The sequence below is a fragment of the Chryseobacterium caseinilyticum genome (genome assembly GCF_014837145.1).
GTDB lineage: Bacteria > Bacteroidota > Bacteroidia > Flavobacteriales > Weeksellaceae > Chryseobacterium > Chryseobacterium caseinilyticum.
The window spans coordinates 57,672-115,342 of the sequence record NZ_JACYFS010000008.1 but is presented as its reverse complement, the minus strand read 5'-3'; the positions used below and the strand labels follow the sequence as shown (position 1 = coordinate 115,342).

Below are 57,671 nucleotides of genomic sequence, written 5' to 3'. Positions count from 1 at the left end.
ACAGTTTTCAGTTGGTTTCCAACATGAATTTTTCCGTTTCAGGAACTAAAGTGTCTCTGTTGGAAATTTTACCTTCGGAGACTTTAATTATTTCTAAAAATCTCGAGTCTTCAAAACTGAAGTTCAAAAGTTTTTACGAAAAAGCATTAGAGAAATATGAAACTTTAAGCAAAGACATTGCTCATCGTTCTCCCCAGGATTTATTTATTTCAAATGAAGACTTTTTCTTTGAATACAAAAAGTTTCGCACAGTAGATTTTTCTTCCACAATAGTAAGTGGACTCGAAACTTCGCTTGTAGAATTTAACCAAACATCGCAGCCTTCATTTCACAAAAATTTTGAACTTCTGGTTGAAGATTTAGAAGCAAAGGAAACAGCGGGTTACGATATGTGGATCTCGTTTTCAGGAGACAAACAGAAAGAGAGACTCGAATCTATCTTTGAAGACTTGGGAAGAGGCGATTCCGGCAAGCGTGAAATTAAATTTAAAAGCTTTAAATCTGAACTTCACGAAGGTTTTGTAGATCCGGACAATAAAATTTTAGTTTATACAGACCATCAGATTTTTGACCGTTACCAACGATACAAAACGAAAAATTCTTTTGCTAAATCTGAGCAATTGACTTTAAAAGATTTGATGTCTTTGAAAGTGGGAGATTACATTGCCCACATCGACCACGGAATCGGTAAATTCATGGGTCTTGTAAAAGTAAACAATGACGGAAAAGTACAGGAATGCTTCAAATTAATATATAAAAACGGAGATCTTTTGTACGTCAGCATCCATTCTCTTCATAAAATTTCGAAATACAACGGGCCGGACGGAAAAGAGATTGTTTTGAGTAAACTCGGTTCTCCAGCCTGGAAATCTTTAAAACAAAAAACAAAAGCTAAGGTAAAACAGATTGCTTTTGATTTAATTAAATTATACGCACAGAGAAAAACAGCCAAAGGATTCTCTTATTCGCCCGATTCTTATCTTCAGAATGAGTTGGAGGCAAGTTTCGTTTACGAAGATACACCAGATCAGGAAAAAGCGACCATCGATGTGAAAAAAGACATGGAAGCAGAAACCGTGATGGACCGTTTGGTTTGCGGAGACGTAGGTTTTGGTAAAACTGAGGTTGCGATTCGGGCTGCCTTCAAAGCCGCTACAGACGGAAAGCAGGTTGCGATTTTGGTTCCGACAACGATTTTGGCATTTCAGCACTACAGAAGTTTTAAAGACAGATTGAAAGATTTTCCTGTGAATATTTCATACTTGAACCGTTTCAGAACAGCAAAACAAAAATCTGAAACTTTAGCAGGACTGAAAGAAGGGAAAGTGGATATCGTTATCGGAACGCATCAATTGGTTTCCGACAAGGTAAAATTTAAAGATTTAGGACTTCTAATTATTGATGAAGAACATAAATTTGGTGTTGCTGTAAAAGATAAACTCAAACTGTTTAAATCAAATGTCGATACATTAACGCTTACTGCAACGCCGATTCCAAGAACATTACAGTTTTCTCTGATGGCCGCGCGTGACCTTTCCGTAATAAAAACACCACCACCCAACAGACAGCCTGTAGAAACGCACATGGTTGGTTTTGATGAAGAACTCTTGAGAGACGCAATTTCTTATGAACTGCAGCGTGACGGACAGGTTTATTTCATCAACAACAGAGTTGAAAATCTGAAAGATATTGCGGGATTAATTCAAAGGCTTGTTCCGGACGCAAAAGTAATTACGGGTCACGGGCAAATGGATGGTAAACAGCTTGAGCAGAATGTTCTCGATTTCATGGAAGGAAAATATGATGTTTTGGTCTCAACCACGATCATTGAAAGTGGGGTGGATGTACCGAACGCCAACACGATTTTCATCAATGATGCGCAGCGATTCGGGATGGCAGATGTACACCAGATGAGAGGTAGAGTGGGACGAAGCAACAGAAAAGCATTTTGCTATTTGATCACGCCTCCTTTAGATATGATTACATCTGATGCCAAAAAAAGACTGGAAGCGATTGAGCAGTTTTCCGATTTGGGAAGCGGTTTCCAGATTGCGATGAAGGATTTGGAAATTCGTGGTGCCGGCGATCTTCTGGGTGGAGAGCAGAGTGGATTCATCAACGAAATGGGTTTTGAAACATACCAGAAAATGATGCAGGAAGCTTTGGAAGAGCTGAAAGATGATGATGAATTCGGAAGTTTGTTTGAAAACGAAGAAGACCGCCAAAAATTATTTAAATCCGTAAAAGAAGTCAACATCGACACAGATCTTGAACTGATGTTGCCTGATTCATATGTTTCAAGCACCGAAGAAAGATTGTTGCTGTATCAGAAATTAGCTGAAATAGATAATGAAAATGATTTGCAGAAATTTGAAGCAGAATTAAAAGACCGGTTTGGTGAACTGCCTGAAGAGGTAGTCAATCTTCTGAAAAGTGTTGCATTAAAATGGCTGGCCGCTGAAATTGGTTTCGAAAAAATTGTAATGAAAAACAGTGTTTTCCTCGGTTATTTCCCATCCAATCCGCAGGATAAATTTTATCAGACCGAAAAATTCAGAAATATCATTTCTTATTTAACTCAGAATCCGGCGCAGGCACAGCTGAAAGAAAAAGCAGGAAAAGAAGGCAATAATCTCATGATGCGGAAGGAGAAGGTAAAAAATGTGGATGAGGTCAATAAATTACTTAAAACAATTCTTGGCAATTAAAATTTCAACAGATATAGTTAAAAATCTAAAACTTGTTTTAGATTTTTTTGTTAATAATTCATTATAATTCCTTAATTATTGAAAATATTTTATATTTGTTTGAAATTTATTAAAAACTTATGACTAAAAACAATTTTATTACCGGAGTTTATGCTTTTTCCCTGGCTTTTGTGCTTTCATGTGATAATACAACTGCAGATCCCATCAACAATAATCTCAACAATCCCAATAATGCGGGAAGTACGGGCGGAACAGCACCTACAATTTTAGGTCCGCGGATTCTGCACAAAGTTACTGTGAATAACGAACCCAATCAGGAATATGTAACTACAGGAACTACTCTGGAGAAAGCGATTTTCAAGGAATCAAGCGGTCCCAATTCATTTCTTATCGGTAGAGTGACTTACACCTCAGGTAAAATTTCCAGAGTGAAATTTGAGCAGGAAGTTAATGGTGCCGTACCTGCAAACAATATGTCGCATGATTATCATTTCACTTATGATTCTGGCGGAAAAATAAATTACACAACGTGTACAAGGATGATAGGAACAATGTCTAACTTTGATAGTGAGTACACTTACACGTACGATGGCTCAGGAAAAATGACGAAGATTGTAGAGAAGAAGAAGGCAGGAACTACCTATACGCATTTCACAAATTATACCCTAACAAACACTGGGGATAATATCACAAAAATGATTATGGAAAACGGAACAACAAGCTCTACAGGTGTTCCGGATCTGTCTAACACTTTTACTTACACCTACAATTTTGATGGCTATGATAACAAAATTAATCCATACACTACACTGCCGAAAACGTTTTTTGTAGCATGGAGTCTACTACATCCAGCCAATTTTTCAGCACTGTCAGCAAATAATGTGACAAGTTTTACTATTGTCAATCCATCGCCGGCACCATCAATTCCGGGAGCATACACTTATCTTTACGATTCTCAGAATTATCCGGTTTCTGATCAGACTCAAATTCAAAAATATATTTATAAAGCATTATAAATAATTTTTATAAAAAATTAAATTAGTTGAGTTAAATCACGTCCATCGTTTTTCAAAAACCGAATGTGATTTAACTGAATTTTAGAAAAAATAATACACATATTTATTCGTAAAACTGTCTGGTAAAGGCAGTTTTTTTTATTGCTTTTTAAGGAAGCATTTTTGAGTTTTTTACAAAGATAATAACAAGTATTTTTCGTTAAAATTTTGAAAATTTTGTTAATTGTATTTTTCACAATCGATAAAAAAATGATGAGGTTGCACTACTTTTCGGGAATTTTTTTGATATTAATTTAACGAATAAATGATAAAAATCATGTTTTATTCAAAATTTTATATCAGAATAAATTATTGATAATCAGTTTTCTAAAAAATATTTTTGCCTTAATGTTAAAAAAAATTAAGATTATATTAAAAAAAGGTTAATATAGAAAACGGAAAAATTGAGCGAAACGTGCAATCGATTACGCATCAATTTTTTAGTGATTTTTAAGATAAGAAATTTGTGAAGTAGCTAAGCTCAAATTACTTATCGAAACAGCAAATTTTAACTCACAAAAAACTCTAATCAATTATGTCATTTGAAAAACTAACAGGATCCGGCGTTCTGGTTCGCAAGAAGCTTGCTGTTTTGTTTCTTTTTTCTTCTGCAGTAGTATTTGCGCAGCAAGGCAAAGAGGTAAGCGGCAAAATCACAAACGACAAACAGGCAGCAATGCCAAATGTGACGGTGAAAGAAGAAGGAACCGAAAACACTGCAACCACAGATGCAGAAGGTAATTTCATCATTACGCTTTTAAAAGACCAGTCATCACTTTCTGTAACTACTGATGGGTTTCAAACTCAAACAATTCCGGTTGATAACCGCAGTTTTATAGCAATTCCACTTCAGGAAGATAAGACAAAAAACATTGAACAGGTAGTAATCGTAGGCTACGGATCTGTAAAAAAGACTGATCTTACAGGCTCAGTGAACACGCTGAGTGCTGATAAAATTGTAGAAAGAAATACAACCAGCCCGCTGGAAGCGATCCAGGGAAGTATGGCGGGTGTGAATATATCTGCAAACTCAGGAAGAGTGGGTGATGGTTTTAAAATGACCATCAGAGGAAACAACTCTCTGATTTCTTCAGGAAACCCTTTGTACGTTGTAGACGGCGTTCCCACAGATAACATAGACTTTCTGAATCCTCAGGATATTGCCAGACTGGATGTTTTGAAAGATGCATCTTCAGCGGCAATCTATGGTTCCAGGGGTGCGAGTGGTGTTGTTTTGGTAACCACAAAAAACGGAGCGACAGCAAAAGGAGGAATCAATGTTTCACTGGAAACATCTTACGGTATAAGAACTGCGGCACGTCTTCCAAAAATGATGAGTGGTTCTGAATGGTGGAATTTTCATCAGGCAGCTTATTTGAGCGCAACTCCAAACACCCAGACTCCGGCAGCATTGGCGACTTTGGCAGGAAATCAAAGTCCGCTTTTGGTGCAGAGAGCCAACAACGGTTATAACTTCGATTGGTACGATGCGGTTTTGCAACCCGGAGCGATGCAAAATCATTACGTTAATATTTCCGGAAGATCAGAAGGTGGTTTAGGCTATAATCTATCTTTTGGAGCTCAGGGAAATGATGGAATCATTGATAACGATTCAAACGATAAATACACTTTCAAATTAGGTTTAAACCATAAAATTAACAGTAAGTTTTCTACAGGTGCCAACTTAACGGTTGCAAGAACGATTACAGAGTACGGAAGTGATTTGGCGATGAGGTCTGCATTCAGTTTCAGTCCATTGATTTCTCCTTATGCAGTTGATGCACAGGGGAATGATATTGAAGGTCAATTGTTTTTGCTTCCGGGAAAACTTACTTATCCAGATGGTAGCTGGGCAATCAATAAAACGAGTACAATAAACCCTTTGCTTGAAATTGCAAATTCAAGACAGACAGAAAGAATCTGGCAGGCTTTGGGTAATGTATTTTTCCAGTATCAGCCAAAAAAATGGCTGTCATTTAAGACCACATTCTCCGGAGGTTTTGCCAATAATACTTTTGGGATTTCTAATGGCGTGCAGACCAATGCCGGAATTGCACTTAATAACAAAAATTCAGCATCAGTAGCAAAAAATGAAAATTTTAATTATACCTGGGATAATCAGATTGATCTAAAGCATACCTTTAATGATACTCACGACGTAAGTGTTTTATTGTTACAGAGTTTATACTCCAATACCGACGAGTTTTTCTACTCTTATGCCAACGGAATGCCTTTCGACATGGGTATCTACAGCAATGGATTTGGTTCCCCAACGAGTTTCCAGTTAAGAGATCCTGCACTTACTCCGCCTTACATGAAAAGAACATTGAATTCTTATGCAGTGAGAGTGAACTACGGATTTCGGGATAAATATTTGCTGACAGCGTCTTCAAGATGGGACGGATCATCAGTTTTGTCTTCAGAAAATAAATGGACGGTTTTCCCTTCATTAGCTCTAGGCTGGAAAATTAAAAAAGAATCTTTCCTTGAAAATGTCAAAGCTGTTTCTGATTTAAAATTAAGGGCAAGTATTGGTTACACTGGGAATGACAATGTTGCTCCATACCAGTCATTAGCGCTTCTTGATCAGCAGACATTTTATGCCAATAGCAGTACATTGGTTCCGGGATTGCAGACATCAAGTCTTTCTAACCCTAATTTGACATGGGAAAAAACAAGAGAATTAAATTTTGGAATAGATTTCGGCTTCCTGAAAAACAGAATTACAGGTACCGTTGATGTCTATGACAGACTTTCTGAAAATTTGATCTACAGACAGCAGCCACCTGCAGAAGTTGGACATAAAATAACTTATGCCAATGTAGGATCTGTCAGTAACAAAGGTGTTGAGGTTTTATTAACTACTAAAAACATTAAAAGCAGCCTTGTAAACTGGGAAACGACATTTACTTTTACTAAAAACGTCAATAGATTAGAATCAATTTATGGTCAGGATAAAGTGAGTGATATTGGGAACAATTTGATTTTAGGATCAAGTTTAAATCCTAATTACAACTATGTTTTTGATGGGGTTTGGCAGGAAAGTGAAGCGGCTCAGGCAGCAGCTTACGGGATGGCTCCGGGACAGGCAAGGCCAAAAGATCTCAACGGTGACGGGAAATTTAATGCCAACGACAGAACGGTAATCGGCAGTGCTGTACCAAAATGGCAGGGGAGTTTTTACTCGAGGCTTACTGTAGGGAAATTTGATTTCAATTTCTCAGTTATTACAAGTCAGGGACAAACCGTTTTGAGTACTTTCCACCAAAACTTTGCTGACGTTTCAGACAGAGGCCGCCAAAAAATGGCAATGGAATATTTTGTACCAACCAACAGTGCTGGTTTAGCATCAAATGCCAATAACAGCAACCCAAGACCGGGACCTGTAGGAACTGGAGCAGGAGCTTTTTGGGGAACTGGTTTTGGATATTACAGAGATGCATCTTTTACAAAAGTGAAAAATATCTCTTTAGGTTATACGTTTGATACAGATTTCCTTAAAAGAATAAAAATGAGCAGTCTGAGAGTTTACGTAAACGTTTTAGACCCGTTCGTATTTACAAAATTCGACGGATACGATCCGGAATGGGCAGCTGCCAATATGGGCATCAACAGACCTGCTGCTATAACAACTCAATTGGGATTAAGTGCTAAATTTTAATTAAAAAAATCATGAAAAAAATAATATTAACTTTAGTTTTTGCCACTTCACTTTTCAATTCGTGCAGTGACTATATTGAAGAAGAAAGTTTGGCGTTTGCCCCTGCTGACGAAGCTTTCAGAACAGCTGCAGGATATCAGCTTCTTGTAAATTCCAACTATGCCTGGCTGAAAGGGATTTATGGAGGTGATCCATGGCTTTTTGTAGCCGGCACCGATATGTATGCAGAAGGAAGAACTCCGGAGCCAGCGGGTTTAAGTCAATATACGCAACTTATCCCTGCTTCTGAAGGAGTAGATCAGTTGTATATGTCCTGTTATCAGTTGATTCAGTCCGTAAATAAGACCGTTTATTATTCTACACTTACAGAGCAGACACCTTCTGTACCTGCAATGGTTGGAGAGGCAAGATTTTTGAGAGCCAATGCTTATTTTCTGATGGTACAGACTTATGGAGGGGTTCCAATTGTAGAAGAAAATTTTGTAACACCTGTTTTACAGTTTAACCGAAATACGGCACAGGAAGTTTATGCCTATATTATTAAAGAATTAGAGGCGTCTCTGGCTGCTGTCACCACAAACACTTATGCTACCAGCGGAAGAGTGAATAAAAAAGCAGTCAATGATCTTTTAGCCAAAGTGTATCTTACCAGAGGATATGAAACTTTTGGTTTACCTTCAGATTTTGCAACAGCAGCTACTTATGCTGATGCAGCGATTGCCGGACAGGCATTAACAATGACTCCGGCACAAATGTTCTCTCCCGGAAATGCAACTGAACTGGGTCCGGAAACGATTTTTTCGGTACAGTACGATTTGGCATCAACCTCCACATCGCCCACTACTTTAGGAAACAAACAGTTTTACTATTATAGTTCTTATCTTGGTGGAGCTGAAACTAATGGAAATGCACCTTTAAGAAGTTACAATCTCTGTCCGACAAAATATGCAATTGATCTGTTTAAACAAGGCGATTTAAGATGGGAAGCTACTTTTATGAATGTGGTTTACGAGAAATATTACGACTTCTTCCGTGTCGCAGATAAATCAACACTTAAAATCAAACATTTTTATGAGCCAACATGGTACACTGCAGCGGATAAAACTGCGTGGATGACTGCTAATGCTTCAAAATTGGCAACAGGTTTTACTTATCATGACAAAGGAACGTATGATGCGGCTTATACTTTAGTTAAAAACTTAGATTATCAGACGATTCCTGTGAAGAAGTTTGATGATCCTGCTTTGACGACACCAGCAAGCACGGGGCCGGTAAGTACAAGAGATATTATCATTTCCAGATTGTCTGATACTTATCTGATTGCAGCTGAAGCTTATTTAAAAGCTGGAAATCCAGGAATGGGTCTCACAAGATTGAATGCTGTAAGAGCAAGAGCGGGCGTTACCGCTGCGACACCTGCAGAATTCAACATCAGCTATATTCTTGATGAAAGAGGAAGAGAAATGCTGGGAGAATACAACAGATGGTTTGACCTGAAACGTACCGGAACTTTGGTTGCCAGAGCTGTTCAGTATAATTATAAAATTACCAGTGCATCTCAGTTTAACGGAAATGGCGGTAATCTGAAGATACTGAGACCAATTCCTCAAACGGTTTTAGATTTAAATCAAAATAAAAACTTTCCGCAGAATCCTGCTTATTAAAAACTTTTACATAAATTGATTATTGAAGAGACTGTCTGGAAAGCAGTCTCTTTTTTTGATTAGATAATTTTTTTTAAACATTTTGAATTAATTATTGCACTTATATCCAAAATTCTTTAAATTTTCGATATTATTTTGTGACAATCTGAATAAGAAAGTGTTTCTTATGTAAAAAAAAATTATATTTGTGGAAAAATAAGTAATCTCATTTAATATGAAACAACTTTTCTATTTTATATTGCTGGTTGCAGGTTTGTCTTCTGTACATTCTTGTAAGGATTTGGTAGACGAAGAGGGAAATCCGCTTATCGACCTTAACGAAAATTCTGGTCTTATCGGGCCACGGTCTTTATTCAGAGAAATTACAAATGCTGATACCATCGCAGAATACCGTTACAACGGTCTTTTACTTTCTAAAGTTCTTACCAAAGGAAAATCTACAAGATCTGTTAAAGATTTAATGTGGAGTGGTGATAAAGTGAGCAAAATTACGTTCTACGGATTTTTAGATGAAGATAAAGACGGTGCTTTGGATGCCGACAGTGTTGCTTACACACAATTGCTGACTTATGGCGCTGGTGGCAGATTAACCATTATCTCAGAAAACAGAATCAGTTATGTGAAGAAAATTCCTACAGGAGGTACCGTACCTGCTTTACCATGGGTAATTGACAAGAAGTATAAAAAAATATACAACTTAGAATATGCTACGGGAACCGACAAACTGAGTAAAATTACCATGAGAAATGGTGAGGAAGTTACGGGAGTGCCTTTCGATTACACTTTATATTCCATTTCAAACTATGCTTATTCTGGTGATAATATTGCTACAGTGACAAGAGATTATGGTACAATCACAGCAGGAACGTTTGGTACACCTACAGAAAAGTATAAGTATGAGTACTTTACTTTAGATACCCAAATCAACCCGCACACTTTGTTGCCGTTTGCCTACAAAATTTCTCATTTGCTTTCTACAAGAGTGAATGATGAGAAAAGCCACAGTCTTTCTATCAACAATCCAAGAAGATTAACGATTACAGATATGATGATGCCTATACCTACGCCAGTGGTGTTTACAACCAATTATGCGTATGATCCTCAAACGTATATGACGCAAGGTTTCGGTATAAATTATATTTACAAACCACAGTAAGCGAAAAATTTCAAAACATACAGCCCGATCTTTCCGAAGATTGGGCTTTTTTATTTTTAAAAATTTAATTTTGCAAAAAAAATAGAATGAAATACCTTATCGTAGGATTAGGAAATAAAGGAGCTGAATACGAAAACACCCGCCATAACATTGGCTTTAAAGTAGCAGAAAAAATCGCTGAAACTTTGGAATCACCATTCAATACGACCAATTTTGGATGGATGGCAGAAGGGAAATACAAAGGCAGAAAAGTCTTTGTACTTAAACCTGATACGTACATGAATCTCTCTGGAAATGCCGTGAAATACTGGATGCAGAAAGAAAATATTCCTCTGGAAAATGTATTGGTTGTCACCGATGATCTCGCTTTGCCTTTCGGAACTCTGAGGATGAAAATGAAAGGTTCTGATGCAGGTCACAACGGTCTTAAAAGCATTCAGGAACAGCTGCAGACGCAAAATTACGCACGCCTCAGATTCGGGATTTCTGCGGAGTTTTCAGAAGGCAGGCAGGTCGATTACGTTTTAGGAACCTGGAATGCAGAAGAATCTGAAAAACTCTCTGAAAGAATAGAAAAATTCTCAAAAGCATGTCTGTCATTTGTTTTTGCAGGAATAGGAAATACCATGTCCGCATTCAACGGAAAATAAAAAAGACCATTTTCACAAAACGGAAATAGTCTTTTTTACTTTAAATTTTTACTGGTCGAAAATTTTCATCATCAGCCATCATCGAACATCAATCACCAAACATCCGGCATCACACATCCAAAACCACTACATCGCCCTTGTATGCGTAATCACAATATGAGAATTTTCATCGGTTTCATAATCTTTATAAGATGTTTTAAAACCTAATAATTCTACCTCAATATCTTCTTCCACGGCTCTCACATTGGCAAATTCCTGTATCATTTCAAGAACGTCTGTAGCAATATATGCGGTTTGTCTTGCGTCAAAAATAACTTTAGAATTGGGTTTGATATTTTTTAAGGTCTTTTTAATAGCAGCTTTATTCAGAAAAGAAACTTCCTCTGCCAGCTTCATGGTGATTTCGTCAGCATTGGTCAGTTTTTCTTTGCTTAAATAATAGGCACGCTTCATATTTCCCTGCAGAATATAAAAAATGGAAATGGCCAGACCAATTCCTACTCCTTTCAGCAAATCGGTGAATACAATGGCTACAACCGTTGCTACAAAAGGAATGAACTGGAATTTACCCAGCGACCAGAAATGTTTGAAAGTTGCTGGTTTTGCCAGACGGTATCCTACAATAATCAATACTGCGGCAAGCGTTGCCAGCGGAATTTTATTTAAAACCATAGGAATCGAAAGTACACAGATCAAAAGAAGCACACCATGAATAATTGTAGATGCCTTGGTGGTAGCTCCTGCATTGGCATTTGCCGAACTTCGCACTACAACTGAAGTCATCGGAAGTCCACCAATGAATGAACTTACAAGATTTCCAATTCCCTGTGCTTTGAGCTCAAGATTGGTATCTGTGATTCTTTTCTGCATATCAAGACGGTCAGATGCTTCTATGCACAACAATGTTTCAATTGAAGCTACAATAGCAATCGTGGCACCTGCAAGCCAGACATTATAATTGGTAAATCCGGAAAAATCCGGAAAAGTAATCAGGTTTTTAAAATCAGCAAGATTCTGAGGAACGGGTAGAGAAACCAAATGCTGCTTTTCAATGGTAAGGCTGCTGCCGCTCATTTTAAAGAATTCATTTATAAGGATTCCGGCAGCTACAGCCACCAAGGCGGCCGGAAGTATTTTCAGTCTTTTGAGTGTAGGGATTTTGTCCCATAATATTAAAATTCCCACCGAAATCAAAGTGATTAAAACTGCGCCAGGCTGTATTGCCGAAAGAGCTTCCGTAAAATAATTAAAATTGATGCCTTTATCAAAGAGGGTTTCGTTTCCTTCAAAATCTTTGTCGAAACCAACAGCGTGTGGAAGCTGCTTAAGGATAATGATAATTCCGATGGCTGCAAGCATTCCTTCAATAACGTTGTTAGGAAAATAATTGGAAATGCTTCCTGCTCTCATGAAACCAAGAACGAGCTGTATGACTCCTGCAATAATACCTGCACAGAGAAAAAGATCAAAAGCACCAAGATCTGTAATGGCATTGAGGACAATCGTGGTAAGTCCTGCTGCAGGACCTGAAACTGATATATTGGAGTTACTGATAAAGCCAACTATAATACCGCCGACAATACCTGCGATAATTCCGGAAAGAGCAGGAGCTCCGGATGCTGATGCAATACCAAGACAAAGAGGCAGTGCAACGAGGAATACCACCAAACCTGAAGGCAGGTTTTCTTTGATCCCTCCCATTAAAGTTTTCGTTTTTTTCATGGTTGAAAAAATGTTTTTTGTAGATGCTGGAAATATGGAATGCCGGTTCAGTATAAAACGGCAATATAAAAGGAAAGCAGTGCATTAAATAGAATTAATACACTGCAAATTTATTTATGCCTCCGGAGGCGGAGAAAATATGTTGAGGTAAGGAGACAGATGACAGCGGTCATCGGTCTGCACAAAAGAGCTGCATTCACTGTCAGGCTCAAAAAACTTCAGGTGATCGTACACATTCAGAGTTTTTGGAAGCGTCTTTTCTACAACAGATAAGAAAGAGGAATAAGGAGAATGATTTTCTTCTTCGTTCACCACTACATTGGTTTTCACCAAATCCCATCCCAAAACCGAAGCAATACTTGGTAAAGCTGTGAAGTTGAGTACGAATAATAATGTAATAATGCTCCAGATTTTCATTGCTCTCAGATCTCTTTAGACTATCTTCTAGTCATGGTCCATTTGTCTTCGCTCAGGTTATAGATCTTCTGAATGTCTTTCAGTTCTTTTTCGAAATCGATTTCAAGATCAATAATGTTTCCTGATCTCATGTCAAAAACCCATCCGTGTACAATAGGATACTCTTCTGCAATGTATCTTTCCTGTACACATGCCATTTTGATAACGTTGATGCACTGTTCAAGTACATTCAGCTCTACCAGCCTGTCATAGCGCTTATCAGCATCCTCGATGCCGTCCAGCTCTGTCTGATGTATTCTGTATACATCACGGATGTTTCTCAGCCATGGATTGAGGATTCCCAAATCCTGAGGGGTCATTGCCGCTTTCACGCCACCGCAGTTGTAATGCCCGCACACGATAATGTGTTTTACTTTCAGGTGAGAAACAGCGTATTCCACTACAGATGCTGCACTCATATCCAGCGCGTTCACAACATTGGCAATGTTTCTGTGTACAAAAACTTCCCCTGGTTTTGCTCCCATCAGTTCTTCAGCTGTTGCTCTGCTGTCTGAACATCCGATGTAAAGATACTCCGGCGTCTGACCGCTTGCTAATTCACTGAAAAAATTCGGGTTGTCTCCTATCTTAGACTCTACCCACTTTCTGTTGTTTTCGAAAATAACTTCGTACGAATTTGACATAAAATAATATTTTAAGGGTTATAATTATCGTTTCTCGTTTAAATTATTTTCTATTTTGATAGTTTCTGTCAATAATTATACAAATCTATAATATTTGGCAATATCTCAACTATTTTTAACATTGTTTAATATTTTTAAATCCTATTGTTAATGTAGCCAGCCGTCGCTTCTTCAGTAGGATATATTTTTGCCGGATTTCCTGCTACTACAGAATTTTCTGGGACATCAAAATTCACATAGGCATTCGGTGCTACCAAAACATTGTTGCCAATTTTAATGTTTCCCACCAGAACGGCATTTGGCCCAATCCATACGTCATCGCCGATTTCGGGATAGCCTTCATTTTTTCCTCTGTTCTGCTGTCCAATTGTTACACCCTGAGCGATATTACAGTTTTTACCGATTTTAGCTTTCGGATTTACCACCAGACTTCCCCAGTGTCCGAGATAAAGACCTTCCCCAATCTGCGTTTCCGGATAAATCTGAAACCCGTATTTAATCTGAAAATGTCTCAGAACAAGTCTCCAGTAAAATCCCAGAAAAGGAGTTTTATTAAATCTCTGAGTTTTCCTCAAAACATAAATAAAATGCAGATTCGGATTGATACATTTCAAAAGAATCTGTAAAGGGGAGAGCCATTTCCCGCTTTCCCGGTAAAAATCTTTCTGTATCGTGGAATATTTTCTCGACATGTAACAAATTTAAGAAATCTCTTATTTATTTTGTGATTAAATTTTAATTATACTTCATCCAGAACAGCCGAAATAGCAGCCACTGATTTTTCTAAACTGAAAGGCATTTCTGCATTTTCTAATCGTGAAATAAAAGGCTGAAAAAAGTTCTGATCTGAAATGGCTTTTTTCATTCCATCATAAATTCCTGTTTCAGAATTTTCAACAATCAATCCAAACTGACCATCTCTGAGCATTTCCCGTACGCCGGAAACGTCGGTGGCAATGATTTTCTTTTTTAAAGTAATCGCTTCAAACAAAACCGTAGGAAAACCTTCATATCTCGAACTTAAAATATAAAAATCTGCCTTTTTAAAATAAGGATAAGGATTGTCCGTAAAGCCGAATAGAGTAGCTGTTTCATCAACTTTGAGTTCAGTTTTCAGCTTTTTGATGTTTTCGAAGTCATAGCCGTCCCCAACGATGAGAATTTTATGCTGGAATCCTTCATCCAAAAGTTTTTTATGCACTTTCAGAAGCCTGTCGAAACCTTTCTGTGGAAAAACTGTTCCTACCGAAATAAACGTGGGAACTTTCACGTCAAACTTGTAGTTGATAAGATTTTTTTCCGCTTTAGTTAAAATTTCTTCGGTGTCTAAAGGATTGTAGATCTTTACAATCTTATTTTTTTCAGTTTCGTTTTGAGCTGAATCTTTAAAAAGCTGCTCAATCTTTTCGGAAATGACCATGATTCTGTCAAAACCAAAAAACTTTCTGATCTCTTCTTCAGAATAGCCTTTTACCTCAGAAAGATCGTTGTGAATCCAGACAATTTTTTTGGATGCCTCTAAAGGAGAATTTAAAATTTCATCCCGCATTCCATGAATGGCTGCAAACTCGATGTCGTATTTCTTACCCTTTAATTTCCCATTATAAAGCAAGCCCGGAAATTGGTTCAGCAGTTTCTGATAGACAACCCGGAAAGCCTTTTTCGGAATATCCTGAACACGGTTGGTGGTAATCATTTCACCTTTGTTCAGATAAACAATATTGATCCAGGCAGGAACATCTTTCAGATATTTTCCTGAATACAAATTGAGAAGAAGATCAATTTCATACTTGTCCTGTGGGAGATTTTTAAGAAAAGTAACCAGAACTTTTTCCGCTCCGCCGTGACGGAGTGAGCCGATTCTGATGAGTATTTTTTTCTTTTTCATTTCTTCGTGTTTGTTTTTGGATTTTCTTCACATATACTTCAGGTCATGCTGAGAATTTCGCTCTTTTTTACAATTTCTTCACAGGTTTGTAAGTGTGAGGAAGATTGGCTTTGATATGCGCTTCAAGAAGATGTCTTGTGGGCTCCAGTTCCCGCGGATACATTACATTATTGGCGAGCAGTTTGTCACCATATTCCTCAACTGTGCATATAAATTTTGCGGGAACACCGGCAAATACTGTTCCTTTGGGCATGGATGTTGTCAGTATTGAGCCGGCTCCCAAAATACAGTTGTCCTGCATTTCAACGCCCGGCATAATGATGGTGTCGGCGCCGATGAGGCACTGTTTCCCTATCTTTATTCTGCCGAAAGTTCTTACATCTTTATATTTCTCAAAAAAGTGTAGAGCGTTTTGTCCGCCGTCGTGATTTACAAAACGTATATTGTTCGAGAACGTCGTTTCATCTCCTATTTCAATTAAAAAAGGCTCTGTACCAAATTCCGGAACTTCTACGAATCTCACATTTTTACCTACCTTCAGTCCTTTCGCGATACATACTTTTAAATATATCCTCTGAATCATAAACTGATATGATGTATGGAGTTTGAGAATTAAACGGTATAAAAAAAGCATTTCTAATTTTTTGTTAAGTTAAGAATGATATTTTCAACAACGTCAAAAATCTGCTGATTGTCGAACTGTTTTTCGATGTCGACCAGATTTTCTCTGATTTTTTTAATGTATTCAGGTTCGGTCATAAATTTTTTCATGGCAGCATACATTTCATCAGTTTCATAATTGATAAGGTAGCCGGTTCTGTCGTGCGCGATCATTTCGGGGATTCCGCCAACGTTGGTTGAGATAATGGGCCTCTGTAAAATCAGCGAATCGGCGATAATCAAAGGCCAGCTTTCCGATTCTGAAGGCAGAATAAAAAAATCAGCATTTTTCACATAAGGATAAGGGTTTAAGAGTGATCCTAAAAATTCAAAACTCTCAGTAACACCTAACTCAGTTGCCTGTTTCTTTAAATTGGTCATTTCTTCGCCATCACCAATCACGTAAATATGATGATCAAAACCATCGTTTAAAAGTTTTGCATGGGCATCCATCAGTTTATGAAAACCTTTTCTGCTGTGAAGCCTTGCTACTGAAACAAAAACAGGTTTTTGAGGAAATTTAGGTGTGAATTCCTGTGCTTTTTTCTTTAATTCCTCAATAGGAATGGCATTGCGGATTACTTGATTTTTAGGAATATTGAGTTTTGGATAAGTTTCAATTAAAATATCTTTGGTCTGCTGAGATCCGAAAATGAAATAATCAAACTGTGGAATCTGTTTCAAAATTTCTGGAACCAAAGGCTGAAGTTTCGGTAAAGTAATATCCGAGTGAAACCAGCCAATTTTCTTTGAGTTTTTATTAGATGAATTTAAAACTGACGAAAAAGTGGCATAGGTTGGTGCAATTTCCACATCAAATTCATCTTTTAAGATTTTTGCTGCAACCTTTGGATTTTTGTGAGCTTTGTCAAGTTTAATTTTCCGTTTAGCCAGCTGTAATTTGTGAATCAGAGAATTTTTTGAAAAGTTTTCACGTCCTTCACCAATAAAAACTTTTCTTACATGCGCCGGGATTTCATTTCGAAGTTCACCCTGATTGATATTTAAGCAAATCGTCATGTCGAATTTTTCTCTGTCGAGACCGTTCAGCATGCTGAGGATTACTTTTTCAACACCACCCATTTCCATAGATCGCTGCCTGAAAAGTACTTTTGTTTTTTGAGTTTCATTCATCATCAATGTATTTACTGGAACATAATTTTCAGTTTTTTCATAATTCTGAACGGCACAGAATTCTGGTATTCCAGAAGATCATAAATTTCTTTGGGTTGACTGTACTCGGACGGGATTTTTTTTCCGTTAATGGTTTTCAGACCGCGTCTCTTCATCGTGTTGAAAATAACCCGGGCAAAATATTCTCTTGATTTAGGCAGATTTTCATTTTGTGAAATTCCACCGGAATGCGTTCTGTACAGATAATTGGGTTCATCAATATACTTAACCTTTCCTTTTTCATACATTTTAAGATACAGATCCTGATCTTCGGCGATTCTCATCTCAGAATTCATCTTTTCTGTCTGCTCGTAAACATCTTTTCTGAAACACACGAAATGTACGATGTGAACAGGACAGTTAAAAAAATAAGGATCATTATTCACCACCTGCATACCCGATCTGAACTGCTCCAAAGGTTTTAAATCTTTATCACATTTTATAAAACTGGAGTACGTAAGAACGGTTTTTGGGTCTTTTAAAAAAACATCCGCTGCAGATTGCAGAGCATTCGGTGTAATCGCGTCATCGGGATCTACAAATCCGCAGATATTGCCGTTGGCAAGTTCGATAAGTTTGCTTTTTGTAATTCCGACACCACTGTTTTTTTCGTTTTTATGAATTTTAAAGCGGGAATCATCTTTTACAAATTCAGAAATTATTTCCAGAGAATCATCTGTTGACGCGTCGTCCAGAATTACCGCTTCCCAATCTGTAAAAGTCTGAGCCATAATGGAATGGTAGCAGTCTTCAAAGAACTTTCCGTTATTGTAATTGGCAATTAAGATTGAAAACTTCATGAGGAGGGAGGCGTCTTTGTATTAATAAATTTTCACAAAGATAAATAATCTGCTCAATCTGATAAAAATCTTTATTTTTGCACATTAATAATAACACTGTGAGCGAAATAACCCGAGTTTTCAAGACTTTTATAGGCTATGCGAAACGTCCTGATCTGTATCCTGAATTAGGAAGAAAAATAATCAAAAATATTTTTAACCGGAACAGCGCGTTTAAAGGCAAGGAAAAGACGAATCTTTGGGCTTCGCAAATTGCTGTTAGTCAGAAGGATGCTATAAAGCAACTTTTTAATATTAATTTTCAGTCTTTCTCAGAAAAATATCCTGCGGAATTTCAAAAAGCTTTAGATACCCAAAACGCCTGCCCGATAAAAATGGGTGGTGCCGGTGCGCTTGAACTTTTATACAGTGCCTGTGAATTTACTAAGGCAAGAGCGGTAATTGAAACAGGAGTAGCTTATGGCTGGAGTTCTTTTGCCACGCTCACTTCCCTGCAGAAAAGAAACGGAACTTTGTATAGTTCAGATATGCCTTATTTAGGGCAAAATGGCGATCAGTACGTTGGTTGTGTAGTTCCTGAAAATTTAAAATCCAACTGGAAACTCTTCCGTCACGCAGACCGTGAATCTTTACCTAAAATTTTAAAGGAAAGCGGAGAAATCGATGTTGTACACTATGATTCCGACAAATCTTATGAAGGTATGAAGTGGGCGTACGAAACACTTTACCCAAGATTAAGAAAAGGAGGTGTTTTTATTTCTGATGACATTAATGATAATTCTGCTTTTCAGGATTTTTGTGAGCAGGAAAAAATTACGCCGACGGTGGTGGAGTTTGAAGGAAAATATGTTGGGGTTTTTGTGAAGTAAAATTTAATGGATCTTTTGTGATATTAAAATTTCTAACTTAAATAGACCGAAATTTTATGCTCTTTAATTCCTTAGGCTTTCTTATTTTCTTGCCAGTAGTATTTTTTCTCTATTGGTTCATTTTCAATAAAAAATATGAGAATCAAAACCGTCTTTTACTGCTGGCCAGTTTCTATTTCTATGCCTGCTGGGACTGGAGGTTTCTATTCCTACTGATCTTTTCTATAGGGTTAGACTATTTTTCTGCCTTACAGATTGACCGCAGTACTATAAAAAGCAGGGCAAAATTCTGGCTTATTTTAAGCATCGGTATCAATCTGGGTTTCTTAGGTTTTTTTAAATATTACAATTTTTTCATTGACAGTTTTTCAGAACTGTTGGCGGGATTTGGATTGGGTGTCAATGTATGGCTTCTGAGTATCGTTCTTCCTGTCGGAATCTCTTTTTACACTTTTCATGGTTTATCCTACATTATTGACGTTTACAAGAAACGCATCAGTGCTGAAAAGAATTTTATAGATTATGCTGTTTTTGTAAGCTATTTTCCATTGCTTGTTGCAGGGCCAATTGAAAGGGCAACACATCTTCTGCCACAGATTCAGAAAAAGCGGATTTTCAGCTACGAGCAGGCTGCGGATGGCTTACGCCAGATTTTATGGGGGTTTTTCAAGAAAATGGTTATCGCCGATAATTGTGCTCATTTGGTTAATGATATTTTCAATAATTATGAAAATCAAAATCCTGTAACATTGATAATAGGTGCAGTCTTGTTTGCTTTCTAGATTTACGGTGACTTTTCGGGATATTCTGATATTGCGCTGGGAGTATCAAGATTATTTGGTATAGAACTGCTTAAGAATTTTGCGTTCCCATATTTCTCTAGAGATATTGCAGAGTTTTGGAGGAGATGGCACATTTCACTCTCATCATGGTTCAGAGATTACGTTTACATCCCGTTGGGCGGCAGTAAGGGTGGACTTCTGATGAAAATCAGGAACACTTTCATCATATTTCTGCTTTCAGGATTCTGGCATGGAGCCAACTGGACATTTATTGTATGGGGATTTCTGAATGCACTGTATTTCATGCCTCTTCTAATAACAGACAGAAACCGAACGAATATTGAAGTTGCGGCTATGGGTAAGCTTTTCCCAAACATAAAGGAAGTTTTTCAGATTGCTATAACATTTATTCTTACCTGTTTTGCATGGATATTTTTCAGATCAGAGTCTGTAACACAGGCGGTCGATTATATCAGCCGTATATTTGATTTTAAATCGCCAGCTCTGCCGTATCAGTTACCATTTAAGGTTATGATACTCATTGTTTTGATGATGGCAGTGGAATGGTTTAACCGGGAACGTTTTCATGGTCTTGAAATCAGGAGGTTTCATCCGTGGGTGAGAAGAGTTGTTTATGTTTTTAGTATTTTCGTCATACTACGGTATGCGAATTTCGGCAACAATGAGTTTATCTATTTTCAGTTTTAGCATGAAAAAGTTTTTACAAAAAATATCCGTTTACCTATTGGGGATTATTGTTCTACATGCTGTCTTGGGTAGTTATGCAGATGGAAATACAGATGATAATTACATGCATTTTGCCGTTCCCAAACCTCAAAACATCATCATGGGCGATTCCAGAGGATCTCAGGCTGTGGTATCTGGTGTGTTAGGTGATAAGCTGTCCGGCAAATTTGATAATTTTTCTCTAAATATTGTGCAGTCTCCCTATGGTAAGATTTATTTTGAAGCCCTGAAAAAGAAGATTGACCCTGAAACAAAAGAGGGAATCTTCATCCTTACTGTTGATCCCTGGAATCTGGCATTACACAATAGAGTTAAGAATGAGGAAGAATTTCCTGAACAGAAATCGCCATTTAAAAGCATGCAGTATTACAGCATGTCACCCAACTACGAATATCTGCTGAGAAATTACAGAAGGAGCTGGTTTAAAATTTATCTGGAAAGAGCTGAGGTTGGCCGCTCCAACACATTCCTTCACGACGACGGATGGATGGAAGTAAACATCAGTATGGCAAAAGATTCTGTAAAAATAAGAACAGAAAAGAAAATTGAGTTTTATAGAAAACTCGCTGCAGACCACCACCAATCAGAAGAAAGACTGACTGCTTTTAAAAATATTATTACTTTCCTGCAGAAGAAAGGCAAGGTTTATATCGTGAGAATTCCAGCTGCACAGGGCATCACAAAAATTGAGGATGAGAAGTTTCCGGACTTCAACAATATGATGAAGAGTGTGGCTTTGAAATACAGTATTGATTATTTCAATTTTTCAAAAGACTACGGAAATTACACCTACACCGATGGAAATCACATGCATAAAGAGTCTTCCAAAGTTTTTTCGGCTCAGATCGCAGACTCTATTTTGCAGAGCAGGAGGTTGAAATAGATGGTTAGTATTGCGGATGTGAAGAGATGTTTAGGTAGATATTCATACTTCTATAATTAAAAAACTTCTGCGTTCTGATTACAGAATGATAAGTTTTTTTAGGGGCTTACCATAAGTCTTTACGGAAATTAATATTGTAAAGGCCTGACCTGATATTCTTGAAATCCACAATTAAATATTTTAATATCATTCCCCATTTTGTTAAAAAAGGAGCATTGGCAATTTCCCAACTGCGATGTGTTCTTTCAATATGTTTTTTGATGTCACCTTTAATTAAATCTTCGCCCTGTGCCCATCTGTTTACTTCTTCCCAAAGCAGTACCCGTGATTTTGAAGGTTTAACTTTTTTTGTGTCGACCTGTGTAATCCGGTTATTCTCATGTACACCCCTCATTGCAACAGCTTCGTCTAAAATCCCTGCATAAAAATTCAGATAAAAAGAACTTCTGAAAAGCAATTCTGTGTCCTGATGCAGTCTTAGATGGGTTTTAAACAAAGGTTTTACTTTCTCCAACAAAGATTTTCGTTTTAAGGTTAAAGCATCGATACTGAAGAGTCCAAAACTGCCATTCATGTTGAGTTGACCCGGGAATACATCCTTTGGATGATGTTTTTTATAGACCGTGGTGAGACGGTCACCAAATACTTTGAAATATTGCTCCTTTGCTCTTTCAGAATAATAGTGTACCCCAATTGCACCATATACACCCTCTACATCAGGATTTTTGAAAAGTTCTCGTTCTGCATTAAATCTGTTGGGCAGATAATAGTCGTCGGCATCCAGAAACGCGATAAAATCACCGGTTGATTTTTCAATTCCCAGGTTTCTGCTGGCTCCTGCACCATGGTTTTTTTTGTCAGGATGTTGGAAAAGTTTTACCCTCCTGTATTGATCTGCCAGTCTTTTGCAGACTTCGAGCGCATTATCAGGAGACTGATCTTCTATTAAAAGCACTTCAAAAACTTCGTCAAACTGAAGTGCAGATTCTACAGCCTTTTCAATATATTTTTCAGCGTTGTAAACGGGAATGATGACGGAAATTTTCATGTTCTTAGATAAAAAGATTAAAGATAAAGCTTAATTTAATAATGAACTGATAAATAAAAGTAGAATTAAGATAGTTTTGAGTATTCATGATAAATGAAGGAATCCCAACAACAAGGAAAAGGATGTAAATTCCTCTTTTATCTGAGGAAAAAATAATGGATTCTGTAAAGAATGAATCTTTAATCTTTATATAGCTATTAATCATATCGACCGTTTTTTCAGGAGTGAAAAGAAACGTTGCAATTGAGATTGAAGACCAATAGAAGATCCACCTTCCATAGTCGCATCCAAGAATGAATAATGGAGCTACTGACAGCAATTGAAAAGAAACCAACGCAATCATAAACTTTCTGTATTTCAGACATTTTTGTCTGTCGTTTTGAAAGGTTGCAATATTCACGAGCAGATAGAAAACGCATGACAAAACCAATAACCAGATAAGGGGAGGAAATATCAGCCCATTGTCTGTAAATGCTTTTCCCTGAGCAAAAGCAATTCGGACACCGAATTCTAAAGACCATGACAGAGACGTAACCGCATTTTCCACGGACTTATCTTTTATAGACCATGAGTCTAAAATTGCATTGGTAACCTCCTGATTTCCGCTGAAAAGACAGGCTAATAAAAACGCTGAAAATGGAATTAAAAATGGAAGCAGTTTCCCGGTGGACAAAGATGAAGATTTATACGTTAATAAATTGAATAAAATAAGGGTCGGAAAAGTAAGAAAGAATAAAGACTCGTGAACAAAAATTCCCACGGCGAGTAATGCGGCGCTGAGAAGTACAGAATATTTTTTTTGTAAAAAATAAATTTTGACACAGGCGATAAAAAAAAGCACGATCAGAATGTCTTTTCGTATCCATTCAGCGGTGAGAACAGGAGTTCCCAATAAAAGTACCGATGGAATAATAAAAAGCGGAATTTTCTTTTTAAGAAAACCTTTGGTAAATAAATAAAAATAGAATGCAATACTCAGTAAACAAATCAGGATAACTGCCTGATAAGGAGAAAGGGCAATAAATTTGAGAGATTCAAAGACAATCTGGCCTAAGAGCCCGCGTCGTACAAATCCTCCTTCATAATTGATTAGAAGCTCGGTAACATTCCAGCTGTCAAAAGCAAAGCCTTTTGCCAGATCATCGGCAATTTTCCAAATCAAAATAATCAATTGGGAAGATAAAAGCAGGGTTGATATTGTGAAATGTTTCTTAAAAGAATTCATTCGGATATTTTCAGATTCCGTTGTGTAATAGTATTATACAGTTTTGATAAATTTCTGCACCTTAGTAAATTTATTTTTTAAATTTTACACTTCTATGCTCAGCCTGCAGATAAATCAGTTTTTTATTGTGAATACTATTATTAATGTTTTTCACAACTCCCTCAGGGGTAAGGTATTTTTTGTAATACTCAAGAACATTCTTTTTTAAAGAAGAAATTTCTTCTTCAGATAAATTGAAGAGTTTATCTGCAAGTATTTGATTCAGATGCTCCAAATCATCAAAAATTATGGCATTCACTCTATCCTGTAAATTGGGATACATCACCTGGGCATATTCCTTTTCGATCAGAGGGATTGTACCAACTGACATTGCTTCAATTACATTGTGGCATAAAGGCATCACAACCCCCGGACAGCAAAGATAAAAATTGAAATAGGAGAGGTGCTCTCTTACATCGTTCATAGCAATTCCGTAGTTTTCTTTTATTGCAAAAACATATTTTCTGTCAAGTTCTTCCTTGCTTTTAGATGTAATTTTTTCTTCTGAAAATGCCTCAAGATAGTTGTCTTTGTTCTGAAAGAATTTCAGCAATTCTGTTCTGGGAATTACTTTAAAATCGGTTTTCTTAATATCCAGATAAGCTTTAGAATCAAAATTACCGTAGCAGAAGATAGCGTTGAACCTCTTTCTTTCAGTATCCACATTTAAGTCCCAAATCTCCTGATTGTACATGAAAGGATGAAAACTCATAGGAACGTGGAAAGAATTTTCAGTATTATTTTTTTTATCAAAATAATCTGAAAAATAATCCGGACTGAAAATGCGGTCTGTAATTTCAACAAAATCTTCAGGCAGATTTTTTACATTTAAATCTAAAAAATTGTCTTCCCGGACAATGAGACTGAGATATCTGTCTTTATTTCTGAGATTTCTGAATGTAGAAAAACTCATCGGGTAAAAAACAGTGTAGCCGGCCAGTCTGTAAAATTTGAGCATCGTATAAAAAAAACGATGATAAAGTTGAGGATTTTCGAAATTTACAAGCAGTGCTTTGCTGTTTGGATCAGTTGTTTTGAGCTTTAGCCGGATGAATGCTGCTGAATCATGTAGAAGGGCTTTCAACAATCTTATTTTTTTAATCATCAATATGTTTGTTTAAAGCATGAAAACGATATTTTGTTCTGATAAATTCCGGGTAGCGTAACACGGTTTTGAAAAAAGAGAACCATTTAGAAATCCCTTTTTTACAGGCAATTCCGAAGCTCAGATAATCTAATTTTATTTTTTTTCGATAAGTATTGTTCAGGGAAGCAGATTTACTCCATTGGTAAAGTGATTTTTGCAGGAGAAGGTTGTTGCGGTAAAATTTTTCTGAATAGGGTTTTATCTTTGTTATTCTGTTGTTGTCATGTACGCCTCTTATTGCAATAGCGTTATCTATAATTCCTGTTTTCAGATAACTGTGATATGAAAGTTTGATTATAAAATCTGAATCCTGGTGTACACGTAAATCTTCATTAAACCTGTGATTTGCAAGAGAAGATTTTTTTACTGTAAGAGTATTGAGATGAAAAAAAGAGCCAAACGTATTTGTAGAAAGTCCCAGTAACCCTTTAAAGATTTCTTCACCTTCAGCTGCAAACTTGACGGTGGTAAGAGCAGTGTCTTTAAATTTATTCTGAAATTCTTCTCTGCCTTTTTCTGATAAATATTCTACTCCAAGCGCACCGAATACGCCCTCGGTTTTCGGATCTTCAAAAATGTTTTTCTCTGCCTGAAAGCGGTTGGGAAGATAGTAATCATCAGCATCTAAAAAAGCAATATATTCTGACTGCGCTTTTTCTATACCTAAATTTCTTGAAGCTGCTGCTCCATGATTGGCTTTGTCTGGATGCTGAAAGAGCTTTATCCTCGGGTCTTCTGAAACTAACTGCTCACAAATTGCAAAAGAGTCATCAGTGGAAAGATCCTCTACCAATATTACTTCCTGTACCTCATCAAACTGTATTGCAGAATTTACAGCGTTACGGAGATACAGAGATGCATTATAGACCGGAATTACAACAGAAATGTTTAATTTCATAAGAAAGATTTAGTATTATCAGCCCAAAGCGCCAGCTGTAAAAGATTCCAGTGTTTTTGCCCTTTGTCTAAGAACTTCTGAGTTGCATCAAAATCGATGTAATCAAACACTCTATGATTTTTATTTTTAAGAAGATCATCAGAGAGACGCATTAAATTATCTTCCTGAAACCAGTCTTCTACATGCATTCCGAATCCCTGTTTTTTTCTGTTTTTGATGCTTTCCGTCCAGTAAGAATTCATGGATTCACGAAGAATAATCTTATCGTTTTCAGTATCCAGCTTAAGTTGCTCTGGTAACTGTATACAGAATTCGGCAAAATCTACATCCAAAAATGGTGTTCGCACCTCTAACGAATTAGCCATAGCCATTCTGTCGGATTTCACCATCATATTTCCGGGAACATATTTTTCCAGATCCACTCTCATGATATCATTTAAAGAATCAGAATCAGGGGTAAAACTATAATTTTGCTGAAAATTAACCGCTACTCCCAATGATTTCCTTTCTGCCAGACTGAAGGTGTTTCTCACATCATTTTGATGAAATTGCAGAATGTTGTCATGCTCCAGATTTTTCTGAGAAATAAAAGATATCTGTTTAAAATTCCGATAAAATTTCATCCCAAATTTAGCCATGATATTGTTGTAGCTAAAATGATTTTTCAGCGCATTTTCGGTTCTGTAAAAATTGTAGCCACCAAAAAGTTCGTCACCCGCATCACCGGAAAGAACTACAGTTAAGTTTTTTCTTGCATTTCTGCAGATCTCATAATGTGCAAGAAAAGATCGGTCCGCAAAAGGTTCATCAAAATACGGTGTTATATTTAAAAGAGAAGTTGCGAGGTCTTTCTTTTTCTCATGAATTTCAATGTGTTTGGTTTTATATTTCTCAGCGATTTCTTTGGCATATCTGAGCTCACTGTCTTCGTGATCATATCCAAAGCTTAATGTAGTCTGATGAGGCAGAAATTCATTTACCAAAGCAACGATGGAAGAAGAATCCAGACCACCGCTTAAAAAGCTCCCTACTTCAACATCGGCAATCAGTTGTTTTTGAACTGCATTTCTCAGAAGATAAACAAACTCTTCCTTTGCGTCAGATAAACTTACTGTACGGTCTTTAAAAGGCAAACTGTAGTATCTTGATACAGATATTTTTCCATTATTATAAATCAATTGATGGGCTGGAGGTAAAGTCTGTATATTCTCATAAATGCTTTGGTAAGTATTCACATAGCCGTACTGTAGATAATGTGAGAGTGCTTCCTGATTAATCACGGGCTGTATCAGTCCAGATGCAAGAATAGCTTTTATTTCCGATGCAAAAATAAATTCTCCGTTTTTTCCGGCGGCGTAATAAAAAGGTTTTTCACCAAAGCGGTCTCTGGCACAGAAAAGTTCCTGTTTCTCTTCATCCCAAATTGCAAATGCAAACATTCCGGGAAGATCATTAATAAGTTTTTCCTTCCTTCTTTGGTACATGGCAAGAATTACCTCGGTATCTGACTCTCCGCGGTAGGGATAATCTGAATAATGGTTTTTGATATTTTGATAACCATATATTTCACCGTTCAAAACTATGCATTCATTTCTGTTATTGGAAAACATGGGTTGTTTTCCGTTTTCAGAAAGATCGATTATAGAAAGCCGACGATGTCCTAAAGCTGCATTTTCATAAAACTCATGATCAGCAGAATCGGGACCACGATGAGCTATGGCATCGGTCATTTTTTTTATTTCTACATGATAGTTTCTGGCATTGGAAGTTATAATTCCTGCAATTCCACACATAATCTTCTATTTATTGAAGTTCTTGATCAAACTGATTACCTTGTCGATTTCTGATTCTGACAGATCGTAATACAGAGGAAGTCTTAATAAAGTGTTTTCAAAATTGTCTGAATTCTGTAAATTTCTTCCATCATGTTTGTCTTTGTAATAATCGCTTTTATGAAGAGAAAGGTAATGAAAGACAGACAATACCTCATTATCTTTCAGATACTGTATCATTTGAGATCGTTTTTCAACGCTTTCGAAAATTACATAAAACATGTGTGCATTGTTGGTAGCAAAGTCAGGAATCTGCGGGGTGTGGATGAAAGGAATATCTTTTAGATGTTCAAAGTACTGATTCCATATTGTTAACCTTTTCTGTTGGATTTTATCTAAATTTTCCAGCTGTGCCCACAGAAATGCTGAGATTATCTCGCTCGGTAAAAAAGATGAACCGGTATCTACCCATCCATATTTATTGATTTCACCCCGGAAAAACTGACTTCTGTTTGTCCCTTTCTCCCATATTATTTCTGCACGGTCAATGTATTTTTCGTCATTTATTGTCAACATGCCGCCTTCACCGGAAATGATGTTTTTGGTCTCATGGAAAGAAAATGCACCAAGATGTCCAATGCTCCCCAAAGCTTTTTTTGTTCCGTCAGAAAAAGTATAAAAACTATCGATGGCTTGTGCTGCATCTTCAATCACAACAAGCTTATGAAGATCTGCTATTTTCATTATTTTTTCCATGTCACAGGCAATTCCTGCGTAGTGAACAACAACAATGGCTTTTGTTTTTGATGTGATCAGACTTTCAATGAGAGTGGCATCCATATTTGGATTGTCCGGATAAGAATCAGCAAAAATAATCTTTGCACCTTGTCTTACAAATGCCAATGCGGTAGAAACAAATGTGTAACTGGGAATAATAACTTCATCACCTGCTTCGATGTTGGCAAGAATTGCTGCCATCTCCAGGGCATCTGTACACGATGTAGTGAGCAGTACTTTTTTGAATTGATATTTATCTTCAAAAAAAGAGTGACACTTCTGTGTAAAAATACCGTTTCCGGAAATTTTACCGGATTTCACAGCATCTTCTATATATAGTGTTTCTTTACCTGTAAGAAATGGTTTGTTAAAAGGAATCATTTGCTAACTTCTAATTTTTTTATTTTATAAATATAAATCATTTGCCAAAATTTTGATTGGACTGATGATTTTAATTCAAATTCTCTGTTGATAAGTGGTACTGTTGATAGTATGTATTGAACGTTGTTTCTGTACAGCACACGGGTATCTATATTGAGCTGCAGTGGTTTTTTGGAATAATTCTGCAGGAAATTATGAGTATGTTTATAATTTTCTGGCACAATATACATATTAAAACGGGCATGTGCATATCTTGCAGGATCACTTTCTTTAAGAGGTGCAATCAACCTGTTAAATTCTCTGTTGGTTTCTTCGGAATATACAGGAAACAATCCGTCAAATGTTATAAATCCGTGATAATTGGATGCGGCAGGATCAAAACCATAATGCACGACCGAATATCGTCGTTGGTCTGACGGCAGAATCTGTTTAATCTTTCTGTATTCATCCAGCATATAATAATCTGAGTATTTTATATGGGCACGGTGTCTGTCTGTGAAAACGGCAGAGCGGATGTTTTCGAGAGGAATATTTTCTTTAAAAACATTAACAGCAACTGCAATAATAATAACAGAGATTGCATACTTCCTGTACACAAACGAACTCACGTATATTTTCTGTAATAATAAAACAAGTATAAAATACCAGATGAACTGATTGACTACATTAAAGCGGTGCAGAGAAAAACCTTTCAGAAATTCAAGATGTAAGAGATCAAGTAACGGAAACAGAATCACTTTCGCCAATCCAATTGATAAAACTTCTGATATAAGAATGTAGATCAGAAAAAATATAAACCTGTAATCGGAAAGCAGTTTCTTTCTGAAAATGATTATACTGAAAATAAGGAGCGCTATAATAGGTTTATGTAGTGGTGCGGCATGCTGATTGCCTTCGGTGATGCTTTTAAAGAAATCTGACAGTTTTATGTCAGGAATTTCATAGAAAATCCCACGGTTGGTTTCAAAACAGGGATTTAGTGAAAAAAGAATCTGCCTGTATTCTCTTGCAAGTGGTATAATCAGGGTCGAAAAAAGTATTATGAAAAATAATAAGTTCACTTTTCTTTCACTGACCGCTTTACAAACGAAAAAAACAAACAAAAAGAAATAGATAAACAGTAGATAAACAATTAAACTGCTGTAAAACAGATACAATAGTATAAAAATATAAAAGTACCATCTGATCTCTTTTTTATACCAGACATGATTAAAAAACAACAGCAACAGCGGAAATCCGGCTATGCTGATGCCTCCAAACTGCCAGAATGGTAATAGAGAAAACAGCAGCGAGCAACAAAATAAAATACCTCGGTTACAATACGGAATAAAGTGTTTTACTGCGATAAAAAATGAAGCAAATGCAGTAATGCAAATCAGGAATGAGTTTAATAATATTGCATAGAACGGAGGAAGAATCACGAAAAGCAGAAATATAAAGTCTAATTCACTGCCGTAATTTACCCTGTACTGATGCATTATATTGGGCAATGAGGTACAGTTATCCCAAAAAGCAGCATTGTTGTCTACAACAGTTTTCATGTAGATGACATTACTGTTCAGGTAATCAAACGGATTTCCGATAAACGAATTTTCCTGCAAAAAAAGATAAGGAAGATATAGTAATATGATACAGACAACACCCGTTAACAGGGGTTTTCTGTAAAGAAAATTGAGGGCAGAGGCAATCATATTCCATGTTTTTTGGAGGTTAGCATCTGGGCAGATATTTTATATTTTCTGTTGCATCTGTAATCAATCATTTCTCCAAAAATGTTTTATAATGAGCTCATCTTTTATTTCATATCCAGCCTTTTCATAAAACCTGCAGGCTTGCAGATTCTCTTTTTGTGTAGGTATTTCGAGACGGGTAATACTATTGTTCAGACAATAATTTTCAGCATGCTGCAATAGTTTTCTACCTAATCCTTTTCCCTGAAAATTGGGATCTGCAGCAATCAATCCTATTTTGCCTGTATGATCGTCTTTTTGAAGCGTAACAAAACTGGTGGCAACCTTGTTTTCTTCAAGATAAAAAGTTTTAACGGCAAATTTTTTATTTAAACTGTTGATAACCCATTCGCGATAGAGTTCTCTGAACTTTTCTTCACCAAATTTCGGATCCTGCAAAAAACGGCTGTACTTACCACTTTCGTACGCCAGCTCAAAAAAATAAGAGTCTACAGCCAATGTGTTATCAGTGTCTAAAATGTCCGTAGACAAATGACTGTTTACATTGTAAAGATTTTTAGAGAAGATTACTTTTGTTTCTTTAAAAGTTTCTCTATAGCCGGGAATTGATAAAGGTTTATCACTCACCTGTTTCACAACAATAAGATCATAATTGTTGACCTTGATTTCTTCCGCAGAATGATCTTGCCCAACTGAAAGTTCTCCAATCTTTTTATTGAAAAACGTACTGTCCCATTTTAAATCTGTTATTTTATTCTGCATCATTATTTTTTTGCAATGACTACGAGCGACCCTCCAAATGGCAGTGATATATTTTTTTCGATCAGATATTCGTCTATCCTCATCAGTATACTGAAGATTTTATTGGTAAATTTTCCCACTCTGAGGTTTTTTACTTCGCGAATAATAACATCGTTTGTAATTTGCTCCTTCTTACTGCTTTTTAATATTCTGGAAATTGCCATAAGCGGAAATAAAGTGAAGACAAATGAGCTTACAAAATCTATATCAAAGTCACTCTTCTTTAGTTTTGTTACCAATTCTTTACGGGTATATCTTCTTTTATGGAAAGCAATTTCATCATTAATACTCCACATAAATTTATGCTGTGGAACTGTGATAAAGAAATATCCACCTTTCTTTAATGCTTTATGAACACCCTTCATCACACCAATATCATCATCAATATGCTCCAGAACATCAAAAGCGCCAATACCATCAAATACATCAGTGTAAGGCATCTTAGTAGCATCAAGCTGAACAAAATCTGCCTGCGGGACTCTTCTTTTTGCAAATTTAATTCCTTCCAGATGAATTTCCGAAGCCGTAAGTTTTATATCCGGAAAATTTTTTGAGATGTTATTTAAAACATAACCTGTTCCGCAGCCAATTTCGAGAAATGACGGGTTTGCAGCTGATATTTTTTTTGAAATAAAATGTTTGATCATACGGTTTCTGGAATTAAACCAAAAATTATCTTTTTCCAGATCAAATAGAATTGAAAAAGCCTCCTGCGGATAATCTCCATTTTCAGAGGCCAATTCTGGTGCATAGCAGCGAATGCCATCTTTTACGGTATATTGTATTTGCTCAGTCATAATAAATTATTCTTCTTCAATGATATAAACAGGTCTGTTTTTCGTCTGGTTAAATGTTTTTCCGAGATAAATACCCAATGTACCTAAACACATGAATGTTACTCCGAAAAGAAACCATATAGAAAGGATAAGAGAGCTGTAACCAGGTTCGCTTATCTGCCCTAAAAGTGTTTTTATCAATACCCAGAGGCCTCCCAAAAATGAAAAGAGAGAAATAAAACCGCCTAAACTTATAAATAATTTCAGTGGTTTATCTGAAAATGAAACAATAACGTTGAAAGCCAGTGATATGAGTGTGCTCAGACTGTAGGAAGATTCTCCGACACTCCGTTCCTTATGTTCAACCGGAACTGTTGTGGCACGGAAGCCAACCCAACTGATGAAAAGAGGAAAAAATTTAATATAATCACCAAGGCTGAGAACATTCCTGATGACTTCCTTGTGGTAAATACCAAAATTGGCAACCTCATTATTAATTTTCATCCCGGCAAGATAATTAAATAACGAATAAAACATTTTAGAGCCAAGCTTCTTGAATTTGCCATCCTTTCTTACCACTCTGCTGGCCTGCACAATCTGATATCCTTCCTGTGCTTTTCTGTAAAGTTTTTCAATTTCCTGAGGCTGATCCTGTAAATCACAATCCATCACTACTACCCAATCTCCGGAAGCCTTACTGAGTCCCGCCATAATGGTGGCGTGTTGCCCAAAATTTCTGCTGAGTCTGTAGATTTTCAGATGACTGTAAGTCGCAGCAAGATCCTTCATGACCTCCCACGATTGGTCCGGACTTCTGTCGTCTACCAGAATAATTTCATATTCAACCAGCATTTTCTGCATCACATTCTGCAGTTGCAATACAAGTTCCGGAAGTATTTTCTCAGCTTTATATACGGGGCTTACGATACTAATCATTATTATCTGTTTGCTAAGCTAAATTTTTTTGTTTTGTATTTTTCAGCAATCATAACCTATACAAATTCAAATTAAAGAAAAAGCAAGATTATGTTGCGCTTTAATCAATGAAAACCTTTTTAAATCTATCCATTACAGGCTCTGGCAAAAACTTTTTGTAAAGTTCTCTGGCAGTTAGAGAAAGATCGGTGTCAAGTATTAAGTCTTTCAGTTCCTTTCCGTTACGGTAGTAATATGCATTGTTTTCCAAATGATTATAGTGGGCTTTTTCCGGAGAGTCAGCAAAAGTTAACACAGGTTTACCCAAAAGTGCAAATTCTGCAACAGTAATACCGAATGTTTCTCCACGTTCTCTTGCGTGAAGCAAAGCACTGCATGTATTGATAAATTTTAATTTCATGAGGATATCTGTGCTTGGTGGCAGAAAAATGACATTTGACGGTAATGATTTCCACCACTTATTTTTCATAAAAGAATCTACACCCATAAATATGAAATAGACATCTTTATATTGTCTCGCAATTTTTTCGACTGTTTTCTGCACAAAACTGATATTGAAACTTTGAGCACCTCCGTAATATCCAAACACCTTTGAGTGTCTGGGAATTTGAAGTATCTCTCTCAAATCTTCCTGCGTTTCAGTTCCGAAATTAACCATGTGGGGTACGTAAGGAAACTTCGATCCCGTCATTTCTTCACTTAACCATTGAGAAACATATGCATATACATCACCATGAGGTTCAAAATGTTTAAAAACACTGTGTACAACAGTTTTACACTCTTTGGTTTCTACACCATCGATATCACCGTTCTTTATGGCATAAAACAAATCAACGTTATTTTTTCTGATGATGCTGTCCACTTCTGCAAAATCTGAATAATCAAAAACCTGAAATCTTTTTTTAAACTTTTCAATTCCGGCGATATGATTTGTAGATAAGGTATTGTTGTATGCGATAATTGATTCATTACCCAAATATCTTTCGTTAAAATCGGCATAGTCATACAGCGCAATCGAGGTTCCTCTGTAGTTAAGTTCGTTTTCGTGGAAAAGGATTTTCATCAGCTTATCTCGTAATTTTATTTTTAAGTTTGGTCATGATCTTTCTGAGAAAGTTTTTCTTAGGATGTTTTTTGAGATCATTATGTGTGAAAAGACCTTCTCCCTGCGCTATTTTAAAGTTCTGTTTTACCCACCATGATGCAATATTTCTTTCGAATGATACCGATTCACCTGCGAAAGGAAGAATAGTGTCAATCAGAAAATGTCTGTTGATCAGAAACGGATTATTCGTCCAGTTGGCCCATCTTGATGTGGTCACAAATTCGTCTCCGTCTCTCTGAATTTTGTCGGGAAACCGCTCTGCAGGATCCAGCCAGTGCAGTGATTCCAACAGATGAGGTGAGGTGCACTCATGCCAGTCGTCATAATAATCAAGTTCGTTGCCTTTGTGATCCAGTGAAAATAACGGGTGTCCGGGGTTTTTCCGGCTCCGGAATCTCACTACGTCATAACCTGCATTGATCTTTGCCAGGCCACTCTGTATTCTGGAAAATACAGCTGAAAAATTTTCTGTGAGTTCAAAGTCGTTTTCCAGAAAAAGCATCTGCTCATATTTTGCATTCTGTGCAAGCCGCTTTATTCCGTTTCCAATACCTACATTTTCCTGCAGACCGATATATTTTACTTTAAACCTGTCGGCAAGTGCCTTGTCATCGTCTGTTACATCCTGAAAAAGGATCACAATATCATCGGAAACGTCCAGAAGTCCGTTTTTTTTGTACGATTTGAGTGTATTCTTTAAAGTCTTCAGGTTGTTCCATGACAGGATACCTATACTCACCGGAAGTTTTTGCATGTGTAAACTTTTAATCAAGATTTAGAAAAGGATGTTTTGCCGTAAGTGAAATTTTTCTCAGGTCTTCAATCTCCTGAAAACGGTTCTGAAAATATTTATACTGAGCCAGATAGAAATCAGATTCAGATTTATTGCCTTTCAGACGAAGCTTGATGATATTGGAATAAAACTCTTTTTTTTCGTTTCTGATGTTGTAATAATATGCAGGGTTCAGGTATCTCGTTTCCCGCTGCATGCGTATGGAAAGCCTTCTCTGCTGCAGATTATAGACTTCGTCTTCGTTTTCCAACTTTTTAAAAGACTGCACTTTCGCGTCATGTACTACTTTACTGTGTGGGCAGACCACTACTTTTAATCCAAAATAAAGAACGCGGTTAATGTATTCGTAATCTTCGGCCCCATGAAAAAAGTAGGGATTAAAACCTCCGATTTTTTCGATTATGTTTCTTGGGATCAGCCAGTGTGCGGCATTCACGAAGTTAATTTCGTACCAGGGTTGAACTTCTCCGGCAAAAATATCTGAAAAAAGTCTGTTGTCTTTGGTTTCTTTTCCAAGATAATTCTCGAAATGCAGGTCAAATCTTTTTTCTGTACCGTCGAGATGCATCGGACTTAAGATTCCCAGTTTTTCCGGCTCGGGATGGGAAGTGTAAGCATCAATCAGTTTCTGAACAGAATCTTCAAAAATCCATGCATCCTGATTCATGATGTAGAAAAAATCGGCTCCCGCTCTGTGCGCGATCTCAATCCCGGTGTTGTTGGCTTTTCCGAAACCTCCATTGGTCTCAGACTGTATCAGCTGCACCTCCGGAAAGTTGGAACGGATATAATCCTGAGTGCCGTCGGAAGAACCATTATCTACTACAATGGTCTGTAAGGGTACAGAAGATTTCCTCAGGCTGCTGAAGCATCTTTCTGTCCATTTCATGGCATTGTAGGTGACAATAATTACGTAAACTTTGGGCATGTTTTAAATTTTATAATATTTGGTGATCAGGTTGATCAGATACTGTTCTTTATCGGTAAGATTGTTTTTTCTGAAGTAATCTTCAATCTTTGAAACTTCAATCTCATATCCTGAGCCTTCGTTCTGAAGCTGTAAGAGCGGCTCTGTCATCAATACTGCAGAAATAGCTTCTGTAATTTCAATGATAGAAAAATTCTGCAGATAGGCGAGATTGATGATTTGGTTGGAACTGAAATTTTTAAGAATATTCTCTGTAATAGCGCATAAATCGTCTACATCAATCAGATTTCTTGTAGCTTTGGTATGTAGCGTAATCTTTGCGTTGCTTTTTATTTCGCGCACAAGATAATTGACGAGAAGATTCGGGTTGCCGCCATTTCCCACGGCATTGCTGATTCTCAAAATAAAATAGTTTTTGCACAGGTCTGCAATAATCTGTTCCATTTTCAGCTTATGGAGAACGTAATGGCTGTTGTTTTTAGACGAATCGTAGATGCTGCAGGTAGAGAAATACACAAAGGTTTTTCCGGGGTTTTCTTCTATTTTGCTTTTCAGAAGTGTATGTTCCCTTTCAAATTCAGAAGTTCTGGTTTCGAGAGAATTGGAAACACCGGATGCGAAAAAAAGAACATCATCAGAATCGATGCTTTGTAGGGATTTTGCGATAAGTCCGTTGCCTGTGATCATTTGCTGTTATATAAAACTGTTGTTTCCTTTTTTGATCTCATACTTCTGCATCACGGTGTGACGCGTCCATCTTACGATATTGTAGAGTCTGAAAGGACGGAGTGTAAATTTAGAGAAAATATTATAAAAAGCATACCCCGCAGCAGCCCGGTAAAAGTTGGTTTTACTTACTTTTTTCGGATAGGTCATCAGCGTATAGTAAAAATAAGCCATCAGTTTAGACCTGCGGTAGCCTGAGCCTTGCTTTAAAATAAAAGGGACAATTGCAAAATCCTTTTTCATAACCTCATAGGGAACATTCTTGGATATGCTGCCCTGAAACTGCCTGTAAACAGCAGTCTCTTCCGATAAAAACTTCACATCACCATGGCATCCTGCAAGCAGATAAAGACCGCGGTCAGCAGAAATAATGTCTGTAGGAAAATCAGGTTGTAAGATTTCTTTTCTGAAAAAGAAAGTTGAGGTCTGAAAGATTGATAAATCGGTAAGATCATCTTTTTTCAGAATTCTTTCAGGACGGTCACTGTAGTTGTGGCTCTCAATATCTACATCTTCGTAAACCACTTTTGAATTGGTACCTGCAGCCGAGAGGTCAGGATTGTTTTCAAGAAGGTCAAACTGTTTCTGAAGTTTAAAACGGTCTATCCAGTAATCATCTCCGTCGAGCACAGCGATATATTTTCCCTTTGCCTGCGAAAAAGTAAAAAGGGTATTTTTTACATATCCCAGATTCGGATTGTTTTTGAAGTAGCGGATTGTTCCGCCTTTAGGATGAGTTTCCATGATTTGACGGATGATATCTTCGGTATTGTCCGAGGAGTTGTCATTCCCGATGATAATTTCACAGGTACCCGAAAAATCCTGAGCAAAGATGCTCATCAAACACTCTTCAATATATTTCCCGTGGTTGTAGGTGGTGATGCAGATGCTGACGTCCATTGTTTCGATAGTATATTTAATATTTGAACAGATCCGTCAGTTGTAAATCTAAATACCGGTGACGGACACACTGCAGGATGTATTTTTTTCTCTGGAAAAAGGAGAGTTCAGACAGGTATCTGTTTCTGTTTTCGATAAAAAAGCTGTATACAGGTGTCTTCTTTACATCCTCATCGGGATATAACTGCTGATATTTTTTAACTGCTAACAGTGAGGGACCAACGATCTGATGAAAAGCCGATGTCCCGCTCTGATGTGAATCATTCTCTTCAGGATTTCTGAATGCTTCGCGGAGGCCGCACACCTGTTCCTCATGCTGGCGGTAAGAGGAGAGGGTTGCAGGAATAAAACCAAGCTTCCCTTTTGAAGCCAGTTTCTGGGCTATAAAATAATCGTGGGCAATTTCAAAATTACTGAGCCCGTACTGTTTCAGGGCAGAGCGTTTAACAGCCAGTGCACAACCCAACACAAAACTTCCCAGCATTTGCTGATGTACAAACAGTGTGTTGTTTTTGATATTTTCTTCTATAAATGAATAGGAAATGTGTTTCCAGTTGAGATAAGAAGGTTCGAGTATTTTTTTACCGTTATTAATAATTTCCAGATCATTAAAAACTCCGTCGAATTCGGGATTTTTAAGAAAAAAACTTTGGGTGGCTTCAATCTTATTCAGTTTCCAGATATCATCCTGATCACTGGTGATAATAATATCTCCCGTACATGAATAGATGGCTTTTTCAAAATTTTTAAAATATCCCAGATTCGTTTCGTTGATTATAATTTTAAATAAACCGGGATGTTGCCTCTGATACTGCTGCAGCATTTCCACAGTGCCATCCTTTGATCCATCGTCGCAAATCACGATTTCGTCTGCTTTCACAGTCTGGCTGAGAATACTGTCCAGCTGTTCAGCAAGATATTTTTCTCCGTTGTAAGTGCAGATGGCTACAGATATGGTCATTCTTATTTGGTATTAATTTTTTTAATGCTTCCGTAAAAGTTAAAAAATACTTTTATCAAAGGATAGTATTTTGAAAAGAAATGCTTTTTTGTACGGTAAGACAGATGACTGTAAAAATTTTTCACAATCAGAAATTCCAGTTTTTTATCTTCGGAAAGATTGGGTTTTCTTTGTTGGTTGAGCGAACTTTCCTGTGCTTCGTGCAGTCTGAACTTATATAATTTCTCTGCAATGATGCCTATGGGCTGATGTTTAAGAATACGGTAACCCATTTCGGTATCAAGAATCTGCTTTAAATCTGTTTTAAACAGACCGTACTTTTCGAATATCTCTTTGCTGAATAAAAAGGCAATCGGTTCCCCGAAAATATTGTAAGAAAGCTGATGCGGTTTGATTCTCTTTAAATCTTCCTTTTTTAAAAGATAAAATTCTTCCAGATCCAGATCAAGAGTATTCTTTTGCAGATCTCCGAATTTCTCAAAAAACTCCCCGGACTTTACAGGTTGATTATTACCGTCGATAAAAGATCTTTTGGAGCACACCACCTTCAGATTATACTGCTGAAGATAGAAAAGGTTTTTTTCAAGACATTCATTTTCCAGAATATCGTCCTGAAAAAGAAATTTGATGTAATCACCCTTAGCTTTGCTGATGCAGTGGTTCCAGTTGGCGCCGATTCCGGCGGGCTGGTGAGGGTATATGTGAACAGGAAAATCTGAATCTTCTTTAAAAGCCCGGCAGATTTCCATTGTTTTATCTGTGGAGGCGTCATCAGAGATAATGACCTCTATATTTTTATAAGTTTGTGCTGTTACAGAAGCTAATGCCTGCTGAAGATATTTTTCGCCGTTGTAAGTCGGGATACAGATGGATATTAAAGGTAAATCAGCTTTCATTTTTAAAACTTTTTATGGATTAAAAATTCAACAGCAGCTTTCAGAGTATCCTTATTGGTTCCCATATTCAGAACGTATTGTAAACGGTTTCCAAAACTTATTTTTTCGGTAAAGAGTCTTTGGTACCAGAAGATTCTCAGGTCTCTCTTCTCTTTCGGAAGAACACTGTCATAACGGTAATTTCCTGTTTTAAAGAAATTCAGGCAGGCCCTGATCCAGTGATCCCCAAAATTCCCTTTTGAGAAATGCTCAATACCGATATTGGGTATAAGATAATTCTGAAATTGTTCTGACACTCTCAACGAAATATTTAGGTCGTAAAAGTGATAACCTGAAAGATCTTTGGCAAAAGAAAATTCTGACCACACTTTTTTCGTCATCGCGATAAAAACGCCGTCGATAACACGAACGGGTACTGGTATAGCATCATCCTTAATTTCAAGATGTGCTTCACCGCTGTGATGAAGAAAAGCAAAATTTTCTCCCGGCATAGCATTGTAAAAACCGTAAGGAAGATTAAATTTTCTTTTGCTTCCGGCAATTCCTATAAGTCCTGCATCAGGTATCTGTAAACCTTCCAGGACCCTCAGCCCCCAATTTTGAGAATGGAATTTGACATCTTCATGCAGAAACAGTAGGTTTTCATAAGTCGCTTTCTCTGCCCCTTTGTTATAAGCTTCACAAAGTCCCATCACACCGGGATTGTCTATTTTAATCAGCTCATATTCCACACCACATGTTGCTGCAATATTTTGTTCAAGTGCAGTATAGTAGTGGGGCTGGTAGGATGAGATGATAATGGAAAGCATGAGTATAGATCAGATGTTCTGTTTGAAGATTTTACGTTTGACTTTTTGCAGAAAAGTTTCATCAGCGAGCTTCAGCAGCCTTGCGTTGTGATATTTCAGATTTTCAATTTCATCTTTTGCAGACTGAATTTCTTTTTCCATATCAAAGAAATTCCCGTAGGCTGCAGTATATTTTTCAGAATGTTTCCGGTAGATATAATTTTCGATCTTCTTCAGATTTTCAGTGTCATTATTAATCATTGTATCTCTGGAGACTTCCTTTCTTCTGTAAAAGAATCCTGTGTAGTCTAATTTCAGAACTTTTGTACGCGGATGTAAAAGGTTGATCCAGAATTCCCAGTCCTCAAAACCTTTTATCATATCAGTGTCATAACCGCCGGTCATGAGAAAAGAAGATTTCCTGTAGAAAGCACTGCAGAAAATCAGATTGTGCTTCAGGATTTCCTTAAAACTGTAGTCGGGCAAATTCCAGATTCTTTTTTCTGTACCGAAGAATTCAGCGTTGCAGTAGATAAGTTCAACATCAGAACTCATGTTTTGAGCCGCCTTTTCCAGATATAAATTTCCAATTCTGTCATCCCCATCCAAGGGTAAAATCCATTCTCCTTCGGCTTTGTCAATTCCAAAATTTCTTGCAGCGGAAACGCCGCCGTTTTCTTTTTTGAAATATCTGAAGCGTGAATTTCGTTCAGCCCAGCTTTTTGCGATTTCTTCTGTATGGTCAGGCGAACCGTCATCAACAATAATGCACTCCCATTTCTGGTAGGTTTGGCCAATGACAGACTGCAGACATTCGTCAAGATACTGTGCCTGATTGTAACAGGGAACGATGATGGAAATAAGAGGTTGGGTCATGCAGTGTTTTTCAACCGCAAAGATATTAAAATTAGGATATTAACAGGCCGTATTAAGAGGTTTTAATCTGATTTGGCATGGTTTCATCGGATTTGTTCTGCTTAATATATCTAAGTCAGTAAATTGTTACGTGCCACAAAAAGATATTTTGATTGCTAGTTTATCGAGACTAAAAAAACAGAATATACATCATGTTTTAGGGAATGTTAATTTTTTTGTTAAGTTGCAGTTTTTCTGTTGTTTATGCAGGTTTAAAATATGTACGTTTCTGTTTTGAGCAGTTTGATTGTGATTTGAAAGATAAAAAAATATGCAGATTTTTTTAAACAATCTGCATGTGAAATTTTTTTTAGTCTGGTATTTTGATCAGCCCTAAACTATGTAAAAGTTTTACCAATCTGTACTTTTTGAGATGATTAAACTTTTTTTCTGCGTTTTGTAACTTCCTGTTTTCATTCTGTAAACCCAAAAGTTCTTTAAGATTATCTTTTACCAAGGGGAAATGATGAGTAAATGTGCGGTCACGTTCGCCGTTGATTTTATCCTGGCTTTGTGCACCGGCACTGATACCGTCCAGATAGAATGTAGAAACAGTTGTATCAATCTGTCTGAAACTTGCCTGGTGACTGCAAATCGCAATCAGAAACCATTTCCAGTCTGAAACTATTTTAAGATTTTCATCATAATGACCCCATTTTTCAAAAGCATCCTTACGGATAAATGTAGAAGGGTGGGGCAGAGATTCGTAGTAAAAGTAAAAAAGGGAAAGTTCTGATGGATATTTTTTTATATAGGTGTGATTTTCAGCGACGACTTCCAGGTTACCGTAGATAATGTCTTCGCCGGATAAATATTTTACAGCATCTGCTAAAGAACTGTCATTGTAAAAGTGATCTCCACTGTTGACAAAAATTAGGTATTCTCCTTTTGCAACGGCAATTCCTTTGTTCATTGCATTGTAAATTCCTTTATCTGTTTCGCTTACCCAATACGTGATTTTGTCAGAATATTGTTCGAGCAACTCTTTGCTGCCATCCTGAGAACCGCCGTCAATAACAATGTACTCGAAGTCTGAAAAAGTCTGTGAAATCACACTCCTGAGTGTTTTTTCAAGGCCTTGTCTGTTGTTGTAGCTGATGGTGATGACGGAGATTTTTATTGCCATTCTATATTTTCCTTAATTATTTTAGCTGGATTTCCTGCAATAATACAATTTTCTTTCAGAAAAATCCCTCTCACAACAGAATCGGATGCGATAACACATCCTTTGGGAATTACAGTACCCTGATATATTTTTGCACCGCAACCAATCCAAACTTTGTCTTCAATAATTATATCCTTAGAACGGTGTGATTTGCTTTTGTAACTTATTTGGTGAAAATCCTCATCAAGAAATTGAACATCCCATGAAATCACGCAGTCATTACCAATTTTCAGTTTGTTCATGATGATGATTTTGGTGTAGGCATTGACATAGCCTCCTTTTCCGATTTCAACAATTCCACCTCCTCCAATATCTATTCTACAACCTTTGCCAAAGTCATAAGGAGAATTTAAAATCAGCTTACCACCAATGTTGATTTGTGTTATATCTTTATTATTTACAAAACCTACATAGCTTGTACCTATAAAAACAGGATGGGACGATTTGATGTTTTGTATTCCTTTGATAACCGTGTTATCTGAAACAAATAATTTCTTTTTGTAAATTATTCTGTAAAAAATATGCTTAATAAAAATCAAGAGTGTCGTTCCTTGAAGACTTTGGCATTCTTGATATAGTTTTATGAGTGATTTTATAGTCATTTTACTTTTTAAATTACCAAAGTCATTACAATTTTATAGCTCCATACAGGTGTAAGATTGATTATAGCATAGTAATGAGTTGCTCAATCTGTTTGTTTGTAAATTTCTGATAAGCTTTGTTTTTAGTTTTAATTTTTTGAAAAAAACTGGTATGTCTTCCCAACTTATCCTTTATTTTAAATTTGATGGTGTTGAATTTTCGAACTTCGTCGAGATCTTCATTCATCAGCAATTCATACAGTTCTGATAACTGTGGATTATAAGACTCATAAATTTTCAGAAGTTCCATTTGCCTTTTGTCGCCGCCTGTTCCTGATTTATGATTATCATGAATCCTATACATTGAAATACATTCGGCAATGGGCTGCAGTTCAAATTTTTTTTCTGCGCGTAAAAACCATTCCCAATCAAATCCAAAATGAATTTCTTCGCTGAGTTTTCCTGTCTGCTCCCATATTTCTTTCGACCAAAAGGACGAGGGCTGAATAATATAATCTAATTCATTTAATTTATTTTCCTCTGTCTTTTTTACTACATCGCTTCCCCAACTTAAAACATTTCGGTCATTTCGAAAATGAATACAGTTTCCATAATACAGTTTCATAGGATCTTCTCTGTATTTTTCAGCAACGACTGATAAAATATTCGGCATCAGCAGATCATCACTGTTGAGCCACATCAAAATGTCTCCGGTTGCTTTTTCAAATCCCTGATTAATGGCATCAGCCTGACCCCGGTCTTTTTCCGTGTGCCAATACGCTAATTTGTCTTCGTACTTTTTGATGATGTCAGCTGATGAATCTGTACTTCCCCCGTCGATAATAATATATTCGAGATTGCGATAATTTTGTCCTAACACAGAAAGAATGGTTGCTTCAATAAATTCTGCTTGATTGTAGGAGGGAGTGATTATTGAGATTTTTGGGAGATCAAACATATTTTAGCGAATAATTTTTTTTATAATGTCTGTAAAGTTTTTTCCAAAGCTTAACTGACTATCCAAATAATTAAAACTGGTTTTTGAGAAGTTTCCTAATTGAATCTTTGTACATAAATCCGCTGGGTTGTGAGGATCGAAGAATCTTTTGTTTGGATAATGTTTTAGTTGCTCCAAATTTACATTAATATCAGAGGCCAAAATAAATACATTTTCAGCCTTTGCATCTTCATGCACTGTACTCCATCCTTCAAATAACGATGGCTGAATTATTGCAAGGCAGTTTTGCAATAGAACTATTTGATCTTCGCGAGATATAAATCCTAAAAATTTTACATTTGATGCAATATCTAAATCTACTACTGCTGATTGCAAATTTTTGAAATAGTCTGGATTTCTGTAATCAGATTCCTTCCCTGTAAAAACTACTGTGATATCTATATTTTTGTCCTTAAGTTCTTTAATGGCATTTAATATAACAATATGATTTTTATGTGTCCAAAATTGATTACTGCACAAAAAATAATCGTTTTTAATTCTGTATTTTGACAAAACAATATCTTTTTGAGGTAGAATATCAATTTGGTGATGTGTAGAAAAATTTAACACAAATTGTTTTGGCTTTGCGTGAGGATAGAAAAGGTTAAAATCTTTTTTAGCGTCTTCACTGCTAAAAACTACTGCATAGGCACAATTTTGAATAGTTGTGTAAATGGAGTCACGATAGCTAATGTCTTCTGGTGTGAAAAAATTTGGCAAATGTTTCTCCTGAAAATCAGGAATCCAGAATAGTTTGTTTTTAAAGTTTTCTTTTTCGGAAAAAAGACCGGGAAATTCTAAATCATATTGCTCAAATGGCGAAAAGATATTTCTCTGGAAAATTTGTTTACAAAATTTGTTTAAGGCACGTTTTATTTTGGACAGATTTGAATATGTTGTATGAACTGTTAGATATTTATATGCAGTTTTTTTAAAGAGAATTTCTGTAGCATTAATGTTATTCGATTTAATATATAATGCTGGTTGTTCTTCATCTGAAAGTAGATTGAGAGCGTGGATTAGGTTTTCAACATAGTATGTACCACCAATCCAATTTTCATCATAGTTATAATTGATTATTACTTTAAATCTTCTGCCCATTTTACATAGTTTTTTATTCCATCTGAAATACTAACTTGTTGCTGATACCCCAAGTTTTTTATTTTCATAATGTCAGCAACCCAATAGAGTGGATCTCCTTCTCTTTCTTCTCCTGAAAAACTAAGTTTTCCAATAAATCGTAAGTTCTTGAGCAAAGATTCAGCTATAGATTTAATGCTTATTTGCTCACCATTTGCAATATTGTAAACATCAGCCTTAAAAGATCCTTTGTCGATTATCAAATCAATACATTGTATAATATCTTGTACATGAATAAAATCACGGGTTTCTCTTCCAGTACCAAATAATGTGATGTTTTCATGAGTTTGTGATTTAGAAAAAACATCCCATAAAAGTTGCTTTTGTAAGCCTTCACCATACGCTGAAAAAATTCTGAGCGAGCACGACTGAATCCTGAACAATTGATAATATTCTTCTAAGATTTCTTCTGCGAATTTTTTGTGATAACCATATGGAGATACTGGAGATATTGCGTCGGTTTCACAGATAGGTAAAAATTTTGGATTACCATATACTGCAGCACTTGACAGGTTGATGAGTTTGCAGTCGGGATTGTGCTTTTTGATACTATCTGCAATTTTTAGAACATTATGTGCATTTAGATTGAAATCTCTCAATGTGTTGTGAAGAGAATCTGGGACACTTGCGGCTCCGCTACAGTTTATACAAATGTCAAATTTTACTGCTTCAAAAATCTCATTAAAATCACTATTTGTAGAATCTAAGAGGAAATATTTTTTATCAACATAGTCTGTTGCTACATCAGCAGCATATGTCTCACTATATTTTTCGTGAAAATATTTGTATGCATGTCTTCCAATAAAGCCTTTTGAACCGATAATAAGTATTTTCATCTTTTAATAGCTACGTATGAGTACATTCTGCCGGGGATTAATTTCTCCGAGTCAGTCAGCATATCATTTATTTTAGAATTTTTTTTAGCTGAAAATATTTTATAATATAACTTACTTTTTATTGTATTATCAAATATTCGTTTTCTTTCTACTATACTTTCAGGTGTCTCGGGAAAGAAATTGATTTCAGAATCAAAAAATTTCATTTCTTTTTGAAGATCTAATCCAGCTTTGTTTATCGCATGTTTATATTCATCTGATGTAAATGCGTTTTCTCCTCCATAATATTTTTGTAATGGATGATTTTCTAAAAACCACTGCTTGTCCTTTTCATCATATATTACATGATCTCTTACAGTAAAAAATAATCCGTCTTTTCGCAGAACTCTGCTCATTTCTCCTACGAATTTTTGGAGGTGATACGCATGATGCATACACTGACGGGCATAAACAATATCGAATTCTCCATCAGGAAACTTGATTTCTTCTGCAAATGCCTCGTAGATTTTAATGTTTTGAAGATGGTAAAGTTCCTTCAGCTTTCTAATCGCTCCTGCACCTATAGTGTCACTAGAATCCGGTTCCACAGTAGTTACATCATATCCATCTAAAGCCAGTGCAATGCAGGTGATGCCGTTACCACTGCCTATATCTAATATTTTTTTTGCAGATGGAGCATATTTTTTTATTTCTTTTAATGTTTCATGATATTCACTGCTTTCTCTAAATCTTTCAACATTAAGAGACAAGTCTTCCTCAAAATATGCTTTTTCAACCAAAAACTTATATTCTGGCTTCGTCCGTATATACTGTATTGTTTCTTCCCAAGTCATATTATCTTTCGTCTTCAGTAATCTGTCTAATTATTTTTGCAGGATTTCCTCCTACAATTGTCCAATCAGGAACGCTTTTAGTTACAACACTTCCAGCTCCAACAATCGATCCTTCACCGATAGTAACACCTTTTAGAATTATTGAATTAAAACCAATCCAAGCCTTATCTTTTATGATTACTTTTTCTTCTTTAACGTTACTCCAATCTTTATAGGCTCCAACTCTTTTTTCATCTAAACCCTTTTTCCAATCTGTTACGTCATTTTGTCTATCTTTCCAATAAATTGAGTGTGAGTTGTTGTCAACAACAGTACAACCCCATGAAAACATAACATCATTTCCGATAAAAATTTGATCTGTACAGATAAATTGTCCTCCGCCAATAAATGTTCTATCTCCTATTTCAATAGATCCTTTCTCGGATTCAATTACAAAATTTCCCTGAACACAAGAATTTTCGCCAACACTTAAATAAATTAAATTTTTTGGTTTTCTTACTGTTAAAACCAGTCCTTCTGTCGATGATGACTCAGGGCATTTTAAGTAAGGCGAAGTGGGGTTTTGTTGAGGAATGGTTTTAACTCGCTGATAAACGGGAATGTGTGGGTTCTTGTAAATCAGTCGCGAATTAAAGAGTTTTGCTATAATTTTTAAAATCATACTTATTTATCTATCCATTTACATGATATAAACACACATCCATAGTCATTCCCATTATACTTATGGAAATCCGTTCCTGTTTCTTCAATATTAAAACTTACTTCTTCATTTATTATCGACAATATTTTTTCATTTGGAATATGTAATGCTATCACTAATTTATATTGATTTGGTACAAGGACGTTTGAGGGGATAGTCGATGTGATATTATACATATCATTATAGGAGTCAAAAGAAGCGACATTTTTTTCTGAAGTAAAAACAGTTTTTTCTCTTTTATCAATTACCCTAAAGCTAATTTCTGTTTTTCCTGCAAGTTTTGAATCTAAATTAAATTTAAAATTAATTGAAATCTCTTCGTTAAAATTGAAGTTGTTAGTAGGAGTGCCAGATTTATTTATTATGGTGACTTCATTTATAGTATTTTCTTCAATATGATCAGCCTTATATTTGCCGGACGATGTTACCCCTGTATCAATATATCTATTGATAACATTTCCGATTAGTCCATTTTCTTTAATGAGTCCGTTTTGAAGTAGAATTCCTTTATTACATAGTGCTGATATAGCAGCTAGCTGGTGACTGACAAACAGAATCGTTCTTCCTTCTCCCTTAGTAACATCATTCATTTTCCCCAGGCATTTCTTCTGAAATTCTGCATCACCCACTGCCAAAACCTCATCCACAATCAATATTTCAGATTCCAGGTGTGCTGCAACAGCAAACGCTAAACGTACATACATTCCCGAAGAATATCTTTTTACAGGGGTGTCAATATATCGTTCTACACCTGAGAAATCTACAATCTCATCAAACTTTCTTTTGATCTCCTTTTGGGTCATTCCAAGAATGGCTCCGTTGAGAAAAACATTTTCGCGGCCACTCATCTCAGGGTGAAAGCCGGTTCCTACTTCAAGCAGTGAGGCAATTCTTCCGTTGGTGTAGATTTTTCCTGTGGTTGGCTGGGTCACTTTACTCAGGATTTTCAGGAGTGTAGATTTTCCTGCACCGTTTCTTCCGATAATTCCAACGGCGTCGCCCTGCTCAATCTCAAAATTAATGTCCCGTAGTGACCAAACGTATTCTGAAGAGCCTTTCGAAGTTCTGTCGTTGGCTTCGCCAATTTTCAGATAGGGATCTTCTTTACCTCTCATTCTGTGCCAGAAGCGGTTAAGGTCATGGGTTATGGTTCCCGTTCCCACCATTCCGAGTCTGTACTGTTTTGATATGTTTTCCGCTTTTAAAGCAAGCATGTTCTTTAGATTTAAGATTTAAAATTCAGGATTTAAATTATAAAGAGTAAAAAAGCAGGTTGAGATTAATACGAGCAGCATCACTCATTACTTATTGCCCATTACTCATTACCCATTATCAAACCGTGTCGATGAAGGATTTTTCAGACTTATTAAATATAATCAACCCCAAAAATAATACAACGATAATGAAACTAAAACTCATAAGAAGTCTTGGCATATTGAAGTCTCCCGAGCCGATAAAGCCATATTTGAAACATTCAAATATCGGTGTCAGCGGATTAAGATCTGCAATAAATGCGTAGCTGCCTAATTTTTGTTTAACGAGAGTCGTAGGTAAAATAACAGGTGTGAACCACATAAAAAGACTTACACCAAAACCCAGTAAAAGTGACAGGTCACGGTATTTTGTAGTCAGTGAGGAAAAAATCATTCCCAGACCGAGTGAAAACAGAGCCAGAAAAATAATGAGCACAGGAGAAAACAGTGCCCAATAATTGGGCTGAACTTCACCTTTGTAAACAAAATATCCGAGAACTCCGAAGAATAATACCAACTGAATGCTTAAACGCATAAAACTCGAGATTATCGTAGAGATCGGCGTTACCAGTCTTGGAAAGTAAACTTTTCCGAAAATTGCAGCATTGCCTGTGAAAACTCCGGAAACGCTGAGCATTGTTGTACTGAAGTAGCCCCAAAGTGTGTTTCCTGCCAGATAAAATAATACCGGCGGAATGCCGTCTGTAGGTAAACTTGCTATATTTCCAAAAACGAGGGTGAAAACAATGGTTGTTAAGATCGGGTTGATAAAAAACCAGAGTGGCCCTAGGATCGTCTGTTTGAAAGAGGAAATAAAATCTCTTTTCACAAACATAAATACGAGGTCGCGGTATTGCCAGACTTCTTTTAAATTAAGCCGGAATAAGGAGTCTTTGGATTCTAATACATCTGTCCACTGTTGCTGTGGTTCATTCATTTGAGTGAGTTTTTCGTGCAAATTTAGTGTTTTTAAAAGTATAGAGCAGGAGGAGGAAAAGAGCCAAGGCAAAAGTAAAAAGATCCAAGTGTAAGTGGAGTTAATCAATAACTAAAATAGTATACCACTAACCCACTACTGCACTCGCTTACTGCTACTTTATCAGTTTCTTCAAATACTCTCCGTAGCCGCTTTTACCATATTTGGCAGCCGTTTCCAACAGTTTTTCTTCGTTGATAAAACCGTTTCTGAAAGCGATCTCCTCGATGCATCCGATTTTAAAATCCTGCCTTTTTTCAATAACTCTTACGAATTCTGAAGCATCATTTAGAGAGTCAAAAGTTCCGGTATCGAGCCAGGCCGTTCCTCTGTCGAGCACACCTACTTCCAGTTTTCCCTTGCTGAGGTATACGTTGTTGACATCGGTGATTTCCAGTTCGCCACGTGGAGAAGGCTGAATGTTTTTGGCAATTTCCACTACTTCGTTATCGTAGAAATACAATCCCGGAACAGCGTAATTTGACTTTGGCTGAGTCGGTTTTTCTTCAATGGAAACTGCTTTCAGATTTTCATCAAATTCTACCACACCATACCTTTCAGGATCGGCAACGTGGTAGGCGAAAACAACGCCTCCGTCCGGATTGGTTTTGTTTTTCAACAAGGTTCCCATTTCAGAACCGTAGAAGATATTATCTCCTAAAACCAAAGCAGCAGCATCGTTTCCGATAAACTGTTCGCCCAGGATAAATGCCTGAGCCAGACCGTCCGGACTTGGCTGAACTTTATATTCAATATTACACCCGATCTGCGAACCGTCACCCAAAAGTTTAATAAAACCTTCCTGGTCGTGTGGCGTGGTGATGATTAAAATATCTTTAATCCCAGCCAACAGTAATGTTGACAGCGGATAATAAATCATTGGTTTGTCGTACACCGGCATCAGCTGCTTGCTTACAGCGATTGTCAGTGGATAAAGTCTTGTTCCGGATCCCCCGGCGAGTATTATTCCCTTCATTTGTTTTTCTTTTTAGTGTGTTTTACATACATCAATATGTTATCATTGAGTAATTTACAATAGTAATAATTGCTAATGAAAATTGAATGTTCCTTGTCCAGGCTTCCGTCAATTGCTGTATAAAAATCATTGAGTTTAGAAATTTTATCATTTTCAACCCTTTTTAAGGAGGAGTATGTAAAATATTGAGCGATAGTTTTATAATCAAAAATCTTTTTTATCTGCTCTTCCTGAACATCTGTAAGTTTAAGTTCTTCAGAATGGAGCCATAGATATTCTGAAACGTATTTTTTTAAAGATTTTTCATAATTGCTTACTTCAATAAATTTATTCATTAAGGCGATTTTTACATCATCTTTCTCCATCGATACAGGAGGAAGTATGAGTTCCTGTCCAAAAGTAAGATGTCCTAAGGTGAGCAATATTAAAACTGTAATAGATTTTATCATCAAGAATATTGCTTTTCGTAGTATTTTTTGTAATCACCTGAAGTTACATTCTCCAGCCATTCTTTGTTTTCCAAAAACCAGTCAATAGTTTTTCCTAATCCCTGTTCGAAAGTAACGGATGGTTTCCAGCCTAAATCTTTATTTAGTTTTGTAGCATCAATAGCATAACGCTTATCATGACCCGGTCTGTCTTTTACGTAAGTAATTAATTTTTCTGAATGTCCGGCAGGGTTTCCAAGCTTTTCATCCATTTGTTTGATAAGCTCTTTTACCAAATCGATATTCTGCCACTCGTTGAAACCTCCGATATTGTATGTTTCTCCGGTTTTAGATTCATTGAAAATCTGGTGGATAGCTTTGGCATGGTCGATTACAAATAACCAGTCTCTTGTATATTTTCCGTCACCGTAGATTGGTAATGGTTTTTCATTGATGATATTTGAAATGCAAAGTGGGATCAACTTCTCAGGGAAATGGTTCGGCCCATAATTGTTTGAACAGTTGGATAGGATGAACGGCATTCCATAAGTATTTCCATAAGCTCTTACCAAGTGGTCTGAAGCAGCTTTTGATGCAGAATAAGGAGATTGCGGATCGTAAGGCGTTGTTTCAAGAAAGAAGCCTGTCTCCCCTAAACTTCCATACACTTCATCTGTGGAAACGTGGTAAAATAAGTTTTTTCTTGGCTCATTTGGAAATCTTCCGTGCGTGTGATCCGGGTTTAAAGTCCAGAATTCGATACAAAGATTCAGCAGGTTTGCAGTTCCGTTCACATTCGTATTGATGAATGCATTGGGATCTGTGATGCTTCTGTCAACATGAGATTCAGCGGCTAAATGCACCACAGCATCAGGATTGTATTTTTCAAAAACCTTTCTTAATTCTTCAGGTTTGGTGATATCTGCTTTTTCGAAAACATAATTGGGTTCGTTTTCGATGTCTTTTAGATTTTCTAAATTTCCGGCATAGGTCAGCGCATCAAGATTGATGATTTTAGAATCCGGATTGTTTTTTACAAATTCACGAACAACGTGTGAACCAATGAAACCGGCACCTCCGGTGATGATAATGTTTTTCATAGTGTTTATGCATTTCCTGCAGATTTCAGCTGCAGTTATTCATATTGAACCCTGCCGGGTTCCGACTTGTTTTTGTACTTCATCCATGGTTTCATCCATGGTTATTATTGTTGAACCCTATCGGGTTCTGAATATTTTTTTTGTCAATTACCACAGGTTTCACCTGCAGATATTAAGATTGAAACCCTTCGTCGATTCCAAACTTCCGGTTTCCGGTATCAAACCAGTTCATTCGCACCTGGCTCTTTTTACTTTTACCCTGGCTCTTCTGAATGACTCTTCTTACTTTTGCTCTGGCTCTCGCAAAACAGTTTTCCTTCCTATAGATTTATAGAAAAATCCATTCTGCTCAGGAATTTCCAGCGGGAACATGTTTCTGCCATCAAATATCGCTTTACCGTTCATTTTTTTAGCCATCATCTCAAAATTCGGATTTTTAAATTCTGGCCATTCTGTTGCGATAAATAATGCGTCTGCGCCTTCCAGTGCATCATACATGGTATTGGCGTAGGATATTTTGTCGCCTAAAAGTTTTCTTACATTTTCTTCAGCAATAAGATCGTATGCAACGATTTGTGCACCTTTCTCAAGAAGAAGTTTTATATTGTCTAAAGAAGAAGCTTCTCTGATGTCGTCTGTGTTGGCTTTAAATGCAAGTCCCCACACCGCAATTTTCTTTCCTTCAAGGTTTCCTCTGAAATATTTTTCAATTTCAGATACCAGAATTACTTTCTGAGAAGTGTTTACATTTTCGGTAGCCTCTAAAATCTGGAAATTAAATCCGTCATCTTTTCCTGATTTAATTAAAGCTTTAACATCCTTAGGAAAACAGCTTCCGCCATATCCGATTCCTGGGAAAAGGAAACGGTGGCCGATTCTGTCGTCGCTGCCCATGCCAAGTCTCACTTTATCGACATCGGCACCCACTTTTTCACAGTAGTTGGCAATCTCGTTCATAAACGTGATTTTTACCGCTAAAAATGAGTTGGATGCATATTTCGTTAATTCAGATGATTTCTCATCCATAAATATAATAGGAATTCCGGTATTGGTAAATGGCTGGTAGATTTGAGCCATAATATCTTTTGCTTTTTCTGAACTTGCTCCTACAACCACTCTTGCAGGGTTCATAGAATCTTCTACAGCAAAACCTTCGCGTAAAAATTCAGGGTTGGATACTACATCAAAGCTGATATTGGTTTTTGCAGAAATAGTTTCTCTTACTTTGTCTGCAGTACCAACGGGAACGGTACTTTTATTTACGATAACTTTATATTCCGTCATCATTTCACCAATATCATTGGCAACTTTCAGAACGTAGGAAAGATCTGCAGATCCGTCTTCACCAGGCGGAGTAGGCAATGCGAGATATATAACCTCGCTTTTATCCAAAGCTTCCTTAAGATTTGTAGTAAAAAACAGTCTTTCTGACTGTATGTTTCTGAGGAACATTTCTTCAAGATTCGGCTCATAGATCGGGACAATGCCCTGCTTCATGCCTTCTACTTTCTTTTCATCGATATCTACACAGTACACCGAGTTTCCCAGTTCTGCAAGTGTGGTTCCGGTAACCAAACCTACATACCCCGTTCCTACTATCGTAATATTCAAAATTGTATGTTTTAATAAATTTTGACAAAAATACTAAAAATACTTTCATAGTCTTTTAAATTAACAGTAAGTTGATATGGAAGATTGGTTATCTGTCTGAAAACTGTTTCAATCTGTTGAAGTTTTCAGTTTAAAAAGTATCAGATGTTTTACAGATTCTTCAGCCACAATTCCATGTTTTTGTCAGCAGGGATATCGAATTTGTTTCTTAAATTCTGTCTGCGGTTTCTTACGGTATTCACAGCTTTAAAGGTGTACAAAGCCACATCTTTTGAGGTAAATCCTAAGTAAAAGTAAGCGCATAATGTCAGTTCTGTTACACGGAGTCGGGAATCCTTCTCCAGTAATTTGGATACAACATCGGGATAAACCTCTGTGAAACGGGTAAAAAACTCAGGGCTGTTGTCTTTGGCCAGCTGTACTACTTCTTCAAAAGATTCGTTTACTTTTTGTCTGAGATCCTGTGTTTCTTCTTCTTTCTGAGAAAGCAGAATTTCTTTTTCTACGAGGAGTTCTTCCGTTTTGTCAGAATCTATTTTTCTTTTTTTAAAATATCTGTAGATAAAAATTCCTGTTACTGAAAGGGCAACCAATATTACAATTAATAAGGCTGTATAATTCTTCTTAACGGAAGTGTTTTCTTCCGTTTTTTTGTTCATCATTAAGCTTACTGCTTCATCTGTATTTTGTTTGTGGGCAACTTTTAAGCTGTCGTTAAACTGCTTATTTTTTTTTAAGTAATAGGTTTGCTTTTCTGTATCGTTCAGTGCTTCATATACCTTTGCCAATACTTGGTTAATGTCATTGTTTTCATTAAATTCAGCATTCTTTTCTTGTATGTTTTTTTCGGCTTTCAAATAATATTCTAATGCTTTATTATAGTCACCTTCCAAAAAACTACATTCACCCAAACCTAAATATTCACGGTCCAGATAATTGTCATTGTATTTTTTTCTTAGTGCAAGAGCCTTTTGGAAATATAACCTGGCAGAATCTTTCTGTTTCTTCTGTTCTAAAAAGAGATATCCTTTAATACTGTAAATGGTGGCATTGCTTAAGAACGTTTCTTTTTCCGGAAATTTCCTGAGAATATTTTCCTGTTTCTTAAAATAGTAGAAAGAAGAATCCGTAATTTCTTCCGCGTAATAGTGAAATGCTATGTCCTCATAGGTTTGGGCCAAATGTTTTAGTTCTACCGAATCTTTACTGTTTTTAAGTAAAAGAACATTTTTTCTGTTATATTCCAACGCCTGTTTACCTAGACCAAGTTCCATATAATTCCAGGAGTAAATATGGTTCACTCTGGCTTTGAATTCTTTTGGTTTTTTATCGAAATCAAACGTTATTATTTTGTTGAGATAAGTAATGCTCTCTTTTTGAAACTCCAGAGAGGAAAAACCATGAGCCAATTCTAAATAAATGTAAGGCAGTTTTTTTTTGTTATTCGTTTTTAAGGCAATAGATTCTGCTTCTTTAGCGTATTTTATCGTCTTTAAATATTCTAAAGTGACCATACCATTGTGTGCTTTTTGAATCAGCGAATCTATTTTTTTGTCACTCTCTTTCTGAGGGTCACTGCACGAAATGCATAGCAGAAACATGAAGAGTAATAATACTTTTATGTGAAAAGATTTTTTCAGAATCATTCAGTTTGATAAGTTTAGTTTTTTTAAAATGATGTCATGTAATAACATATCACAAATATATTAAATCAGGTAAATATTATATCACAAAGAAGCGGATAGATGTAAAAATCTATCCGCTTTAACACTTCTGCTAAACTTTAACAAAAGTGATTAGAATTTGATTTCAGTGAAAATTAAACTCAAATCTTGGTCAGATAAACTTTGTTTTCTCCCGCATCGGATGGAAAGTCAAAGTTTTTTGTTACACTCACTACGATAACGTCTCCCTGATTTAGGCTTTTCTGAATCTCATAAATACCTGTCGTAGGAATGGTTGATGAAGTAGCCGACGCTACTAAGATGTTGTTAACGTACACTGCGTATCCTAATCCCTGTGATGCTATATCATTGCCTGTCACCCCACTGGAAACCGAGATTTTATACACCCCATTTTTCCCCACAAAAGCTTTGTTGTTTTCGACTTTAAAGTTTTCAGGATGTGTACTCCCAATAGTCACCATCGAGAGTTTCATATTTTTCGTTGATCCTGTGCCTACAAAACCAATGCCCTCAAAATGTGCAAAAAATGGCGGTGTATTTTGCTGCCCACGAAGCGGATTGAAGAGAAATATGAAAAGAAGAAATGATAGGATTGAAATTATTTTTGTATTCATTTTTATTAAAATTACAGTGAATAAGTATTGAATTGTAAGCTAAGGTTTCCAGAAACTCCATACTGTTCCGTTGAACACAGCAAGTTGTCTCTTTGCAGTATCGTAAACCATCAGTCCCGGCGAGGGATTCTTTATATTCAGATGTGGACTTGCCACTTTTGGTAACACCATGGCCTTGTCGGTATCCGTCAGTACAAGAATTCCTGCAGTAGTATCGGTAGTACCGTTGGCTCCGATCGCAGCCTTCGCATTTTCCTGTTCTTTAATATTATCCTGTAGTGAAGAATTAATGGCATTGAACTGTGTAAAAACGACATTAGTACTGTTGGCATCCTCTACAGTTAAAGGAAAAGTAGGACTGCCTGTGAGGTCAAACCAGTTGCCTGCCTTTCTGTATTTCATCTTTTTGTCCGAAAGGTCAAAAATGATCGTTCCGTCGACCACTGTTCCCTGCATACCTCGGTAACCTGCACCCGTTGTTGCATTGTAAGCAACAGGATTTCCTGCAACAGTGGATACCCACGGTACAATTATTCCTTTTTGGTTGTCTGCATTATCATAGAATTCCAGAGAAACATTAGATCCTGCAGTAGTTGAGTTTTTGCCTATTGCTACCTGCGAAAACAGTGGAGTAGCCGACAATATGATTAATGTTATGATTAATTTTTTCATTGTATTACGCTTTTGTTTCCCGCACTTACTCTCCGGTTTCAGAATTTTTTAAATGTTAAAATTACAGATTTCCAAATTTTTTAAAAGAGAGTAAGCGTGAGAAAGTTAAATGATTAGTTAGTGGTGTCCGGACAGGTCTGAGTTGTCATGCAATGCCAGGCTGCTGCAGTTTCACCTTCTTTGATGGTGTAAACTTTTAAACAAGCTGCTTCCTGATCATAAACCATCATTCCTTCAATAGGATTTGTGATTGAACTTAAACCGGCAGTGGTAGCGACCCTGTTTACTACAAATCCTTTTTCTTTAGATTCGAGCGCCGTCCATGCACCGGAGCGCACCATGGGCCAGTTGCTGTTGCTTTCGGCAGCTCGCGCTAATGCGGTGATCCCATGTTTCGTTTCCAATGCAGTACCTGTAGCAGCAGGTTTGTAGCAGAAAGGTGGAATAAGACAAACCGCATCCTGAATAAGCGCGTTTATAGATGTACCTGTTCCCTGCCCTAAATCGCCACCAATATCGGCTGCTCCACCAGAGTTTACAACATTCGGAATTCCGTTGGCATCCCGGCAACCTGTACCAGCACAAAGATTTTTATTAAGTGCAGTAGAATTTGTACCAACAGATAAACCGGGAGCTGCATTGACGAGCATCGAAGAAGTGACATTTTCATCTCCTTCCAAAGCATCCAGACATCCGTCATTATCAGAATCCAGATCCAGATAGTCCGGGATGCCATCGCCGTCGGTATCCTTCAGACTGTTTGCAGAAGGTGCTCCCGAAGCTAAATTTACACCTCCTATTGATAAAGGTGTCGCATCTGAAACATCATTTCCTACTCCATACCAATCTGTAAAGAACGGCACATCACCTGTTGTAGAACTTACTGTGGAAACAGCGCCGGGCACAATACCATTTGAATTTGTAATTGTGGTATATGAATAGGAAGGATCTTGGCTGAATGGCGTCCATCCGGTTGTTGGGTTTCCATTATAAAGCATTTTACTTGTCTCAGATGTTCTTACAAAGATAACTAAGTCATTAGATATTGTCATCAATGGAGGAATAGTGAGCAGCGCAGGTCCT

Annotated in this window: 52 protein-coding genes and 1 pseudogene (2 of these 53 cut by a window edge); 9 read left to right on the top strand and 44 right to left on the bottom strand. The window is 36.7% G+C overall.

Translation table 11 applies throughout. From position 1 onward, the window contains the following. The 6 genes from mfd to pth form a co-directional block, all read left to right on the top strand. Positions 1-2,708 carry the 3' portion of a transcription-repair coupling factor gene (mfd, locus tag IC610_RS18200; RefSeq protein ID WP_191738147.1) on the top strand. 673 nt of this gene lie to the left of the window's left edge, so only the last 2,708 of its 3,381 coding nucleotides appear in the window; its start codon lies beyond the left edge, outside the window; the stop codon is at positions 2,706-2,708. A gap of 119 nt (positions 2,709-2,827) precedes the next feature. Beyond that, entirely contained in the window at positions 2,828-3,724 is an 897-nt protein-coding gene (locus tag IC610_RS18195; protein ID WP_191738114.1) for a hypothetical protein, read from the top strand. Between the two features lie 574 nt (positions 3,725-4,298). Beyond that, on the top strand, positions 4,299-7,424 hold the full coding sequence (locus IC610_RS18190) for a SusC/RagA family TonB-linked outer membrane protein (RefSeq protein WP_191738113.1): 3,126 nt from the start codon (positions 4,299-4,301) through the stop codon (positions 7,422-7,424). An 11-nt stretch (positions 7,425-7,435) separates the two neighbouring features. Continuing rightward, positions 7,436-9,088 (top strand): RagB/SusD family nutrient uptake outer membrane protein, encoded by a 1,653-nt coding sequence (locus IC610_RS18185; RefSeq protein WP_191738112.1) that lies wholly within the window; start codon positions 7,436-7,438, stop codon positions 9,086-9,088. Positions 9,089-9,302: 214 nt separating this feature from the next. Next, positions 9,303-10,244, top strand: coding sequence for a hypothetical protein (locus tag IC610_RS18180; protein WP_191738111.1), 942 nt, complete (start codon positions 9,303-9,305; stop codon positions 10,242-10,244). A gap of 86 nt (positions 10,245-10,330) precedes the next feature. Further along, the gene (gene pth / locus IC610_RS18175) at positions 10,331-10,894 is read left to right on the top strand and encodes an aminoacyl-tRNA hydrolase (RefSeq protein ID WP_191738110.1); all 564 of its coding nucleotides are present in this window, start codon (positions 10,331-10,333) and stop codon (positions 10,892-10,894) included. 126 nt (positions 10,895-11,020) lie between these two features. On the opposite strand, the gene IC610_RS18170 is transcribed toward pth, so the two are convergent. The 8 genes from IC610_RS18170 to IC610_RS18135 all read right to left on the bottom strand — a co-directional run bounded on the left by IC610_RS18170 (position 11,021) and on the right by IC610_RS18135 (position 18,237). Next, positions 11,021-12,616 (bottom strand): SulP family inorganic anion transporter, encoded by a 1,596-nt coding sequence (locus IC610_RS18170; RefSeq protein WP_191738109.1) that lies wholly within the window; start codon positions 12,614-12,616, stop codon positions 11,021-11,023. 114 nt (positions 12,617-12,730) lie between these two features. Continuing rightward, the gene (locus IC610_RS18165) at positions 12,731-13,033 is read right to left on the bottom strand and encodes a hypothetical protein (RefSeq protein ID WP_191738108.1); all 303 of its coding nucleotides are present in this window, start codon (positions 13,031-13,033) and stop codon (positions 12,731-12,733) included. Between the two features lie 20 nt (positions 13,034-13,053). Continuing rightward, complete coding sequence (locus tag IC610_RS18160; RefSeq protein WP_056074541.1) at positions 13,054-13,716, bottom strand: carbonic anhydrase; 663 nt, start codon at positions 13,714-13,716, stop codon at positions 13,054-13,056. Positions 13,717-13,850: 134 nt separating this feature from the next. Continuing rightward, positions 13,851-14,408 (bottom strand): serine O-acetyltransferase, encoded by a 558-nt coding sequence (locus IC610_RS18155; protein ID WP_191738107.1) that lies wholly within the window; start codon positions 14,406-14,408, stop codon positions 13,851-13,853. 47 nt (positions 14,409-14,455) lie between these two features. Next, positions 14,456-15,604: a glycosyltransferase gene (locus tag IC610_RS18150; protein ID WP_191738106.1), complete on the bottom strand. Its 1,149-nt coding sequence runs from the start codon at positions 15,602-15,604 to the stop codon at positions 14,456-14,458. Positions 15,605-15,671: 67 nt separating this feature from the next. Beyond that, positions 15,672-16,238 (bottom strand): acyltransferase, encoded by a 567-nt coding sequence (locus tag IC610_RS18145; RefSeq protein WP_191738105.1) that lies wholly within the window; start codon positions 16,236-16,238, stop codon positions 15,672-15,674. A gap of 2 nt (positions 16,239-16,240) precedes the next feature. Next, complete coding sequence (locus tag IC610_RS18140) at positions 16,241-17,398, bottom strand: glycosyltransferase (protein ID WP_191738104.1); 1,158 nt, start codon at positions 17,396-17,398, stop codon at positions 16,241-16,243. Positions 17,399-17,409: 11 nt separating this feature from the next. Beyond that, positions 17,410-18,237 carry a glycosyltransferase family 2 protein gene (locus IC610_RS18135; protein WP_191738103.1) on the bottom strand — a complete coding sequence of 276 codons (828 nt, stop codon included), beginning with the start codon at positions 18,235-18,237 and terminating at the stop codon, positions 17,410-17,412. Between the two features lie 98 nt (positions 18,238-18,335). On the opposite strand from IC610_RS18135, the gene IC610_RS18130 reads away from it, so the two are divergent. The 3 genes and pseudogenes from IC610_RS18130 to IC610_RS18120 all read left to right on the top strand — a co-directional run bounded on the left by IC610_RS18130 (position 18,336) and on the right by IC610_RS18120 (position 21,518). Continuing rightward, positions 18,336-19,106, top strand: a complete 771-nt coding sequence (locus tag IC610_RS18130; RefSeq protein WP_191738102.1) for an O-methyltransferase — start codon at positions 18,336-18,338, stop codon at positions 19,104-19,106. A 56-nt stretch (positions 19,107-19,162) separates the two neighbouring features. Then, positions 19,163-20,596: pseudogene (locus IC610_RS18125) on the top strand (MBOAT family O-acyltransferase). 1 nt (position 20,597) lies between these two features. Next, on the top strand, positions 20,598-21,518 hold the full coding sequence (locus tag IC610_RS18120) for a hypothetical protein (protein WP_228462962.1): 921 nt from the start codon (positions 20,598-20,600) through the stop codon (positions 21,516-21,518). Between the two features lie 106 nt (positions 21,519-21,624). Here IC610_RS18120 and IC610_RS18115 read toward each other — a convergent pair whose 3' ends face one another. From IC610_RS18115 to IC610_RS17940, 36 genes are all read right to left on the bottom strand, one after another. Further along, positions 21,625-22,566: a glycosyltransferase family 2 protein gene (locus IC610_RS18115; RefSeq protein ID WP_191738100.1), complete on the bottom strand. Its 942-nt coding sequence runs from the start codon at positions 22,564-22,566 to the stop codon at positions 21,625-21,627. Positions 22,567-22,570: 4 nt separating this feature from the next. After that, positions 22,571-23,791 carry a hypothetical protein gene (locus tag IC610_RS18110; protein ID WP_191738099.1) on the bottom strand — a complete coding sequence of 407 codons (1,221 nt, stop codon included), beginning with the start codon at positions 23,789-23,791 and terminating at the stop codon, positions 22,571-22,573. A gap of 70 nt (positions 23,792-23,861) precedes the next feature. Beyond that, the gene (locus tag IC610_RS18105; protein WP_191738098.1) at positions 23,862-24,935 is read right to left on the bottom strand and encodes a hypothetical protein; all 1,074 of its coding nucleotides are present in this window, start codon (positions 24,933-24,935) and stop codon (positions 23,862-23,864) included. Further along, complete coding sequence (locus IC610_RS18100) at positions 24,928-25,875, bottom strand: glycosyltransferase family 2 protein (protein ID WP_191738097.1); 948 nt, start codon at positions 25,873-25,875, stop codon at positions 24,928-24,930. The genes IC610_RS18105 and IC610_RS18100 overlap by 8 nt, the downstream gene beginning before the upstream one ends. Continuing rightward, entirely contained in the window at positions 25,872-27,668 is a 1,797-nt protein-coding gene (gene asnB / locus IC610_RS18095) for an asparagine synthase (glutamine-hydrolyzing) (RefSeq protein WP_191738096.1), read from the bottom strand. The genes IC610_RS18100 and asnB overlap by 4 nt, the downstream gene beginning before the upstream one ends. A 6-nt stretch (positions 27,669-27,674) precedes the next feature. Continuing rightward, positions 27,675-28,805 (bottom strand): dTDP-4-amino-4,6-dideoxygalactose transaminase, encoded by a 1,131-nt coding sequence (gene rffA / locus IC610_RS18090; protein WP_191738095.1) that lies wholly within the window; start codon positions 28,803-28,805, stop codon positions 27,675-27,677. After that, positions 28,802-30,496: a DUF6044 family protein gene (locus tag IC610_RS18085; RefSeq protein WP_191738094.1), complete on the bottom strand. Its 1,695-nt coding sequence runs from the start codon at positions 30,494-30,496 to the stop codon at positions 28,802-28,804. Before IC610_RS18085 ends, rffA begins: the two co-directional genes overlap by 4 nt. Before the next feature lie 63 nt (positions 30,497-30,559). Continuing rightward, a complete protein-coding gene (locus IC610_RS18080; RefSeq protein ID WP_191738093.1) occupies positions 30,560-31,258 on the bottom strand; it encodes a GNAT family N-acetyltransferase in 699 nt (232 codons plus the stop codon). 2 nt (positions 31,259-31,260) lie between these two features. After that, entirely contained in the window at positions 31,261-32,094 is an 834-nt protein-coding gene (locus IC610_RS18075; protein WP_191738092.1) for a class I SAM-dependent methyltransferase, read from the bottom strand. Positions 32,095-32,100: 6 nt separating this feature from the next. After that, positions 32,101-33,009: a glycosyltransferase family 2 protein gene (locus IC610_RS18070; RefSeq protein WP_191738091.1), complete on the bottom strand. Its 909-nt coding sequence runs from the start codon at positions 33,007-33,009 to the stop codon at positions 32,101-32,103. Between the two features lie 100 nt (positions 33,010-33,109). Beyond that, entirely contained in the window at positions 33,110-34,072 is a 963-nt protein-coding gene (locus IC610_RS18065) for a glycosyltransferase family protein (RefSeq protein ID WP_191738090.1), read from the bottom strand. Positions 34,073-34,076: 4 nt separating this feature from the next. After that, the gene (locus tag IC610_RS18060; RefSeq protein ID WP_191738089.1) at positions 34,077-34,868 is read right to left on the bottom strand and encodes a glycosyltransferase family 2 protein; all 792 of its coding nucleotides are present in this window, start codon (positions 34,866-34,868) and stop codon (positions 34,077-34,079) included. A 10-nt stretch (positions 34,869-34,878) separates the two neighbouring features. Further along, complete coding sequence (locus tag IC610_RS18055; protein WP_191738088.1) at positions 34,879-35,835, bottom strand: glycosyltransferase family 2 protein; 957 nt, start codon at positions 35,833-35,835, stop codon at positions 34,879-34,881. A gap of 3 nt (positions 35,836-35,838) precedes the next feature. Next, positions 35,839-36,522, bottom strand: coding sequence for an NAD-dependent epimerase/dehydratase family protein (locus IC610_RS18050; protein ID WP_191738087.1), 684 nt, complete (start codon positions 36,520-36,522; stop codon positions 35,839-35,841). A gap of 6 nt (positions 36,523-36,528) precedes the next feature. Further along, positions 36,529-37,461: a glycosyltransferase gene (locus IC610_RS18045; RefSeq protein ID WP_191738086.1), complete on the bottom strand. Its 933-nt coding sequence runs from the start codon at positions 37,459-37,461 to the stop codon at positions 36,529-36,531. A gap of 16 nt (positions 37,462-37,477) precedes the next feature. Further along, on the bottom strand, positions 37,478-38,422 hold the full coding sequence (locus tag IC610_RS18040; RefSeq protein WP_191738085.1) for a glycosyltransferase: 945 nt from the start codon (positions 38,420-38,422) through the stop codon (positions 37,478-37,480). Positions 38,423-38,424: 2 nt separating this feature from the next. Next, positions 38,425-39,318 carry a glycosyltransferase family 2 protein gene (locus IC610_RS18035; protein ID WP_191738084.1) on the bottom strand — a complete coding sequence of 298 codons (894 nt, stop codon included), beginning with the start codon at positions 39,316-39,318 and terminating at the stop codon, positions 38,425-38,427. A 2-nt stretch (positions 39,319-39,320) separates the two neighbouring features. Further along, positions 39,321-40,127: a glycosyltransferase gene (locus IC610_RS18030; protein ID WP_191738083.1), complete on the bottom strand. Its 807-nt coding sequence runs from the start codon at positions 40,125-40,127 to the stop codon at positions 39,321-39,323. Between the two features lie 9 nt (positions 40,128-40,136). Then, positions 40,137-40,982: a glycosyltransferase family 2 protein gene (locus IC610_RS18025; protein ID WP_191738082.1), complete on the bottom strand. Its 846-nt coding sequence runs from the start codon at positions 40,980-40,982 to the stop codon at positions 40,137-40,139. 349 nt (positions 40,983-41,331) lie between these two features. After that, a complete protein-coding gene (locus IC610_RS18020) occupies positions 41,332-42,147 on the bottom strand; it encodes a glycosyltransferase family 2 protein (RefSeq protein WP_191738081.1) in 816 nt (271 codons plus the stop codon). Further along, a complete protein-coding gene (locus tag IC610_RS18015; protein WP_191738080.1) occupies positions 42,138-42,788 on the bottom strand; it encodes an acyltransferase in 651 nt (216 codons plus the stop codon). Before IC610_RS18015 ends, IC610_RS18020 begins: the two co-directional genes overlap by 10 nt. A 61-nt stretch (positions 42,789-42,849) precedes the next feature. Next, positions 42,850-43,725, bottom strand: coding sequence for a glycosyltransferase family 2 protein (locus tag IC610_RS18010; RefSeq protein WP_191738079.1), 876 nt, complete (start codon positions 43,723-43,725; stop codon positions 42,850-42,852). Positions 43,726-43,728: 3 nt separating this feature from the next. Further along, a complete protein-coding gene (locus IC610_RS18005) occupies positions 43,729-44,865 on the bottom strand; it encodes a glycosyltransferase (protein WP_191738078.1) in 1,137 nt (378 codons plus the stop codon). Next, a complete protein-coding gene (locus IC610_RS18000; RefSeq protein ID WP_191738077.1) occupies positions 44,844-45,740 on the bottom strand; it encodes an NAD-dependent epimerase/dehydratase family protein in 897 nt (298 codons plus the stop codon). The genes IC610_RS18005 and IC610_RS18000 overlap by 22 nt, the downstream gene beginning before the upstream one ends. Further along, positions 45,737-46,573, bottom strand: coding sequence for a class I SAM-dependent methyltransferase (locus IC610_RS17995; protein ID WP_191738076.1), 837 nt, complete (start codon positions 46,571-46,573; stop codon positions 45,737-45,739). The genes IC610_RS18000 and IC610_RS17995 overlap by 4 nt, the downstream gene beginning before the upstream one ends. Before the next feature lies 1 nt (position 46,574). Next, a complete protein-coding gene (locus tag IC610_RS20200) occupies positions 46,575-47,234 on the bottom strand; it encodes an acyltransferase (protein ID WP_317173452.1) in 660 nt (219 codons plus the stop codon). Positions 47,235-47,236: 2 nt separating this feature from the next. Continuing rightward, positions 47,237-48,487 carry an ABC transporter ATP-binding protein gene (locus tag IC610_RS17985; protein ID WP_191738075.1) on the bottom strand — a complete coding sequence of 417 codons (1,251 nt, stop codon included), beginning with the start codon at positions 48,485-48,487 and terminating at the stop codon, positions 47,237-47,239. Positions 48,488-48,605: 118 nt separating this feature from the next. Further along, complete coding sequence (locus tag IC610_RS17980) at positions 48,606-49,463, bottom strand: ABC transporter permease (RefSeq protein WP_191738074.1); 858 nt, start codon at positions 49,461-49,463, stop codon at positions 48,606-48,608. 154 nt (positions 49,464-49,617) lie between these two features. Next, on the bottom strand, positions 49,618-50,478 hold the full coding sequence (gene rfbA / locus IC610_RS17975; RefSeq protein WP_191738073.1) for a glucose-1-phosphate thymidylyltransferase RfbA: 861 nt from the start codon (positions 50,476-50,478) through the stop codon (positions 49,618-49,620). Then, complete coding sequence (locus IC610_RS17970; RefSeq protein ID WP_191738072.1) at positions 50,475-50,927, bottom strand: hypothetical protein; 453 nt, start codon at positions 50,925-50,927, stop codon at positions 50,475-50,477. The genes rfbA and IC610_RS17970 overlap by 4 nt, the downstream gene beginning before the upstream one ends. After that, positions 50,927-52,006, bottom strand: coding sequence for a dTDP-glucose 4,6-dehydratase (gene rfbB, locus IC610_RS17965; protein WP_191738071.1), 1,080 nt, complete (start codon positions 52,004-52,006; stop codon positions 50,927-50,929). Before rfbB ends, IC610_RS17970 begins: the two co-directional genes overlap by 1 nt. A gap of 282 nt (positions 52,007-52,288) precedes the next feature. After that, positions 52,289-53,617, bottom strand: a complete 1,329-nt coding sequence (locus IC610_RS17960) for a UDP-glucose dehydrogenase family protein (RefSeq protein ID WP_191738070.1) — start codon at positions 53,615-53,617, stop codon at positions 52,289-52,291. Between the two features lie 149 nt (positions 53,618-53,766). Beyond that, positions 53,767-55,131, bottom strand: a complete 1,365-nt coding sequence (locus tag IC610_RS17955) for a tetratricopeptide repeat protein (RefSeq protein ID WP_191738069.1) — start codon at positions 55,129-55,131, stop codon at positions 53,767-53,769. A gap of 311 nt (positions 55,132-55,442) precedes the next feature. Further along, complete coding sequence (locus IC610_RS17950) at positions 55,443-55,916, bottom strand: hypothetical protein (protein ID WP_191738068.1); 474 nt, start codon at positions 55,914-55,916, stop codon at positions 55,443-55,445. Between the two features lie 39 nt (positions 55,917-55,955). After that, positions 55,956-56,588, bottom strand: coding sequence for a hypothetical protein (locus IC610_RS17945; RefSeq protein ID WP_191738067.1), 633 nt, complete (start codon positions 56,586-56,588; stop codon positions 55,956-55,958). A gap of 113 nt (positions 56,589-56,701) precedes the next feature. Next, positions 56,702-57,671: the end of a GEVED domain-containing protein gene (locus IC610_RS17940; protein WP_191738066.1), read on the bottom strand. It continues 4,088 nt past the right edge of the window; the window shows 970 of its 5,058 coding nt (coding positions 4,089-5,058); its start codon lies off the right edge, out of view — the gene reads right to left on this strand; its stop codon occupies positions 56,702-56,704.

Excerpts from the sequence above, each read along its gene's own strand:
- IC610_RS18000 (WP_191738077.1), bottom strand. The coding sequence starts at position 45,740 with ATGAAAATACTTATTATCGGTTCAAAAGGCTTTATTGGAAGACATGCA.
- IC610_RS18120 (WP_228462962.1), top strand. The coding sequence starts at position 20,598 with ATGAAAAAGTTTTTACAAAAAATATCCGTTTACCTATTGGGGATTATT.
- IC610_RS18180 (WP_191738111.1), top strand. The coding sequence starts at position 9,303 with ATGAAACAACTTTTCTATTTTATATTGCTGGTTGCAGGTTTGTCTTCT.
- IC610_RS18105 (WP_191738098.1), bottom strand. The coding sequence starts at position 24,935 with ATGATTAAAAAAATAAGATTGTTGAAAGCCCTTCTACATGATTCAGCA.
- IC610_RS17945 (WP_191738067.1), bottom strand. The coding sequence starts at position 56,588 with ATGAAAAAATTAATCATAACATTAATCATATTGTCGGCTACTCCACTG.
- IC610_RS18020 (WP_191738081.1), bottom strand. The coding sequence starts at position 42,147 with ATGGCAATAAAAATCTCCGTCATCACCATCAGCTACAACAACAGACAA.
- IC610_RS17955 (WP_191738069.1), bottom strand. The coding sequence starts at position 55,131 with ATGGTCACTTTAGAATATTTAAAGACGATAAAATACGCTAAAGAAGCA.
- IC610_RS18005 (WP_191738078.1), bottom strand. The coding sequence starts at position 44,865 with ATGGGCAGAAGATTTAAAGTAATAATCAATTATAACTATGATGAAAAT.
- IC610_RS18065 (WP_191738090.1), bottom strand. The coding sequence starts at position 34,072 with ATGAAAATCCTTTTCCACGAAAACGAACTTAACTACAGAGGAACCTCG.
- rffA (WP_191738095.1), bottom strand. The coding sequence starts at position 28,805 with ATGATTCCTTTTAACAAACCATTTCTTACAGGTAAAGAAACACTATAT.
- IC610_RS18060 (WP_191738089.1), bottom strand. The coding sequence starts at position 34,868 with ATGCAAAAACTTCCGGTGAGTATAGGTATCCTGTCATGGAACAACCTG.
- IC610_RS18135 (WP_191738103.1), bottom strand. The coding sequence starts at position 18,237 with ATGAAGTTTTCAATCTTAATTGCCAATTACAATAACGGAAAGTTCTTT.
- IC610_RS18110 (WP_191738099.1), bottom strand. The coding sequence starts at position 23,791 with ATGAATTCTTTTAAGAAACATTTCACAATATCAACCCTGCTTTTATCT.
- IC610_RS18165 (WP_191738108.1), bottom strand. The coding sequence starts at position 13,033 with ATGAAAATCTGGAGCATTATTACATTATTATTCGTACTCAACTTCACA.
- IC610_RS17970 (WP_191738072.1), bottom strand. The coding sequence starts at position 50,927 with ATGATAAAATCTATTACAGTTTTAATATTGCTCACCTTAGGACATCTT.
- IC610_RS18195 (WP_191738114.1), top strand. The coding sequence starts at position 2,828 with ATGACTAAAAACAATTTTATTACCGGAGTTTATGCTTTTTCCCTGGCT.
- IC610_RS20200 (WP_317173452.1), bottom strand. The coding sequence starts at position 47,234 with ATGATTTTAAAAATTATAGCAAAACTCTTTAATTCGCGACTGATTTAC.
- IC610_RS18015 (WP_191738080.1), bottom strand. The coding sequence starts at position 42,788 with ATGACTATAAAATCACTCATAAAACTATATCAAGAATGCCAAAGTCTT.
- IC610_RS18035 (WP_191738084.1), bottom strand. The coding sequence starts at position 39,318 with ATGAAAGCTGATTTACCTTTAATATCCATCTGTATCCCGACTTACAAC.
- IC610_RS18040 (WP_191738085.1), bottom strand. The coding sequence starts at position 38,422 with ATGACCATATCTGTAGCCATCTGCACTTACAACGGAGAAAAATATCTT.
- IC610_RS17980 (WP_191738074.1), bottom strand. The coding sequence starts at position 49,463 with ATGAATGAACCACAGCAACAGTGGACAGATGTATTAGAATCCAAAGAC.
- IC610_RS18190 (WP_191738113.1), top strand. The coding sequence starts at position 4,299 with ATGTCATTTGAAAAACTAACAGGATCCGGCGTTCTGGTTCGCAAGAAG.
- IC610_RS17950 (WP_191738068.1), bottom strand. The coding sequence starts at position 55,916 with ATGAATACAAAAATAATTTCAATCCTATCATTTCTTCTTTTCATATTT.
- rfbB (WP_191738071.1), bottom strand. The coding sequence starts at position 52,006 with ATGAAAAACATTATCATCACCGGAGGTGCCGGTTTCATTGGTTCACAC.
- IC610_RS17985 (WP_191738075.1), bottom strand. The coding sequence starts at position 48,487 with ATGCTTGCTTTAAAAGCGGAAAACATATCAAAACAGTACAGACTCGGA.
- asnB (WP_191738096.1), bottom strand. The coding sequence starts at position 27,668 with ATGTGTGGAATTGCAGGAATTATAACTTCCAATGCCAGAAACTATCAT.
- IC610_RS18100 (WP_191738097.1), bottom strand. The coding sequence starts at position 25,875 with ATGAAATTAAACATTTCTGTTGTAATTCCGGTCTATAATGCATCTCTG.
- IC610_RS18010 (WP_191738079.1), bottom strand. The coding sequence starts at position 43,725 with ATGTTTGATCTCCCAAAAATCTCAATAATCACTCCCTCCTACAATCAA.
- IC610_RS18030 (WP_191738083.1), bottom strand. The coding sequence starts at position 40,127 with ATGCTTTCCATTATCATCTCATCCTACCAGCCCCACTACTATACTGCA.
- pth (WP_191738110.1), top strand. The coding sequence starts at position 10,331 with ATGAAATACCTTATCGTAGGATTAGGAAATAAAGGAGCTGAATACGAA.
- IC610_RS18075 (WP_191738092.1), bottom strand. The coding sequence starts at position 32,094 with ATGACTGAGCAAATACAATATACCGTAAAAGATGGCATTCGCTGCTAT.
- IC610_RS18150 (WP_191738106.1), bottom strand. The coding sequence starts at position 15,604 with ATGAAAAAGAAAAAAATACTCATCAGAATCGGCTCACTCCGTCACGGC.
- IC610_RS18145 (WP_191738105.1), bottom strand. The coding sequence starts at position 16,238 with ATGCTTTTTTTATACCGTTTAATTCTCAAACTCCATACATCATATCAG.
- IC610_RS18115 (WP_191738100.1), bottom strand. The coding sequence starts at position 22,566 with ATGAAAATTTCCGTCATCATTCCCGTTTACAACGCTGAAAAATATATT.
- IC610_RS18170 (WP_191738109.1), bottom strand. The coding sequence starts at position 12,616 with ATGAAAAAAACGAAAACTTTAATGGGAGGGATCAAAGAAAACCTGCCT.
- IC610_RS18025 (WP_191738082.1), bottom strand. The coding sequence starts at position 40,982 with ATGACCCAACCTCTTATTTCCATCATCGTTCCCTGTTACAATCAGGCA.
- IC610_RS18070 (WP_191738091.1), bottom strand. The coding sequence starts at position 33,009 with ATGATTAGTATCGTAAGCCCCGTATATAAAGCTGAGAAAATACTTCCG.
- IC610_RS18055 (WP_191738088.1), bottom strand. The coding sequence starts at position 35,835 with ATGCCCAAAGTTTACGTAATTATTGTCACCTACAATGCCATGAAATGG.
- IC610_RS17995 (WP_191738076.1), bottom strand. The coding sequence starts at position 46,573 with ATGACTTGGGAAGAAACAATACAGTATATACGGACGAAGCCAGAATAT.
- IC610_RS18155 (WP_191738107.1), bottom strand. The coding sequence starts at position 14,408 with ATGTCGAGAAAATATTCCACGATACAGAAAGATTTTTACCGGGAAAGC.
- IC610_RS18085 (WP_191738094.1), bottom strand. The coding sequence starts at position 30,496 with ATGATTGCCTCTGCCCTCAATTTTCTTTACAGAAAACCCCTGTTAACG.
- IC610_RS18140 (WP_191738104.1), bottom strand. The coding sequence starts at position 17,398 with ATGAATGAAACTCAAAAAACAAAAGTACTTTTCAGGCAGCGATCTATG.
- IC610_RS18080 (WP_191738093.1), bottom strand. The coding sequence starts at position 31,258 with ATGCAGAATAAAATAACAGATTTAAAATGGGACAGTACGTTTTTCAAT.
- IC610_RS18045 (WP_191738086.1), bottom strand. The coding sequence starts at position 37,461 with ATGGACGTCAGCATCTGCATCACCACCTACAACCACGGGAAATATATT.
- IC610_RS18050 (WP_191738087.1), bottom strand. The coding sequence starts at position 36,522 with ATGATCACAGGCAACGGACTTATCGCAAAATCCCTACAAAGCATCGAT.
- rfbA (WP_191738073.1), bottom strand. The coding sequence starts at position 50,478 with ATGAAGGGAATAATACTCGCCGGGGGATCCGGAACAAGACTTTATCCA.
- IC610_RS18185 (WP_191738112.1), top strand. The coding sequence starts at position 7,436 with ATGAAAAAAATAATATTAACTTTAGTTTTTGCCACTTCACTTTTCAAT.
- IC610_RS18160 (WP_056074541.1), bottom strand. The coding sequence starts at position 13,716 with ATGTCAAATTCGTACGAAGTTATTTTCGAAAACAACAGAAAGTGGGTA.